We start from the raw sequence: 44946 nt of genomic DNA on the forward strand, positions 1-44946 counted from the left end.
GTCGATGCGATCGAGCTCGTAAAAGGCGTCGCTCAGCGTCGAAGCGCACAGATTGGCGGCCACCGAGCCACGGCCATAGGCATTTTCGGCACGCGCCAGCACCCCTGCGCCGATACGCTCGGCTTCCCTGACACTGCCTTTGGTCAGGTAGGCCAGGGCGCGGTTGCTTTCGAAGACCATGGCCATGTCATTGTCGCGATCGTCCGGGTTGATCGGGTTGTCATCGAACAGCCGCCGTACGTCCTCGAAACGCCCCATCGCCAGATAGGCCACAACCAGCGCCGACAGGCTGATGTAGCGCAGCGAGCGATTCTCCACCGGCGCCTTGAGCGCCGGCTCGAGCAGGTCGATGACCCGTTTGAGGTCGTCGAGCTGCATCGCCACCGCGGCGTCGGCCAGGGCGAAGCGCGAGGAAATCGCCGGGTTCTTCGCCGCCTCGGTGCGGCGGATCTGCTCCAGCCAGCGCTCGGCCTTCTCCGGCCGGGCCGTGAGCGCATAGGTCAGGCAGCCCAGGACGAACAGCCGCGGGTGGGAGAACAGGGTTTCCTGCGGCAGGCGGTCGAGCAGGTGCAGCATCGGCCCGATGTAGGCCATGCTCCAGGTGGTGGTCGCGGCCTCTTCGAGGGCACTCACCGCATAGTCGAGGTCGCCGCTCAGGTTGGCGTGACGAATAGATTCGGCCAGGAAGTCATGCTCGGCGAACCACTGACTGGCCCGCCCATGGAGCGCCTCGATCACCGCCTGCCCCTGCTGCGCCAAGCGCTGCGCAAGGAACTCGCCAAACAAGGGATGGAAGCGGTACCACGGCAGACTGTCATCCGAGTCAACCCGGTAAATCAGCAGGTTCTCGTCCTCGGCCAGCTTGATCAGCTCAACCGCGCGCGAGTCTTGCGCCACGAACTCCGCCAGCTCGGCGTTGAAACGCCGGAAGATCGAGATCTTCTCCATCAGCTCGACCAGTTCCTCGGGCAGGCAGGCCACCACGTCCTCGGCGAGGTAGGCCTGCAGGTCGGACGACTTCCACAGCAGCGAACGCAGTTTGGCGCGCTTGGCCGGACGCACGCGCAGCATGGTGGCGATCGGTTGCAGGCTGGCCGGCCAGCCTCCGGTCAGATCATGAATCAGGCGCTCCTCATCGGCCGTCAGCGCCAGACTAGTGAGGTTCTGCTCGAAGAAAGCCCTAGTCTCATCCAGATCGAAAGGCAGCTCGGCGAAGTCAATTTCCGCCACGTAGCCCTGCATGCGCAGCCGACCGAGACTGAGCGGCGGAATGGTGCGCGAAGCGATCACGATGTGCAGATTGGCCGGGCAATGGTCGAGCAGCTTCTGGATCAGGCGATGGGCCGAAGGTGCTTCGATGTGCTGGTAATCATCGATCAGCAGGTACAGCTCGCGGCCGATCTCCTCAGCCGCACGGGTCACCACGGCGACCACCGCGTTCATCGACTGGTCGCCGCCGTCGGCATTAAGCATCTCGCCGTCGATCTGGATGCCCAGGTGCTGCAGGGCCGCCAGCAGGTAGGAGAAGAAGCTCTGAAACTCCTTGTCGTCATGACTGAACGACAGCCAGGCAACCTCGACCCCTGCCTTCATCAGCACCTGCCGCCATTGTGCGAGCAGGATGGTCTTGCCGAACCCCGCTCCGCCGGTAATCAGCGTGGCGGTGCTGTCCTGCGCCTCGCGCAACCGCCCGAGCAGGTGCACACGCGGGATGTGCCGCGTGTTCAGTCGCGGTGGCGAGAACTTCGTCGCGACCAGCAGATTCTCGGAGTTCATTACGGTGGTTTGCATCGATTGATTGCTCCGCCTTGCGCATCGCGCCCTACCACGGAGGGCCGACCGTCAACACCATCATGGCACGTTCGGGGTGATACCCGGCAAGCATGCCGCAAAGCCGCCCATCGTGACAGCTACAAGCCTGACTACACCTGGCAACACCCACACCCCAGGCACCAGCCTGACGCGATCAGCCACTCCCTGCATCCCTTAAACACCGGTCCTAGGGACGCTCTGCTGAGCCGATGGTATGCCCGCTTCGCGCGCCTGACACCCACTCCCCTCCCCGCCCGTCCATTAAGGGAGGGGTCCGGCAAAAAGCGCCTGACGTAATGTCCCATCTGACCAAAAACGCCATTTGAATGCTGAGCGAGGATAAGAAATGAGCGAGTCGGTTTCCTTTGAAGTGAAGGGCCAGGTGGGTTGGATCACCCTGACCCGTCCGAAGGCGATGAACGCCCTCAACCGCGAAATGCTCGACGCCATGATCGAGACCCTGAAGGGTTGGGAAAATGACGCCAGCGTGCGCGTGGTGGCCCTGACCGCCACCGGCCGGGCGTTCTGCGCCGGCGCTGACCTGAAGGCCGGCGGCACCCCTCAGCCGGGCGAAATGGACCTGCTGGACACCATCGTGGCGTTCTTCGACCGCCTGCGCGCCTTCCCGAAACCGGTGATCGCCGCGGTCAACGGCCTGGCCCTGGCCGGCGGCCTGGAAACCGTGCTGTGCTGCGACTTCGTGATCGCTGCCGAGAGCGCCAGCTTCGGCGACGCGCACTCCAACTTCGGCGTGTTCCCAGGTGGCGGCGGCGCTGCCGTGCTGCCGCGCAAGATTCCGGAGAACATCGCCAAGTACATGCTGTTCACCGGCGATGCCCTGCCGGCTGCGGACATGAAGCAATATGGCCTGGTCAGCGAAGTGGTGGCCGACGCGGAACTGGTCGCCCGCGTCCAGGCCATCGGCGACAAGCTCGCCGACAAGAGCCCGCTGGTGCTGCGCAAGATGAAAAAAGTCTGCGACGAAGCCACAGACAAGAGCCGCGCGGATGCGCTGCGCCACGAACTGCTGGCCCTGCGCGACCACCAGCGCTCCTACGACATGGCCGAAGGCGTGCGCGCCTTCGCCGAGAAGCGCAAGCCGGATTTCAAGGGCTATTGATCCCGTCACTCAACTAATAGCCATGATCTAGCGAGCTAGAGCAGAAGCCGGCGTTCCTAACGCCGATATGCCGACGCGCAGCAGATCATGCAGGAGCAGAAATGGAAAACGTCTATATCGTCGGCGTGGGCATGACCAAGTTCGGTCGCCACATTGACAAGACCGTCAAGCAACTCACCGCATGGGCCGTTGAAGACGCCCTGAAAGACGCCGGTTGCGACCGCAAGTGGGTCCAGGTCGGCTTCTTCGGCAACTGCACCCAGGGCCACTTCGATGGCCAGCACATGATCCGTGGCCAGGTGGCCCTGCTGCCGCTGGGCCTGGGCGGCATCCCGATCTTCAACGTCGAGGGCGCCTGCGCCTCGTCGAGCCACGCCTTCAGCCTGGCGGTCACCCAGCTGCGCGCTGGCGCGGCCGATGTCGCCATCGCCGTCGGCGCTGAGAAGATGTTCTACAGCGACAAGATGAAGATGTTCTCGGCCTTCGAATCGGCCTGGGACATCGAGACGTTCGAAGAGAACAAGAACTACCTGGCCGAGATGGGCAAGGGCATCGTCCCGCCGGAAGGCTCGCAGTCGAAAAACCCCTACAGCCCGTTCATGGACGTCTACGCAGCCCTCGGCCGCGGCGGCCTGATGGAGCGCTATGGCATCACCCAGCGCCAGTTGGCCGCCGTATCCTCGAAGAACCACGGTCATTCGGTGCACAACGAGCGCTCGCAGTACCGCAACGCCATGAGCATCGAGGAAATCCTCGCCGCGCCGCCGATCACCTACCCGATCACCCTGCCGATGTGCTCGCCGATCTCCGACGGCGCCGCCGCGGCGATCCTCTGCACCGAATCCGCGTTGAAGAAATACGGGTTCGACAAGAGCCGGGCGATCAAGGTACTGGCCTCCGTAGTGCGTTCGGCCTCGGTACGCGCCGCCGATGATTTCGACAATGGTTGTACGCACCTGGCCGGCAAGGCCGCGTTCGAGCAAGCCGGGATCAGCCCGCAAGACGTCGATGTCGCGGAAATTCATGATGCCACCGCCATTGGCGAGCTGCTGTCGATGGAAGCACTGGGCCTGTGCGAACCGGGCACCAGCGGTGAAATGGCCGAGAGCGGCGAAACCACCCTGGGCGGCAAGCTGCCGATCAATCCGTCGGGCGGCCTGGAATCCAAGGGCCACCCGATCGGTGCCACCGGCATCGGCCAGATCTTCGAGCTGGTCGAGCAGCTGCGCGGCAACTGCGGTCAGCGCCAGGTAGACGGTGCGCGCATCGCCCTGCAGGGCAATGGCGGCGGCCTGTGGCGCGTCGAGGAAGCGACCGAGCACGTCGGCATCTTCAGCCGCGTCTGATGATCCACGGGCGCGGCCCTTCCCGGCCGCGCCGCAACATTTGTATGCATTGATTTGAGGTTAACGAGATGACAATTCGCTTCGACGGCCAAGTGGCCATTGTTACCGGCGCCGGCAACGGCCTGGGCCGCATTCACGCTCTGGAACTCGCCAAGCGTGGCGCCAAGCTGGTGATCAACGACTTCGGCGGCAGCCGTGACGGCACCGGTTCTTCCACCGACTCAGCCCTGGCCGTGGTCGAGGAAATCCGCCAGGCCGGCGGCACCGCCATCGCCAACGGCGCCAACGTCGCCGACTACGAGCAGGTGCAGGCCATGGTCGCCCAGACCATCGCCGAGTTCGGTCGCGTCGACATCCTGATCAACAACGCCGGCATCCTGCGTGACAAGTCCTTCGCCAAGATGGAACTGGCCGACATCCACGCGGTGATCAATGTCCACCTGATGGGTGCGCTGTACTGCTCCAAGGCCGTCTGGGACGTGATGAAGGCGCAGAACTACGGCCGCATCCTGATGACCACCTCCGCTGCCGGCCTGTTCGGCAACTTCGGCCAGGCCAATTACGGCGCAGCCAAAATGGCCGTGGTCGGGCTGATGAACATGCTGGCCATCGAAGGCCGCAAGAACAACATCCACGTCAACACCCTGGCGCCGATGGCCGCCACCCGCATGACCGCCGACGTGATGCCGGAAGAACTGCTGAAGGCCAGCCGTCCTGAGCAGGTCACTCCGGGTGCCCTGTACCTGGTCAGCGAAAACGCTCCGACCAAGCTGGTCCTGGGTGCCGGTGCCGGCGTGTTCACCGCCGTACGCATGGAAGAGACCGCCCCGGTCTACATCTCCGACGCGGAGCTGTCGCCGGAAGCCATCGAGGCCCGCATCGAGCAGATCACCGACTGGACCAGCGCCGGCCCGCGTGACGACGCCAACCAGCAGGTCGCTCTGTTCATCGACACAGCGATGAAGGCCATCAAGGGCGCCTGAGCCTCTTGTCCGCGCCGGCAACCCCGGCGCGGCGACTACCCGGGCCCGGCCACCCTAGCGCAGCCGGGCTCTCGCACAGAACAAGAACCCGTAGAAGGCATCGATAGGTCCGGCAAGCGGGAGGAACGGCAACCCTGAAAGGGCTGCAACCTGCAAGAAGCGGCTTATCATGGAAAGCGCCAACCCTTGGCGATAACCGGCCTGGCTGCAACTCAGGAAGGAACACAACCATGACAACAATGAATTTCTCCCGCACGATCGGCAACCTTGCCGTGCGCTTCGGCGATCGCGAGGCCCTGGTCAACATCGAGCGCAACCGCCGCTACACCTTCCGTGAACTGCACTCGCTCGGCAACCGCATCGTCAACATGATGCGTGACCGCCTGCAACTGCGTCGTGGCGATGTCTACCTGTGCATCCTCGAGAACGACAACATTTCTCTGATGCACGCCTGGACGGCCCTCAAGGGCGATGCCGCGGGCGCCTTCACCAACTTCCGCGATTCCTTCGAGGAACACCGCTGGCAGGTGGAGTTCATCCGCCCGAAGGTCGTGTTCCTGGAAAATGCGCTGCTCGACCGCTACTTCGACATGCTGCGCGAACAGGGCATCACGGTGGTCTGCATGGACCCGCCGGAAACCCGCCGCGATGGCCTGCTGTATTTCTGGGACCTGCTGGAAGGTGTGCCGGAGGAGAATCCGGATGTCGAGAACGACGCCGTGAATGATCCTCTGGTGTATCGCTTCACTGGCGGCACCACCGGCAAGAGCAAGTGCGCCAGCTACACCATCGACAACTGGATGGCGCTACGCGACTCCATGTACATGGAGAGCGAGCAGCCCTACCAGCCGGACACCCGCTTCCTGCACATGGCGCCGATCAGCCACGGTTCCGGCCTGGGCCTGCTGCCGACGCTGTTTCGCGGCGGCTGCACGGTGACCCAGAACATCCCCGACATGGTCCAGCTGTGCCGCAACATCGAGGCGGAACGCATCACCATGACCCTGCTGGTGCCAACCATGATCTATCGCCTGCTGGAGATGCCGGAAGCCCGCCAGTACGACCTGTCTTCGCTGCGCACCCTGGCCTACGGCGCCGCGCCCATGAGCCCGACCAAGCTGCGGCAGGCGCAGGAGCACTTCGGCAACGTCTTCATGCAGATCTACGGCGCCACGGAAAGCCTTCACGCGGTGGCCATCCTCGGCAAGAACGACCACCTCAGCGCCACCGAGAAACAGCTCGGCTCGGCCGGCCGCATCGCCGCCGCCGCGGAGGTGATCATCGTCGACGACGACGGCAAGGAAGTGCCGCTCGGCCAGACCGGCGAGCTGTGGGTGCGCTCGCGAGGCACCATATCCGGCTACTACAACAACCCGGAAGGCACAGCAGCCGAGTTCGAGAACGGCTTCTGGAAATCCGGCGACCTCGGCTACATCGACGACGAGGGCTTCCTGTTCCTGGTCGACCGCAAGAAGGACATGATCATCACCGGCGGCTTCAACGTCTATGCCGTCGAGGTCGAAGCGGCGCTGAACTCCCACCCGGCCGTGTCAAACTCAGCGGTGGTCGGCGTACCGCATGAGGAATGGGGCGAAGCGGTTCACGCCGAGGTCATCCTCAAGGCCGGCGCGCGAGTCTCGGTCGAGGAACTGCAGGAGCACGTCAAGGCGCGTCTCGGCCGCTTCAAGGTGCCCAAGTCGATTCTCATCGTCGACAGCCTGCCGACCAGCGTGGTAGGCAAGGTCCTGCGCCGCCTGGTTCGCGACAAGTACTGGAAGGCTGGCGACCGCCGGATTTCCTGATGATCAGGGGCGATTCGCCCCTGTGCTTTGCGTCTTGAACAATGCTGGCGTCTCTACGAACGTCAGCGTTGTTCAAGGCTTTTTTATTGCCGAAAGCCCGCGATTGCGGGCCTTCGACTTGTTGCTCAGCGGACCGGCTGGGCGGCGGGGAATGTCCAACTGCCGTCCAGCACTTGTGCGCGTGGGCGGTACAGCCTGACCATGTAATTCCAACCCGGCATGACCGGCAGGCAATTGCTGGTCGCCGCCTCGCAGCCGCCGAACTGGATGGCAATCGAGCCGTCGGCGGACTTTTGCGCCGTCAAGTTATTGAGGGTGTAGGCCTCGGCCGGATTCTTGCGGTAGTTACCCTCGGCGTCATAGACGCTGACCGACCAGAAACCGTCGACCGGCACGTCCTTCACACTCAGGCGATAGACCGCACTGCCATCGTTATGGGCCGGCGTGACTATGTCATAGAGCGCATCTTTCTCCGGCAGGCCACCCCAGGCGATGGCGCTGCCGACCAAATGACGAACCGGGTCTACTACATCCCGCTTGCCGAACATGCCACGCGAGTCCGGCACCGTCCGGCCCAGCACGAGCAGCGCCTGGCGCAGCGCATCCTGGCTGGCCTTGTCCCAGCTCGGCGGCTCGAAGCGGCCGGGCCCGTCGGGCTGGCTCAGGGTGATCGCATCCTGCAGGGCATGAACCTGTTTTAGGTCCTCCGTGCTGGCGGGATCGACCAGCGTACGCACGCCGAGCATGACATAGCGGGTACCGACGCTCTGCCGGCTGAAGGTATGACGCCCGGCCCCGTAGTCGACGCCCAGCACTTGCTGGTCCTCGTCGATCACCGCGAGGGACATGTAGCGGTCGCCGGAGTCCGGCATGGTGACGGTGACCGGACCGGCATCCAGGTCGAATACCGCGGTGGAATACAATGTGTCGCGGTTCGGCCGCACCACAGTCGCGACATCCACCGGCATCAGTTGGCGCAGGTGGGCGAACTGAGCGAATCCACCGCGCTGCACGGTGAGGCCGAAGAAACGGTCCGTCTCCGCGCGGATGAAGCTGTCCAGCGTGACGGCGATGGGCTTAGTCGGTGCTTGCTCGGCATGCGCGCTCGCCACGGCGGCAAACAACAGCGTGGGTACCAGAAGACGCCATTTTCCAGTATGGGGCATGGCTATTGTCCTTTTCTTGTTGTGGATAATTGGCAAAAAAACGGCAGCTCGGGAGGCCCCCAACTGCCGTCGGCAATGTCTCAGGAGCGCTTGATCAGAGGCGGCGGGAAGAACGCGTCGTTGCCAATGCCGTCCTTCGCTCCGTAGTAACGGAACATCAGGCGGAAGTTCTGCCCCGCCAAGGTCGGCAACCAGTTGCCTTGCGGCGCGCCCTTGGGCTTTTCCGGACCGAAGTACAAAGTCAGCGAGCCGTCTTCGCCGTACTCCAGCGCCGAGTGGTTGTTGATCACGAAACGGTTCAGTGGGTTGGGCAGCACACGGAAAGTCTTGGCATTGGTAGCGGTGACCGACCAGTAATAGCGCACCTTCGCCAGCGGCAGCTGGTCGCGGGGGAAGGTCAGGGAGTAGCTCTGGCCGCCATCCAGCACGGCGCCGCTACCATCCTGCGCACCGCGAAAATACGTCACCTCCGCGCGGGTGTTGGCCCAGATACCCCCGTAGTTGATCAGCGTACGGGTCAGATAGTCGCTGCCATAGACGCCGGAGACGGCGGGTTGCACCCAGCGATTGCGGATGATGCCCGGGCCGATGGTGGCAGCGGCCTTGGCAAAGTCCGCAAAGGCGCGGGTGCGGATCACCTGATCGATGCGCGCACGTTCGGCCGGCGTCTTGGCCGCTTCGGCGATGGCCCGGACCTTGGCCTGCAGCGCGTCCATGCTTGAGCTCAGGTCGGGCTCCTGCATGGCTGCGGCGGCCCTGTCGAAAGCCTCCACCCCGGGTAATTTCTGCATCTCGAAGAGCACCGGCGGCAGAGCTTCCGGCAGCCGTGGCGTGCCGGTCGGGCGCAGGCTGAACGCATGCTGCAGGCGCTCAGCCTCGCTCCAGTCCTTACCCAATTCCAGGCGCGACAGTATCCGCGCAGTCCGCACCGGCAGGTCGATGCGCTGGGCGTCGGCCGGCAGCGCGACTTCGGCGCCGATCAGACACACCGCGAAATTGCCGCTCGGGTGCTCGGGGTAAGTTCGCTCGTTGATGTTGGCCAGGGTCTCGCCCCAGCCATTGAGAAATTGCACGGTGTAGTAGCGGCCGCTGATCTTCGGCACCGCGACCAGCGTGCAGCTCTTCTCGTCCACCGCGACCCAGGCCTCGGAATAGGCAACGTCCAGATTGGGGTTGGGCCAGTCCACCGCGCCAGGCTTGCGGTGGATAAGCTGGTTCCAGCCCATGCCCTCCTGCATATCTAGATGCTGCTGGCGCAAGACCAGCAGGCGACCGAGCAGATAGGTGTAGGCATCGCTGATGTCCTGATCGGACACGGCCGGCGCTGGAGCCGTCTCGGCCATCGCCGGAGGCAGGTGCAGGCAGGCAGCCACCAGCCACGAAGCCGTGGCGGCTCCGAGCTTGATGGTCAAACGTGAAAAATGCATACGGCCTTCTCCGTCACAAGTATGACATTGGGTTACTCAAGCCTAGCCAGTAAGCCTTCTGCCTAGCTGCCCCGCACCTTCCCTTTCAGGGGGGCACTGGCCATGACGAAGAATTCCCGCAGGCTCAGCTGTGTTCGCCATCCTCCAGCGAGGCCATATCGATGACGAAGCGGTACTTCACATCGTTGGTTTCCATACGCTTGAACGCGGCATTGATGTCCTGCATGCGGATCAACTCGCAGCTCGGCAGTACCTGGTGCTCGGCGCAGAACTCGAGCAGTTCCTGGGTCTGCTCGAGGCCGCCGATCAGCGACCCAGAGATCGAGCGGTTGTTGAGCGCCAGCAGCGCGCCGTGGATCGGCTCCAGCGGTTCCAGGGCCCCAACCAGTACCAGCTTGCCGTGGCGGGCGAGCAGCATCAGGTAAGGGTTGACGTTGTGCTTGCGCGGAATGGTGTCGACGATGAAGTCGAAGGAGCTGCTCGCGCCTTTCATCGCCGCCGGCTCGCTGGACAGCAGCACGTGATGGGCGCCGAGCGCGCGGGCGTCGTCGGCCTTGCCCGGCGAAGTGGTGATCACCGTGACCTCGGCGCCGAGCGCGACCGCCAGCTTGACCGCCATGTGGCCGAGGCCACCGAGACCGACCACGGCGACGCGGGTGCCCTGCTTCACGCCATACTCACGCAGCGGCCCCCACACGGTGATGCCGGCACACAGCAGCGGGCCGGTGTAGCGCAGGTCGAGCGCCTCGGGCACGCGCAGCACAAACTTCTCGCGCACCACGATGTGCTGCGCGTAGCCGCCCAGCGTGGTGTCGCCGGTCTGCCGGTCGCGGCCGTTGTAGGTCGGCGTCATGCCCTTCTCGCAGTGCGGTTCCTCGCCCTGCTCGCAGGCTGCGCACTGCTGGCAGCTGTCGACCAGACAGCCGACCGCGACCCGATCGCCCACCCGGTAGCGGCTCACCGCGCCGCCGACAGCGGTGACGTGGCCGACGATCTCGTGACCCGGTACACAGGGAAAAATGGTGCTACCCCAATCGTTGTGGGCGTAGTGCAGGTCGGAGTGGCAGACGCCGCAGTAGGCGATCTCGATGGCGACGTCATCGTCACGCAAAGCGCGACGCTCTATACGCAGCGGAGCCAGGTCGGTATGGGCTTCATGGACGCCGTAGGCTAGGCAGTTGGTCATGAAAAATCCTCGAAGGAAAACAAAAACGGCCCGATCGGACGATCGGGCCTGGTATCAGATGGAGGGGCGCAACCAGGGCGCCGCCGTGGTTTCCGGCGAGGCGATCTGATTGGAAATCCACTTGCCCATACGCCGCATCGGCTCGATCGAGTCCTGCGGGGCGGCAAATTTCATGGCTGCGGCGTAACCCAGCGAGACAATGCGCTGCGCGCCGTAGAGCGGCAGGACGTCCTTCAGTTGATCCTTGATGCTTTCCGGGTAGACGCCGACGGTCTGGGTGTAGGAGTCCACCGCATCCATCATTTCGTCGAGCGAGTCCACCGGCACTAGGTTGGCGGTGCGGTCGTCAAGGCTGGTGGAGAAGGACACCGGCTCGGGAAGCTGCGAGCAGATCACCGCGCCTTCGCCGTCCTTGCCGCCGATGACCTTGTACCACTCGTCATCCAGGCGCAGCGCGTCGACTTCCGCCTTGAGGCGCTGGTCGTAACGCTTCGGCGCGGTGGACAGGGTGTTCGGCAGGCCGAGCATGGCGGCATAGACGTACTGACCGAAGGTATTCAGCCGCTCCAGGCCGTCCTCGTCGGTGCCGGACTGCACGTAGATGGTGCGGGCACAGACGCAGCCCTTCTGGTTGATCGCGCCGATATCGGCCGCCAGGCGCACCGCCGCTTCGCGCATGCTCGCCTCGCTGGCGAAGGTCTCCTTGCCGATGATGCTGGCGCTACGCTTCGGATCCAGGGAGATCAGTTCCAGACCGGGCTGGATGTACTGGGTGACATGCTTGATCGAGGCGAAACCACCCCAGGCGACGATCTTCTCCAGGTTCTGCGGCTGGTACAGGCGCTGTTCGAAGGCCTGGTCGCCACCTTTCCAGTAAGCCACGGTCAGGTGTCTGGTCAGCGGGTGGTCCGGCGCCATGTCGATCATGGTGCGGGCGATGGCCAGCGCGGTGAACGGGTCGTTGGACGGCGCCTTGATGATCGCGTCACTGCGCAGGACCATGTTGCGAATGATGGTCCACAGCGACAGGGATACGGCGTTGCCGGCGACGATGTGCAAGGTGCGCGCGCCGAAGCAGCGCACTTCCAGCTCGGTGCCGTCGAGCAGGGTCTGCTTGACCCAGCCTTCCAGGTAATCGACGCCCACCGTGGTTTCCACCATCTCGCGGATGAACTCGCGGGTCAGCATGTGCTGCAGGCCCATGTACGAGGCCTTGACGATGGTCGGGGTGGTCGGCGCGGTCAGGTAGGACAGCTCGCAGGCTTCCTGCAGGTAGCGGTTCTTGCTGAACTCCAGGCGTTCGCCGAGGGCCACGCAGTAGTCGAGGATGTCCTCGAAGCTCAGTTCGTACAGGTCGGCCAGCTTGGCCGGATTGCCCAGTGGCAGCTTGTCGATGTACTTGTGCGCATCGGGGGTGAGGAAGGCCAGGTCACCGCCACGGCCACCCACTTCGATCAGGTTGTCGGTGATGACTTCGCCGCGGATGATCATCGGCGCGATGGGATGGGTCATGGATCAGCCCTCGAAGGTATTCAGGAAGTCCATCGCCTCGCGATGGGACTGTTCGGAGGCGGCGCAGGTGATCTTGTCGTCGCCGCCGTTCTTGTCGCTGTAGCGCTGGATCGCGCCGGCCACGTAACGGCTCGGCCGGCCGCAGGCGCAGGGCTTGTCCCACTCCACGGTGATCTCGTCGCCGGTGATGAAGCCGCCCCAGCGCAGGTCGGCGCCGAGGTCGAAGAACGCCGCGCGGCCGGTCTGGCGACCTTCGCGGGGCAGCGACTTGCCGGTTTCCGGGTCGAGCACGAAGGGAATCGCGGTATGCGCGAAGTGGTAGTTGCCGTGCTCGCACTTGGCGTGCGAACCGCTCGGCGTTTCCGACATCGCGTAGGTCTCGTTGATCTTGTTCACGCCGGTGAAACGCATCACCTCTTCGCGCCAGCCCTCGGGCTGCACCACGCCCTTGGCACCGCCGGTGGTGGCAATCCACGAATCGGGGTGGAACACGCCCTCGATGCCGCGTTCCAGACCGGCCTTGGCCATGTTGTGCAGCAGGTTCCAGGTGCCGCCGATGTACACGCGCTTGCCCTTGAGCTTGCTGGTCATCTCGTCGAAGAAGTTGGCCAGGTGCTGCGGCATGTCGGCCTGCAGCTGATCGAATTCCTTCTTCTTGGCCAGCAGCTCGGGGCTGATCACCAGACGATCGAGGGTGCCTTTGGCATGTGCCGCGCGGACCTTGGCGCCGAGGTGCAGCACGTCGCTGGACAGCGTCGCCGGGTAGGCGGCATGGAAGTTGTCCAGGCTCGGCAGCACAGTGCGCATCAGCATCACGTTGCCGCGCAGGTGGCTGAGGTAGCCCTTGCGGTAGTAGGGATAGGCGGAGTGCATATCCACCGGCGCGCTGTCCGGGCCGGTCATGCCCCAGGCATACAGGCGGCGGATCTGCACGGATTTCTCGAACTCGCGGAAACCCAGCGGCAGGAACGACAGGGTGCCGGAGGTGCCGGAGGTGTGGCTGAGGCACAGCTCCGGTACCGCTTCGTCCATGGTCTCGAACCAGTCGTCGAGGCCCTGGCAACCGCTGACTTCGGTGGCGAGGATCTTTTCACCGATTTCCGGGATGACCAGCCTGCTCAGCCACTTGTTGATCGCGGTGAAGTTGTTCTTCTCCAGCAGCGATGGCGGGTAGGACTTGAACACCGTGTGCTCGAACAGCAGCGGCACCAGGTCCTCGAGTTTCTCGATGCGGTCGACGCCCTCGCCATCGGCGAGCTTCTTTAGCACCGGAATGCTGTCGCGCATTTGCGCGAAGCGGCGCTTGAGTGCGGCCAGTTGCAGCGCATCCACTTCGTCGCGCGGCAGCTGATTCCAGGTCTCGAAGGAGTGCTCGGCCAACTCCGCAGGGTTGGTCAACAGCAGCTCGACCTTCTCGTCGATTGTTCGTGTCATGCGCAGAGCCTCCTCGAATTCGCTCGTTCGCGTGTCGAGGGGAACGCTCCCCCATCGCCACCGTAGAGCCAGTGTAGGGAGCCTCGGCGCCGATTAGTTCCGGATTCACGTACCCGAAAAAATAGCCTAACTATTTGTTTTAGATGGCTTTTTAAAACACAGACCGGCGGTCAGCGGCGCGTTTCCAAATCCGGAGTGGTCAGCAGCGCATGGATCATCCGCGCCAGCAGGCGGACGGTGTCCGGCGCCAGCAGGTATTGCGGCCGTTCGAGGAGCAGCGCACGCGGCAAGGCGATCACCGCCTGATAGGCGAGGAAGCCGGCCTTCTCGCGGTCGCGCACCAGCACCTCGTCAGAAAAGCGTTCGACCAGCGTGGGGATGACCATCGACGACCAGAAGCGCTCCGCCTTGACCAGGTCGAGACGCACCAGCTCAGCATGATAGGCCGCCTTGATGCTCAGCTCCGAGTCGATCTGCATCCAGCGGTGCAAGGCCGCAAGTCCGGTGCCCAGGACCATCTCGATGCCGTCGAGCAGCGTGGCGGTGGCTGGGAGATTGGCCAGACTGGTGATCACCTCCTGGCGTGCTTCTTCACGGTAGTCGTCGAAGATCGCTCCGACCAGCGCCTCTATGGTCGGGAAATACTCGTAGATCGAGCTGATGGCGACACCCGAGTAGTCCGCCAGGCGGTACACCGACAACCCTGCGCGACTATCCTGCTCGAGGATGTCGCGGCCGGCCTTCTTCAGCGCCTCGACAAGCGCGATCGAGCGAGCCTGGCGCGGCAGCTTGCGTTGGCGAGCGGTCAGTTCGACCAGCAGCACCTCGCCACCGGCCTGGGTGGGGGTGTCCTTGAGCGCGGCGGCTTCGGTTTGCAGGGTACGGTTCAGCATGGCCGTCAGGGGGTCACGATGTTGAAGTTCGGCGTGAAGCTGCCGAGCATGCCGAGCAAGGCCTTGAACTGGCCGGCCTTGCCCTCGAGCTTCACCTCGCCCTGCTGGATAGCCGTGGCGAAATCGGTCTGGCGCAGGCTGATGCGATCCAGGGTCGCCTTGCTAATGCTCACCGAGGCGTCGGGCTGCGCATGCAGGCTGCTCTCGCGGTAGGTGAGCACGCCGTTGCGCAGGGTCAGGGCGAAGTCCTGCTTGAGGTCGTCGAAACGCCAATTCAGGGTCATGTCATGGCCCTGCGCCTTTTCCGCATCGAGCCGCACTGCGAGCAGGTCGAAGAACATCGCCGGGGTCGCGGCGCGGACCAGATCCTCGGTGGCGCGCGGCACGTTGTCCATGGCCCCCTCACGCAACTCCTGCGCACCGAGCAGATACATATTCCGCCAGGTGGCCGCCTCGCTGCGGTAGCCGAGCTGCTCCAGCGCATCGGCCTGGACTTCGCGCGCGGCCTGGTTCTGTGGTTCGGCGAAGACCAGCTGATTGCCCAGCTGCGCCGCCCAGCGATAGTCGCCGCGGGCCATCGCCGCACGGATCAGCTCGAGCACCTTGTCGGCGCCACCGAGCGCCTCGACCAAACGCTTGCCGGCTTCCTCCGGCGGCAGCGGATCGAGGTTGGCCGGATTACCATCGTAAAAGCCCAGGTAACGCTGATACACCGCCCGTACGTTGAAGCTCAGGGTGCCGTAGTAGCCGCGCGTGTGCCATTTGCGATCGAGCTCGCCGGGCAGCTTGGGGACCGCCGCGGCGATCTCCAGCGGTGTCAGCCCCTGATTGAGCAGGTGCAGCGTCTGGTTGTGGATGTAGGCGTACATATCGCGTTGATCGGCGAGCAGCGTGCGGATGTTCTCCTCACCCCAGGTCGGCCAGTTGTGCTGGGCGAACAGCACCTCCGCCTTGTCGCCATAGCGCACCAGACTGTCATCCAGATAGCGCGCCCAGCCCTTGGCATCGCGCACTTCGGCACCGCGCGGGGTGAGGACGTTATGCATGACCTGGGTGGCGTTTTCCGCCATGCCCAGCGCACGCAACTGCGGCAGGTAGAGGTTCATCTCCGCCGGGGCCTCGGTTCCCGGGGTCAGCTGAAACTCGACTTGAAGTCCGGCGATCTCGTGCGTCTCGATGGGCTTGTCGATCAGATCGGTCGGGGCAATCAAGCTGATCGTGCCGCCGACCGGCGCGCCTTTGCCGATCCCGGAATCGACCTGTCCGCGCTCGCCGCGCTTCAGCGCGCTGCCGCCCTGATACTGGCCGCGACGGAACATCGCGGTGCCGGCCATCACGTTCTCGCTGATCGCATGCTCCATGAAGCCTGCCGGGGCGAAGATTCTGACCTTGCCGGCACGCACGTCTGCCTCCTCGACAACCCCGCGTACGCCGCCGAAATGATCGACATGGCTATGGCTATAGATCACCGCCACCACCGGCTTACGCGGGCGATGCTGGTAGTACAGCTCGAGCGCGGTACGCGCCGTTTCGGTGGCCATCAGCGGGTCGATGATCAGCAGGCCGTCGTCGCCCTCGACGATGGTCATGTTCGCCAGGTCCAGCCCGCGCACCTGGTAGATGTGCTCCATCACCTGGAACAGACCGGCATTGGCATTCAGCTGTGCCAGGCGCCACAGGCTGGGGTTGATCGAGTCCGGCACCTTGTCCTGAGCCAGGAAATCATAGCTATGGGTATTCCACACCACCTTGCCTGCAGCGTTCTTGATCTCGCCTGCAAAGGCCGCCACCAGCCCACGCCGCGCCGCGTCGTAATCGGCACGATCAGCGAACGGCAGCTGGTCGAGCACGGCACGGTTCGCCGCTATGGTTTGCGGGCTCGCCGGTTTGCTCAGGGGCATCTCGCCAGCCATGACTCCAGCCGCCAGCATCGAGGTCGCGGCAAACAGGGCAACAACTTGATTTCGCATATTTTCCTACCAAAGAATTTGTTCAAAGGCGCGCCGCACCAGTGCGGACTCAAGGCTGCGCGCCGGTCCCGAGGACCGCGTCGGCGATCCACTGTTTGTGGCAATCGGTCGAGCCCGCGGAGATCGACAGCACCATCGCCTCGCGCACCAACCGTTCGATTTCGCTGCCCCGAGCTGCCCCCTCGCTACCCTGCAACTGCAACGCGTCGCGGCAGACCTTCACCGCCAGATCACAGGAGAGCCACTTCGCCATCGACACCGCCACGGCATTCCAACCGCTGGCATCCATCAGGGAAAGTGCCTGGAAGCACATCAGTCGGGCAGCGTCGATCGCGGTGGCCATCTCGGCGAGCCGGGCAGTCAGCTGGTGATGTCCCGGCAGTGACCGGTCGGCGGGACGAAGCTGCCGCACATGAGTGATGGACGCGTCGAGGGCGGCACGCATCAGGCCGACCGCGAGCAGACCGATATCGGTATGCATTTTTGCCCGCAGCCGATGGGCGCTACGCAGGCCCGCCTCGCCCGCCCAGATGCAATTGACCGCCAGGACCCGTACGCCGCTGAAAGCGATCTGGGCAGCGGGCTGCCCGGTGAGCTCGCCCCTGCCGGGCTTGCGCGACACATAGCCATGATCCTTGCGGTCGACGATGACGTGCATGCGCGCGTTCTGTGCAGAGTCGGCCGCAACGACCAGTAAATCCGCGAAATGGCCATTGGCGACCCAGCTTTCCTCGCCGCAGAGCACGACACTGTCGCCTTCCTGCTCAACAGCGACCAGCGAGCCCCCCAAGTCGGGATTGCTCAGGCAAAAACCGGCGAAGACACGGCCCGCGAGAATGTCGGCTAGGTAGCGGTCGCGCAGATGCACCTGGGTCGCCGGCAGCTCCGCCAAGACCATGGCCGCGGCTCGGTTGGTTATCACGCACCAGGCGATGTCGAGGGAGATGACGCTGAGTTCCTCGAACAGCATCGCCTCGGTCGTCAGCGACAACCCCAAGCCACCGAGCGCCTTGGCCACGCTGGCGCCGGGCAGACCAAATTCGGCGATGGCCTGGGTGATGTCGAGCATCCGTTCCTTGGGAATCGGGCGGCCCCGGTAGCCTCGTGCGATCGGCTCGATCTCCGAGGCGAGGAACTGCCGGAAACTCTCGACCACGAACCGCTGATCTTCAGTTGGACTTGCAACATTCATGGCCCAGTTCCTCTTGACAGCGGCACCCTGCAGCCCGGCACATACCAGGTTAAGGCAGGGTAGGAAACACCGCGGCGCCCGTCCCCTTGCCTTTCGAGGGGGCAGCGATCAGCCACTACAGGCTGCGGGAAATGATGAGCTTCTGGATATGGCTGGTACCCTCGTAGATTTTGGTCACCCGCACGTCGCGACAATAGCGCTCGACCGGGAAGTCGGTGAGGTAGCCATAGCCGCCGTGCACCTGCAGCGCGTCAGAGCAGACCTTCTCGGCCATCTCGCTGGCGAACAGCTTGGCGATCGAGGCCTCCTTGGCACACGGGATACCGGCTTCACATAACCGCGCGGCGTGGACCACGTACTGGTGCGACACGTCGACCCTCATCGCCATGTCGGCCAGGTCGAAGGCAACGCCCTGCAGGTTGATGATCGGTGCCCCGTAAGCCTCGCGGTCCTTGGCATAGGCGGTTCCTGCCTCCAGGGCAGCACGCGCCACGCCGGTGGCTACGGCGGCAATGGCGACCCGCCCCTCGGATAGCGAACTCATGATGCTGCGGTAGCCAGAGCCTTCTTCGCCGAGCAGGTTTTCCACCGGCACGCGGCAATCGTCGAGCTGGATCTGCGCCACATGCGCCGAACGCTGACCGAGCTTTTCCTCGATGCGGGCGACGTGATAACCGGGATGCTCGCTGGGATCGACGATGAACAGGCTGCTGCCCTTCTTGCCGGCAGCCTTGTCGGTGACCGCCAGGACCAGCCCGACGCCCGCTTCGTTGCCGTTGGAGATGAACTGTTTGCTGCCGTTGAGTACATAGTGCGCACCATCGCGGCGGGCGCTGGTACGGAACGCCGCCGTGTCGGAGCCGGCCTGCGGTTCGCTCAGCAGGAATGCGCCAATCCGTGTGCCATCGGCGATGCCGGGCAGGTACTTGCGCTTTTGCTCCTCACTGCCGAGCCTGGCAATCGCCATGCCCGCGGAGTTGTGCACATGGATCAGCGTCGCGAAGCCGGCATCGGCCGCGGCGAACTCCTCGATGGCCAGGCAGTACTCGACGAAGCTCGCCCCCGCACCACCGTACTCCTCGGGCACCAACATGCCGAGGAAGCCGAGTTCGGCGGCGGCGGCCAGCTCGGCATGCGGCCAGGCACCGCTGCGATCTCGCGCAGACGCTGTCGGAGCGACAACCTCGAGGGCGACCTTGCGCGCCGCGTCGCGAATCATGAGTTCTTGTTCGCTCAGAAAAGCGGAGGAGATATCGTTCATCGTTACACCTTGTACATTTCGCTGAATGGGTTGAGTCCGAGGACCGGCCGGCGCAGAACAAACGCATCGGCACCGGTTCCCGTCAGAGACACTAGGCAGCCGAAGCCTTGCGCTGCATGCCAGGCGCCGCCTGCTCCCCGGCAGCGTCCGCCGCGGCCCCCCCGCGCAACAGGAAGTGCGATAACGCGGGGATGAGGATCAGGGCGCCGAGCATGTTCCAGAGGAACATGAAGGTCAGCAGGATGCCCATGTCGGCCTGGAACTTGATCGACGAGAACGCCCAAGTGATGACACCCGCCGCCAGCGTCACACCGACCAGCGCCACCACCTTCCCAGTAAATCGCAGGGCGTAGCAGTACGCCTCGGCGAGCGACGCGCCGGCACGCTGACGGGCCAGCTGGATGCTCAGCAGGTACAGCGCATAGTCGACACCGATGCCGACGCCGAGGGCAATCACCGGCAGGGTCGCGACCTTCACCCCCATGCCGAGCGCCACCATCAGCGCCTCGCACAGCACCGAGGTGATCACCAGCGGCACCACGGCGACGATGACCGCCCGCCAGCTGCGGAAGGTGATGAAACACAGCACGATAACGGCCGCGTAGACGTACATCAGCATGGTGAAGTTGGCTTTCTTGACGACGATGTTGGTCGCCGCCTCGATCCCGGCGCTGCCGGCGGCGAGCAGGAACTGATGCTCGGGGGTGCTGTGCGCGGCTGCGAACGCCTCGGCCGCCTTGACCACCCGCTCGAGCGTCTCGGCCTTGTGATCGGCCAGATAGGCGACCACCGGCATGACCGAACAGTCGGTGTTGAACAGCTCCGGATTGATGGTGCTGGCCGTACGGGCGGCGTAGTTCAGCACGTCCTGGTTCGGTGGGATCGACAGCCACTTGTTGCTGCCTTCATAGGAACCGGCGGTGATCTTGCGCACCGCGTCGGCCAGCGACACCGTGCTCTGCACGCCAGGCACCTGCTGCAGCTCCCAACCCAGGCGATCGGCTTCGATCAGCGTTTCATACTCGAGGCAGCCCTCTGAAGCAGTCTTGACGATCACCGCGAACTGGTCGGACGACAACGAGTACTTTTGGGTGATGTAGGCGTTGTCGAGGTTGTAGCGCGAGTTCGGGCGCAGTTCGGAAACCCCCGCATCGAGGTCGCCGATCTTCAGCTGCGTGCTGACCATGAACCCGCCGGCCAGCAGGACCAGCGACACCGCAATCGCCGCGAGCGCCCAGCGCCGCTCGGTGAAGCGCACCAGCAGTTTCCAGACCCCGCCGATTTCCGCCTCGTCGGCACGCAGGCTGCGCTGCGCCGCTTTCTGACTGACACCGGTGAAAGACAGCATCACCGGCAACAGGATCAGGTTGGTGAAGACCAGCAGCGCCACCCCGATACTGGCGGTAATCGCCAAGTCCTGGATGACCGGAATGTCGATCATCATCAGCACGGCGAAGCCCACTGCGTCGGCGGCCAGTGCCGTCAGACCGGCGAGGAACAGGCGGCGGAAGGTATAGCGCGCGGCGACCAGCTTGTGGGTGCCGCGGCCGACGTCCTGCATGATGCCATTCATTTTCTGGGCGCCATGGGACACGCCAATGGCAAAGACCAGGAACGGCACCAAAATCGAGTAGGGATCAAGCTCGTAGCCGAGCCTGGCGATCAAGCCAAGCTGCCAGAGCACGGCCACGCACGAGCAGGCTAATACCAGCAGGGTACTACGCAGACAACGGGTCCAGGCAAAGATGATCAGCGCGGCGATCACGGCCGCGACGACGAAGTAGAGGATCATCTGGAGGAGACCGTCGAGCAGCTCGCCAACTACCTTGGCGAAGCCGACCAGTCGGATCTCGATCTGGGCATTGCCCTGCTCGCCGGAAAACTTGGCGCGTACTGCCTCCAGCTGTTTCGCCAGCGCCCAGTAGTCGAGTACCGCACCGGTACTCGCGTCCTTGTCCAGCAACGGCAGGAAGATCATGCTTGAGCGGTAATCGTTACCGATCAGGCTGCCAAGCAGCTGTGCACGAGCGATGTTCTGCTTCAGCTGCTCGATGTTCTGGGCCGAGCCGGTGTAATTGTCAGGCATCACCGGACCACCAGTGAAGCCTTCCTCGGTGACCTCGCTCCAGCGCACCACGGGCATCCACAGCGACTTGACGTTGGCGCGGTCGATGCCCGGTGTCAGGAACAGTTCGTCGTTGATTTCCTTGAGCGCTTGCAGGTAGTCCGGCGCGAAGATGTCGCCGCTCTTGTTCTCGACCACCACCCGCACCGCATTGCCCAGACCGGCGAGCTCGCTACGGTTCTCCAGGAAATTGCGGATGTACGGTTGATGGTGCGGGATGGTCTTTTCGAAGGCCGCGTTGAACGTCAGCTTCGTCGCATCCCAGCCAAGCAGCAGCGTGACCAGCGCGCAGAGGATCACCACCAGCAAGCGGTTGTTGAAGATCAGCCGCTCGAGCCGGCTGCCAGACTTGCGGTCGAATGCATTCAGGTCGCGGATCGTCTGCAGGTTGTCATCGATTTTGTTGGTACCCATCACATCTCCCCAACGGTTGTTACTGCAGGTTTTCCACGCGGACACCACCGACGCCGGCCAGCGCGACAGCGCCTCCGGCGGCCGGTGCTACCGCAAAGTTGGCGGCGACACGGCTCGGTTTGATCGGCAGGAAGTTGGCGCCTTGATCCTGCGAGCGCAGGATATGTCCGGCCTGGCTGACGAGAACGATGGAGCCGTCGTCGAGCGCGATACCGGCGGTCAAGCCAGCGCGGACCTGCGTTTCGACTTTACTCCAGTTGGCGCCCCCATCGACGCTGCGATAGGCGTTGCCACGCAGTCCGTACACCAGCACCATCTCGGCATTACCCACCAGACCGAACAGCGTGCCCTCGTAGGGCAGATGCTGCTGCTGGAAACGCTGCCCGGCGGCATCGAGCTTGAGTACCAGCCCCTGCTCGCCAACGATGAACAGCGACCCACCCGCCGGGCGAATGCCATAGAGGTGCATACCGCGCGGGTTGTCGATGCGGTCGAGCCAGGGCGTCCAGGACTTGCCACCGTCCTCGGTGCGCAGGATCAGGTTGAAGGCACCGATGGCAAAGCCTTTGAGCTCGTCCTCGAACCAGACATCCAGTAGCGGCTTGTCCGCGCCTTGCGCGGCGAGGCCCTCCGCCTCCTGCTGCAGGCGCTGCGCCTCGGCATCGCCGGCATTGGCCGGAGCGCCATAGCGTTTGCTCACTAGCTCGGCGATCTGCCGACCATCGAGCTGCTTGCTCCAGGTCGCGCCCCCGTCGGTGGTGTGCAAAATGACGCCTTCATGGCCGACCGCCCAGCCGTGCTGTGCGCTCGGGAACGCCAAGGCGGTGAGATCAGAGCTGACTGGCACCTGCGCCTGCTGCCAGGCCTTACCGTCATCCGAATAGAGAATGTGCCCGCGCTGACCGGCGGCGACCATCCGGCCACCCGCCAACGCCAGGGCATTGAGTGGTGCGAAAAGCGCTTTCGGACTCGACGCGGCGGCTAGCTCCGTCGGCGGAATGAACGTGGGTTGCGCGACGACCGGGCCGGCCAGTGCGGCAAGGATCGCGAGCGGGGTGCAGAAACGTTTTACGAGCACCTTTTGTACCCTCAAATCTGTGCGCCGTAGCGCCTACTGCAGAACGGCAGGAGCGGAGATATCCGCACCAGGACCAATGAATCGGCGTCCTTGTCATGCCGGCGTGAACTGACACGCGGAGAAACGCCTTCGCCTCACCGTGGCAACGGCGAGGCGCAGGTCCCGCCCGGCAGCCAGCGGCCAGGCGGATCATGCTGAGTTTAGAGCGTGGTCTTGAAGGTGAAGAACACCGCACCACGGTCTTCCAGCGCCGACTGAGCACCACTGGTGGTGCGCAGGGAGCCATTGGCGTTCTTCGATATGTCGCCAAAGTAGTCGACATACTTCAGATCGAAGCGGTAGCGGCTGTAGAGGTCCAGAGCCACGCCCACCGCGTAGCTGCCGGCATCCTCGTTGCCGCCGGAGGCGACCGCCGAGTTGCCGTTCAGGCCACGCGAGTAGCTGAGCGGCAGCGACACATCACCGCCCGGAAACACCTGATACCAGACCGGCGTGAAGTTCACCGCCGCGCCATAGGCACTGCGGGTCACCGCGTCGATGTTGAGCGGGTTGGCCTTATACGCGGAGCTACCTTTGAACACGTTCATCGGGTCGTCGTTGACCGACAGCCAACGGCTCGCAGTCAGCTCGGCCGACCAAGAGGCGCCGTCATACAACGCCGTTGGGCTGAGCGAGCCGATGGCATTGAGCACCCCGTGTAGGGTGTCGCCACGGGCACCGAGGACGTCGCCATCGTCCGGTAGAGCGGCCGCTGAGGTCACCATCGCCGCGCCGCTGTTCAGCGGCATGTTGCGTCGGTAGTTGACGTCAGCGCCGAAGCTGATGCCGCCGACTTCCTTCGACAGGCTCAGGCCGTACATGTCGATATCGTCGGCGTAGTTCGCGAAGTATTTGCAAGCCGCCAGCGTGCACCGCGTCGCGCGTGCAACCGTGATCATCTGCACGAGCTGCGGCTGGGTGTCGGAGAAGTTGCGCACATAGAAGCCGAGGGTGCCGTCCAGCCACGCCGGGCTCCAGCGCGTCATCACGCCCCAGTCGCCACGGTCGTCCGGCTCGATATCATCGCCATGTCCGACACGCACACCCGGCACACCCGGTACCAGGACGAGGGACTCGCCGCCCTGCAAGAAAGCGTCGCTGAAACCCAGGTAGGTGCCCGCTTCAGGGACACGCGACGGGCGCCACTCCAGGAAGTACTGCGCGGCGAACGACAGCTCCGGGGTCACCTGCAGCTGCGTGGAGAGTTGCGTACGCGGCAGGTACAGCTCCTTGGCTTCGACGCCCGGCAACGCCAGGGCCTTGGCCTGGTCGAGCGGCGCCTGGCCGTAGGAGATACCGTGGATCGCACCGCTACCGAGCAGAGATTCACCCCAGTTGACCGTGTGGCGGCCGAAACGGGCGTTCAGCGGCATGTTGCCGAGGTCGAAGGAGCCGAACACGAAGGCATCCATGATCTCGCCGGACGGCCCGCGGTAGTAGCGCGTGGCGTAGTTGCTCAGGCCCTGCACCGGCCGACCATTCTCGATATGGTTCTGAGTGCGGTCGCTATCGCCGTCCAGATCACCTTCGTAGGCCTGGTCGTACCAGCTCGCAGCACTCACCCGCGCGCCGTATTTGCCCTTATAGACAAGGTCGGTCTCGGTGAGGATGTCGAGCCGATTGGCGACCATGCTGTGCTTGTTGAAGTTGCGATCACCGTCGTCGTTGTTCGCGTTGCCGAGGATGGCCTTGGACTGGCTTTCCAGGCGCTGACCGATGTTGTAGCGGATCGTATTGTCGAATCGCAGCTGCAGGTCTTCGTTACCGGTATCGATCTCGAAAGCCCCCACCTGACCAGCGGCCGCCACGCAAAGCGCCAAGGCCGTCAACCGCAGTACAGAGGTGCTGACAGGCTGATTCTGTTTCGACTTGTTCTTGTTATTCGTCATCTCGGGTGTCTCCTATCTCGCCATATCACGACTGCGCGCCGACTCCCCGCCCAGTCAGGTGAACCTCAATCAACGGATCGAGCTTCGCTAGCCTGCCAGCGGCACAGGAATCTTCCCCCTCCCTCTTGAAGGGGGATTCGCCAGCATCCGAATTGGGGGGCAGAAACCGAAAAGACCGATATCCAGGGCCTTCTGGACAGATTAGCCAGGCACTTCCGCAGGCGCGAACGAGGCACCCCCTTTTATGGGAGGGACGCAGGAGCGCGGGCATTCCCTACCATCGTCGCGAACCATCCACGTGCAGGAGAGACCCCTTCCATGAAACTCGATAATAAGGTGGCGATCGTCACCGGTGCGGCATCTGGACTCGGCCTAGCTACCTGCCAGGCCCTGGCAGCGGCAGGCGCCACCGTCGTGGGCTTTGACCTCGACCAGGCGAAACTCGACGCCGCGCTCGGCCCACAGCATAAAGGGATCGCCGTGAACGTGGCGGACGAAGCCAGCGTACAGGCCGGCATCGGCGCCGTGCTGAAGGCGTACGGCCACATCCATATCGCCGTCAACTGCGCCGGTATCCTCGGCCCCTGCAAGACGCTGTCGAAAGGCCAACTATTTCCCAGCGACCTGTGGAATCGCGTCCTGGCGGTCAACCTCACCGGCACCTTTAACATCATCCGCCACGCCGCCCTGGCGATGAGCGCGAACACCCCGGAAGACACCGGCGAACGTGGCGTGATCATCAACACCGCCTCGGGAGCCGCGCGCGACGGCCAGATGGGCCAGGCCGCCTACAGCGCCAGCAAGGCCGGCGTTATCGGCATGACCCTGCCAATTGCTCGCGATCTGGCCGAGCACGGCATTCGCGTCGTCACCCTGGCACCCGGCCTGTTCGAGTCCGGCATGTCGGCCGGCATGCCGCCGAAGGTTTCCGAAAGCATCGTCGGCAGCCTGCTGTTCCCGCGCCGCATGGGCCTGCCGAGCGAGTTCGCCGCACTGGTCCAGCATGTGATCGAGAACGCCTACCTGAACGCCCTCACGCTCGACATCCAGTGCGGCGTGCGCTGAGCCGGTGACATGCATCCGGCGCGCCTGGCGCGCCGAATGCCCCACAAGAAGCCAATCGCCGCCCCCACCCCCCTCCCCTAAAGGGAGGAGCCCTTTTGGCCCGACTCCGGCTTACTGAGTGGCTGGAGAGCTATAGACCCACGCCCCAGAGAGGCCATCTCCACAGTCGAAGATCCCTGCTCGATAACCGCCGAAGAGAACACCATGACCGATCAGCTGCTCAACGAACGCGAACTGAGCTTTCAGCTCTACGAACTGCTCGACACCGAGTCGTTGCTCGAACGTCCACGTTACGCCGAGCACGACCGCGCCGTGTTCGACGCCACCCTGGAAACCGCCCGCGGCATCGCCACCGAGTTCTTCGCCCCGCACAACCAGAAGGGCGATGCCAACGAGCCAACCTTCGACGGCGAAAAGGTCCAGCTGATTCCGGAAACCAAGGCCGCTTGGGATGCCTTCGCCAAGGCAGGCTTCCTGGCCGCCCACCACGACGCCGAGAATGGCGGCCTGCAGCTGCCGGAAGTCATCCTGCGCGCCAGCATGGCCTACTTCAACGCCGCCAACATCGCCACGGTGGCCTATTCCTTTCTGACCATCGGCGCCGCCAATCTGGTCAAGAGCTTCGCCAGCGACGAGCTGCGCCAGCGCTTCCTGCCGCCGATGCTCGATGGCCGCTCCAGCGGCACCATGGGGCTGACCGAACCGGGCCAGGGCTCCGCGCTCGGTGACCTCCGCACCAGCGCTCGTCCGGCGACCGATGGCAGCTACCGGGTGTTCGGCCAGAAGATGTTCATTTCCGGCGGCGATCACGAGCTGACCGACAACATCGTGCACATGGTGCTGGCCCGCATCGAAGGCGCGCCAGCCGGGGTGAAAGGTATTTCGCTGTTCCTCGTGCCGAAGTTCCTGGTCAATGCCGACGGCAGCCTCGGCGCGCGCAACGACGTGGCCCTGGCCGGCCTGCTGCACAAGCACGGCTACCGCAACACCACCTCCACCGTGCTCAGCTTCGGCGAGAAGGACGGCGCGATCGGTTACCTGGTCGGCGAGGCCAACAAGGGCCTCTCCTACATGTTCCAGATGATGAACGAGGCGCGCATCGGCGTGGCCCTGGGCGCCTCGTCGCTGGCCTACCAGAGCTTTATTCACGCCCTGGACTACGCCCGCGAGCGCCCCCAGGGCCGCCTGCCGGGCGCCAAGGACCCGCTGTCGCCGCAGGTGCGCATCGTCGAACACGCCGACGTACGGCGCATGCTGCTGCAGCAGAAGGTCTACGCCGAGGGCAGCCTGTCGCTGTGCCTGTACGGCAGCCAGCTGTTCGAAGACGCCCACAGCGCACCTGAGCAGGCCGACCGCGAGAATGCCGCCGAACTGCTCGACCTGCTGATCCCGATGATCAAGTCCTACCCGTCGAAATACGGCGTGATCGCTTCCGACATCGGTATCCAGATCCTCGGCGGCTCCGGCTACATTCGCGAGTACCCACTGGAGCAGTTCTACCGCGACAACCGCCTGAACCCGATCCACGAAGGCACCGAGGGCATCCACGGCCTCGACCTGCTCGGCCGCAAAGTCGGCCAGCGCGGTGGCAAGGGCTACCAGCTGTTCCTCGCCGAAGTCCGTGCCAGCCTGACCCAGGCCGCCGCTGACAGCGCCTGCGCGCCGCTGGCCGCCGCGCTGGCCGATGCGTTGGGCATCCTCGACAAGGTCACCGCCGAGCTGCAGGCGCAGGTCGCCGCCGACGCCAACCTCGGCCTGTCCAACGCCACCGCCTACCTCGACCTGTTCGGTCGGGTGGTGGTTGGCTGGATCTGGCTGCGCCAGGCACTGGTCGCCAATCGTGCGCTGAGCGCTGGCGCCAACGGCAGAGAAGCCGACTTCTACCAGGGCAAGTTGCACGCCGCCCGCTACTACATGGACTGGGAGCTGGCCGCCCTGGACAGCCAGGCGCGCCTGCTCAGCGCCGGCAACCGCCTGTGCTTCGACATGCAGAACGCCTGGTTCTGACTACGCCATGCCGTAAGAGGCTATCCATCGCCACGTTACAAACCACTTCAGGGGAGCACCATGAGTGAGCTGATCCACTACCAAATCAATAACGAACTGGCCCTGATCGGTCTCGCCCGCGCGCCGGTCAATGCCCTCGGCCAACCGCTGCGCGCCGCCCTGCTGGGTGCCTGCGAACGAGCTGCTGCCGATCCAGCCGTACGCGCCATTATCCTTTACGGCGCTAACGGATTGTTTAGCGCCGGCGCCGACATCAGCGAATTCGGCAGCGACGCATCCTTCGCCGCGCCGGACCTGCCCGGCCTGCTGCTGCGCCTGACCGAGATCGACAAACCACTGGTCGCCGCGATCGGCAAACTGGCGCTCGGCGGCGGCCTGGAGCTGGCCTTGGCCTGCGGTTACCGCATCGGTGAACCGGCTACCCGCATCGGCCTGCCGGAAATCAATCTTGGCCTGCTGCCGGGAGCCGGCGGCACCCAGCGCCTGCCCCGCCTGATCGGCGCCGAATCGGCGCTCAACATGATCCTTTCCGGCGAGCAGATCGACGCCCTTCAGGCCAATCTGCTGGATATCCTCGACAGCGTGGCGGACAGTGCCGAAAATCTCTTGGATACCGCCTGTGCCTACGCCCGCGGGCTGATCGCCGCGCAGGCGCCGGCCCAACCAGCCGCGCCCTACCCGAATCCGGCCACCGAGCTGCCGGACGGTTTCTTCATCCAGTATCGCGCCGAGCACGAGTCGCGCTGGAGGAGCCGCCTGGCGCCGCGCCTGGTACTCGCCGCCGTGGAGGCCGCCTGCGACCTGCCCCTCGCCGAAGGGCTTGCCCGTGAACATGCGCTGTTCAAGCAGGCCGAGGCTTCGCCGCAGTCGGCCGCACTGCGCCACGTGTTCTTCGCCGAACGCGAAGCCGGCAAGGTGCCCGGGATCGACGCCAGCACCCCGCTGCGCCCGATCAACAAGGTCGCGGTGATCGGCGCCGGCACCATGGGCGGCGGTATTGCCATGAACTTCGTCAATGCCGGCATCCCGGTGACGCTGTTGGAACGCCAGGGCGAGGCGCTGGACCGAGGCCTGACCCAGATCCGCAACAACTACGAGATCAGCGTCAAACGCGGCAAGCTCAGCGAGACCCAAGTGCAACAGCGCATGGCCCTGCTGCAGGGCACGCTGGACTACGCCGACCTGGCCGACGCCGACCTGGTGATCGAGGCCGTGTTCGAGAAAATGGAGATCAAGCAGGAGGTGTTCCGCACGCTCGACCAGGTGTGCAAGCCGGGCGCTATCCTCGCCACCAACACCTCCTCGCTCGACGTCGATGAGATCGCCGGAGTGACCGGCCGGCCGCAGGACGTGATCGGCCTGCACTTCTTCAGCCCGGCCAACGTCATGCGCCTGCTGGAAGTGGTGAACGCCGCCAAGACCGCCCCGGACGTGCTGGCCACCACCCTGAAGATCGCCAAGCGCATCGGCAAGCTGCCGGTAGTGTCCGGCGTGTGCTTCGGCTTCATCGGCAACCGCATGCTCGAACCCTACGCCCGCGAAGCCCACCGCCTGGTGCTGGAAGGCGCCACGCCGGCCCAGGTGGACGGCGTACTCACCGGCCTCGACCTGAACATGGGTGTGCTGAGCATGCTCGATCTGGCCGGCATCGACGTCAACTTTTTGGTGCGCCAATCCAACCTGGCAGCCACTCGTCACGACCCGAGCTACCACATCCTCGGCAACGAGCTGTATGCCCTAGGCCGCTATGGGCAGAAGACCGGTCACGGCTTCTACCGCTACGAGGGCCGGCAGCGCCAGGACGACTACGAGGTAGTCGCCATCGCCGAACGCCTGGCCGGCGAGCTGCAGGTTTCCCGCCGGCCCGTCGGCGACCAGGAAATCCACGACCGCTGCCTGTTCATGCTGATCAACGAAGGCATCCAGCTGCTCGACGAGGGCATCGCCCTGCGCGCCAGCGACATCGACCTGGTATGGATCAACGGCTATGGCTTCCCGGCCCACCTCGGCGGCCCGATGCACTACGCGGAAACCGTTGGCCTGGACAAGGTGCTGGCCGGCATCCAGCGCTACCGCCAGGAACTCGGCGCCTACGGCGAAATGTGGTTCCAGCCGGCCTCGCTGCTGGAGCGCCTGGTCGCCGCCGGCAAGACCCGCATCGAACGCATCTGAATACCTATAGCCGGCGCAGCCTTCCCGCGCCGGCCTCACCTTTACAGGACAGGAACATGAGAGAAGCCGTCATCCTTTCGACCGCGCGCACACCCATTGCCAAGGCCTTTCGCGGTGCGTTCAACAACACCACCTCGCCGACCATGGCCGCCTTCGCCATTCGCGCCGCCGTGCAGCGCGCGGGTGTCGGCGCGGGAGAGATCGAGGACCTGGTCATGGGCACCGGCATGCCCGCCGGCACTGCTGGCTGGAACCTCGGACGCATGAGCGCACTGGCTGCCGGCCTGCCGCTCTCCGCCAGCGGCCAGACCCTCGACCGCCAGTGCGCCTCTGGCCTGATGGCCATCGCCACCGCCGCCAAGCAAATCATGGTCGATGGCATGCAGGTCACCGTAGGTGCTGGCCAGGAGCACATCAGCCTGGTGCAGAACCGCCATATGGAATGGGTCGGCGAATACCACGACGCCCAGGTGCTGGCCAATGTGCCAACCGCCTATATGCCGATGCTGCGCACCGCCGAGCTGGTGGCCGAACGCTATGGCATCAGCCGCGAGGCACAGGACCTCTACGCCCTGCAATCCCAGCAGCGCACTGCCGCCGCCCAGGCCGCAGGCCTGTTCGAGGGTGAAATTGTTCCGGTGACCACCTTTAAACAGATCATCGACAAAACCACCGGCACCACCAGCTTCGAGAAAGTCAGCCTGAGTCAGGATGAAGGCAATCGTCCGCAGACCGTGCTGGAGGACTTGAGCAAGCTCAAGCCGGTGATCGAAGGTGGCTGCATCACCGCTGGCAACGCCAGCCAACTGTCCGACGGCGCCAGCGCCTGCGTACTGATGGACGCGCGCCTGGCCGAGCAGCGCAACCTGCAGCCCCTGGGCCTATACCGAGGCATCGCCGTGGCCGGCCTGGCACCGGAAGAAATGGGCATCGGCCCGGTGCTGGCGGTGCCCAAGCTGCTCAAGGCCCACGGCCTGACCGTGGCCGACATCGGCCTGTGGGAGCTCAACGAGGCCTTCGCCTGCCAGGTGCTGTACTGCGCCGAGAAGCTCGGCATCGACCCGGCCAAACTCAACGTCAATGGCGGCGCCATCGCCATCGGCCACCCCTACGGCATGAGCGGCGCGCGAATGGTCGGCCACGCCCTGCTAGAAGGTAAACGTCGCGGCGTGAAATACGTGGTGGTCACCATGTGTGTCGGCGGTGGCATGGGTGCCGCCGGCCTGTTCGAGGTGCTCTAAATGGAAAAGAATATTTTCTCCCTGTCCGGCAAGACCATACTGGTCACCGGTGCGTCCAGCGGCATAGGTGCGCACTACGCCAAAACCGTCGCCCGGTACGGGGCACGGGTGGTCATCGGTGCACGCCGTGTCGACCGTCTGGAGCAACTGGCCAGCGAGATCCGCTCCATGGGCAGCGAAGTGCTGGCAGTGACCATGGACGTTACCGACCGGGCCAGCGTGGAGGCTGCCTTCGATGTCGCCGAGTCCTCGTTCGGCGTGGTCGACGTGGTGATCAACAACGCCGGTATCGGCCAGAGCAAGCCCGCACTGGAGACCACCGAAGACGACTGGCACGCCATGCTGGCGACCAACCTTGATGGCGTCTGGCGCGTCGCCCAGGCTGCCGCTCAGCGCCTGGTCAAGGCCCAGCGTCCTGGCAATATCGTCAACATCGCTTCGATCCTCGGCCTGCGCGTCGGCACCAACCTAAGCCACTATTGCGCGGCCAAGGCCGGCGTGGTGCAGCTGACCAAATCACTGGCGCTGGAGCTGGCGCGCTATGACATTCGCGTCAATGCCATCGCCCCGGGCTACTTCAAGACCGAGATGAACGATGCCTATTTCGACTGCGACAAGGGCCAGGCGTATATCCGTGAGGCCGTACCCATGGGTCGGCTCGGCCGTCTGGAGGAACTGGAGGGGCCGTTCCTGCTGCTCGCCAGCGATGCCGGGGCGTACATGTCCGGCGCAGTGCTCGCGGTGGATGGCGGGCATTTGGTGGGAAGCCTGTAAAAGTTAGACCCCTGGTGTGAGCCAGGAGTCTGCCGTGCTCGCCGTTGGCAAGTCGAACCGGAAAGGGAGAGCTCCATGCACAAGAACAGCCCCTGGATACTGCTGGCATTGTCTGCAGCCCTGCCGTCGGGCATGGCGCAGGCGGACGAGGGCGGCATCAGCTTCTGGCTTCCCGGGCAGTTCGGGGCCTTGGCGGCCGTGCCGACGGACCCGGGCTGGAGCTTGCCGCTGATCTATTACCACGCCAGCGCGGACATCGGCGCGGATACGCCCGTGCCGCGCGGCGGGCGCGGTCGGTTGGTAGCCGGGGTGGATGCGCAAGCCGACCTGCTGTTTGGCGGGCCGGCCTACACCTTTGCCGAGCCCTTGCTGGGCGGTCAGGCCTCACTATCACTGCTTGCAGCCGTGGGACGCTCGGAGGCCGGCGTCGACGCCACGCTGACCGGGCCGCGTGGCCGAACGCTCGCCACGCAGGTCAATGACAGCCTGAAGGGCACCAGCGACCTATTCACTCTTGGCGCATTGAAGTGGAACCAGGGCGTGCACAATTTCATGGCCTATGGCATGGCCAACCTGCCGGTTGGCGCCTACGACCCTGATCGCCTGGTCAACCTGGGACTGGGCCATGCGGCAATGGACGCCGGTGGCGGCTACACCTATTTCGACAAGCAGAACGAGTTCTCCGCGGTGGCGGGCCTGACCTACAACTGGGAAAACGCCGACACGGACTATCAGAACGGGGTGAGCGCGCACCTGGACTGGAGCGCGTCGCACTTCGTCACCGAGCAGACCCACCTCGGCCTGGTCGGCTACACCTACTACCAGGTCACCGGCGACTCCGGCAGCGGCGCCGTGCTCGGCGATTTCAAGTCCCGGGTTAGCGCCGCGGGGCCGCAGGCCGGGCACTTCTTCGACGTTGGCCAGGATCTCTGGTACGTCAACCTCAAGGGCTACTACGAATTCGATGCGCAGAATCGCGCGGAAGGCTGGAACCTCTGGCTGTCCCTCGCCATCCCGCTGTCCAGTGAGCCATGACTTCGGTATAGCGCCTGAGCCCACCAGCCGTCATCCCCCTGCATGAACGGCAGCGGGCTGGCAGTCGACAGCGGACAGCTGGTCTGCCCGGCCACGCGGGGCACTGAGACGCCCCGCCGCAACGATCGGCCGCCGGCAGGGGCGCCATCTCTCTCTTCAAGCCCCGACGCGGCTCGATCAGTCTCGGGTGCGATACCAGGCTACGCCCCCGGCATCGAGTTCGCGCACGATCTCGCCACGGCGCAACAGATAATTCAGGTGGGCAACACTCTCGCCGGTGGCGAGGCCCAGCAACGACGCATCACTGAATGGAATCGGCCGCGAGAACAGCAGCGCGAAGGTATCGACGACGCGCCTGGGCGTCTTGAGCCCCGCCCGCAGTCGCTCCAGCGCGTGCTCAAGGCTCGCGTCCAACTGGTCCAGCCGCGCGTGCAAGCCATGGAAAGGCTCGTTGTGCGCTGGCAGCACCAGCACATCAGCCGGTACGCGCTGACGCAGGGTGTCGAGCGAGGCCAGCCATTCGGCCAATGGATCGGCATCCGGCTCGGTCGGGTGCACGGAGATATTCGAGGAAATACGGGGTAGCACCTGATCCCCCGAGATCAGCAGCTTGCGTTGCGCGTCATACAGGCAGGCATGCTCGGGCGAATGGCCGGCACCGACGACGATTTCCCATTCATGCTCGCCAATGCGCAAACGCTCGCCGTCATGCACACGCCGGTAGCTGTCGGGCAACTGGTGCATCATCCTGCCGAAATTACCGAAGCGCGAGCGATACACGCTGAGCGCGCTTTCGTCCCAGCCGGCGCGTCGATAGAAGGCGACCCCGTCATCCGGTGCGGCGCGGCCCGTATCGCCAGCCAGCACCCGGCATTGCAGGTACTCCAGTCGCGTCATCCACAAACGACAGCTGAACCGCCGGGTCAGCCAGCCGGCGAAGCCGACGTGGTCCGGGTGCATGTGGGTGACCAACACGCGCTTCAGCTCGCGCCCAGCCAGTGGCCCGGCGAGCAGCTGGTTCCAGACCAGCAGCGCCTCATCACTGTTCACCCCCGTATCGACGAGGGTATACCCGTCACCGTCGGCGAGAACCCAGAGGTTGATCGCACCCAGCGACACGGGCAACGGCATGCTGATCCATTGCACACCGGGAACGATCTCGCGCAGCACGCCGCTTTCCGGCCTGTCTCCGCAGGGATAGCTGAGCGGATCACTCGCCGTGCTGCGATTTTCCCTCTCCATCATCTTGACTCCGACTGTTCCGGCTAGGCGTCAGCTATCGAGCCGACTCAATTCGACATGTTGGTCGAACGGCTGGTAGCGGGACTGCCGATCCCGGCAGACCTTGACCATCGCCACCTCAGGATCGCGAGCCAGCACCAGCCGGCCACCGATAGCCACCAGATGGTCGAGCAGCCGCTCCTTCTCATCGACCAGGCATTCAGGATTGCGGTCCAGGCCACTGGTCACGTCCAGTCTCAGCCAGTGGGAGCCCGGCAGCAGATCGCCGGCGAAGACCACCTTACCACCGGGCATGTCGATCTCCGGCAGCAACTGCCCAGGCGTGTAGCCATCGCTGGTCTGGAAGTGCCAGCCGGGCCCCAGCAGCTCCGAGGTGTTGCTGTCGACCAGCACTAGGCGGCCGCTGCTCTCCAGCTGACCGATGATCTGCGGCACGAACAGGGACCGATCCAGCGGATGCGGATGGCGTGCGCGTATCCAGTGACGCTCACCGACGAGGTAACGCGCTCGTGGGAAAAGCAGACGGGGAATGTCGCCGTCACTCGCGGCGGCCTGCAGCTCCGGCGACATATGGACCTGCAGATGCGTCATCACCACCACGTGGATGTCCTCTTCCCGCAGACCATGTCGATCCAGGCTGTCGAGCAGACCGGCCACATGTCGCTGACAACGGCAGGTCCTCGGCAGGGGAGCTAGCAGGCCATCGCTGCCGGCAATCACCAGAATGTTCTGCCGCCCCTGCTGCACCAGCAGCGCGCGCGAGGCCAGATCGATCTGGTTATTGTGGTCGGGCGCGATCCAGCTGGCCCACAACTGCCGGGGCACAGCCCCGAACATCACCCCACCATCGAGTTGCCGGAGCGGGCCGGTGAGGGTGGAAAGTCTACGGCTCACGAGCTCTACCTCTTCGAACACCACGCCCGCCGCCACTGGCAGCGGGCCTTATTGCTGTTGAAGATAGTATCGATCTGGCTAACGCCGCCCCTCCCATGACGGACGCCGCCACCGGCACAAAAGAATGGCCGGAACTAGCAGCCTGTTGAAATTCACCGACATGAGCGCGACTACTACTTTGTGACGGCAGTAGTCGCGGTCTTACAGGTCCTATTCAGGGCGTCGAGCAGCAAAAAATAGCCCGACTTGGCATGCTCCGGGCGCACCTTTCCCGTCAATGCGCTCATGCGGCTGAGCCTGCAGCTGCAGCAATTGCGCCCACATCAGCTTCTCGGGGGCAATCGAGGCGCGGCCAGTGTCTGCATACAAAGTGTCGAACAAGGCGCTCATCCGATGCAGAGCGGTGTATTCCAGCTTGCGGATGGCACGCAGGGGATGATTCGCCGGCACGAAGTCATCGAGCTTGGCGACAGTGAACAGGGATTCCTGAGTAGTATCGGCTCCACGCATGTCAGTCGAGGACTCCGGCAGGTTGGAGCCGATATCGTAAACCGCACGCTGCAACGTCAGACAGGGCGCGGGCGAAGTTCAACAGGCTGCTAGCGCTGAATCAGATCGTGGCTCGGTATGCCGTCGACCAGACGCTATAAGCCAAGCGAGTTGGCATCCTTGAGGGCGTCAGGCAGCAATTCATCGGGGGAGTTCTGATAGCACACCGGCCGCAAGAGGCGGTCGATCGCCAGCGTACCGAGCAACGTGCCGCGGGCATCTGAGGTGGCCCCATGGGCCATGGCGCTGCAGACTTCCACGCCGGTCGGGCAGTCGTTCACTAACAGGTGTCCTGCCTTGTACTCCAGCAGCAGTACCAAATGGCGGGAGCTCTGCAGATCGACCGGATCGCTGTTCAGGCTCTCGACCCAGGGACGGGTATAGGGGAAACGGTGCAGTACGAAACTCAGCCACACACGTGATCAAGGATAAGGACTCATTTGACCGAGATGAACCTGAGTCCAGCCCTCTGATTCGCTCCTAGTTTTGTAAACTCCGCAAAGGACCGCATTGGATCGTTTGCAGCCCCTGGGCAGGAAGACATGATCGTGGACGTTGCATTGGACCTGCTGGCGCACCGCTGATCTTCGTTCATCGACTCGCGGGCACGGACGCCACGCCTTGATGCCACTTGGACACTCCGGCGACTTTCGCCGCAGTTTCGGCCACGCCGCCGACGTTCTGGCCAGCGACCAGCACGACGATGTCGCCGCCGATCTTCTGCGCCGCGGCGACGGTGTTGAGGGTGGCAGCTGCCAGTGCGCCGTTGTTGTGCTCACTCGACCAGGTTTTTGTACTCAGAGTGAACGAAGAAGACTTCTATATTGGCCTTGCCCAAAACCAACTGGCTGTTCTGCCTGACTGGGTGCAATCCAGCATCCATCTAGAGCATCAACTCCCGCTCTACCCGGACGGACGCACATCGCAGCCACCGACAGTCAATAAGCTACCGCGGCATAAGCCTAGCAGATAGCAGGAGTAGCCTCTTCAGGGGACACGCGGCCCATTGATGGGAGTTGGTCAAGTTTGGTGTACCAGCTCGAGCAAAACTCGTGCAGACAAGGTCAAGACCAATGCGAATGATTGGTCTGCATAGCTACCTTTTCATCGCAACTGACCCAGTTGACAGCTACGCAGGTAGATCGGCTTTTGTGGGAAGGCAGCCCTAAACCCAAACATACTGCTAGCCCCTGCCAACCGGCTGGCACCCATCGAGCAAAGATGCCAACCGGCTTGAACAGACCAGCCCTTCTTAGCAATAACTTAGCCCAACCTATTCGACGCAAATCCAGTCGCTATATCCCAGCGTCCGGTATCCATATCTACCCCCTCATAGATACACCATAGAAATACCTTGTCTTCCGAGTAAATTTTACCCTTCCACTATCGACTAGGACGTCTGTCAGGTGTGAGCAAACATGCTTCTTTAGCGTATCGACCTCCGCCCAATTATCATGAGGAATGAAATCATACTACTTAATGCTATCCAACGAATGCGCCAAAGAGTCGCCATCAACTACCTCGTAAAAACGCCCCTCAGTCTGACAGTAGTGCAAACGCAATGAATTCATACAGAAAATCTTATATTCACCCTCAGGCACATCATTGGTAATCAGCACCAAGAAACCCAACGGACGTTTCAGCAAAAAATCTTTAATCTCCTTAATATCAATAGATCCAGCAAAAAGCGCACCGAGATCATTTTTTACTTCGGATTCTTTCAACAATGCTGCCACGCATTGGCTTATCTTAGAAATGGGGAGCGGTGTCATACTCTGTCCTCTAACTACCGTGCGAAATGCACGAGCCAGTAGGATGCCGTGACGAAAAAACTCTTAATGGCCCTATTTGCCCCCTCGAGGGTACTAGTTAGCAGAGGTTGATCATTTCATAGTCAATTTCTCCAAGAAGTATCCTTCTTTAGGCGAAAACTATGGCGAGGCCACATCTCGTCGAAGTGCACGAAAGGTGCACCTTCGTACACCAGCGCGGCGCATCCGCAAAAATCTGAGATGTGGTGGTGCACGTAAGGTGTAGGTAGGTGCACCTTACGTGCACCAAGGCCGAGCGCCAAACTGCGCCACAGGAAAAAATCCAGCACCTGGCTTGTAACGTACCCTAAATTTGTGGAACTATTTCTGCAGCAGGTACGGCACATGTGCTGCCTACCGATGCCCAGCTGGTTCACAGCACGCTCTAAATGCCTCGCTACGCTCAGGTTCCCCAACCGACGTGCGATTGGCGCCTTAAAGAACAGAGACGGTCTCGTTGGATTGGCTAGAAGCCCAGCCAGCGCTCGCTCTCAGCTCCTCAGCCCACTGACACTCCTGCTGACACTACGTCGCAGAGTCGTCCCGAGGCGATCACCACGACACACTGCGTCCTATTTGGACATTTGCCTGACAGGCAACAATGCATGCTGCTCGTCGGTAGTCGACCATAGAAACTGCACTGCGGCGTACCTCGTCAATCCGCCAGTCCTCTCCGCCGTCCGAATCGGACCTGCTGGGCCTTGTAGTGCACTGCCGTGAGCCCTCCGTAGCTCCGCTCAGTCCTCATTTCAGCCAGTTGCGGGCACATGCCCGTTAACACTAACCATCTCTTGGCGGAGCCTGGCTGCCCTAACTTTCCTTATTCGTTGAAATCACCTCGCTACTTCGAGGCGATTTCCCTTGGTGATGACAATGGCTAGGCACCGCAACTCTAGATCGAAAAATTTCGGACTTGGGAATAACGCTGAATATGCAACCAAGGTCGCGCTGAGGGCTCACTTTGGAGAGGGGCATTATCAGACGGTCAAAACGCATATTGAAAGAAGCAGGCTGTTTTATGACTGGCTGCATGAAGAACACCAGGTTCGAGATATCAGAGAATTAACGAATTCTCTATTTTCAGAATATGCGCTGTATCTCAAAACGCTGCTGGATGAAGAAGAAATTTCAGTTGCGACGGCCACGAACCGTATCTCTAGTATAAATGTCGTTTTGCAAATTATGCGTGAAGACCAAAAAGTTCGTATCGACAACATATCGGACGTTCTGGGGGAAAAACGCTGCTACATCCGTAGGTCAATCCCCGACGGAATGGATTCCCTCCAAGTACAGGAGTTACATAAAAAACTTATATCAACCGGCTTCACTCGCTCGGCAGCGATAGTAGTACTCGCCCGCTCAACTGGAATGCGCTTGAGAGAATGTATCTTGGCAGATTTACCTCGACTAACTCGGGAGTCAGTCACTGGCCGCATCAATATTCAAGATGGTTGCAAGGGCGGCCGCTCAGGAGCGTTTGCCCCGCGATGGATATCCGTTACCGACGAGATAATTTACGCACTGGACTATGCCCGACAGGTTTCACCCGCCGGCAGCCGAAATCTTTTGGCCCCAGATGAAACCTATATCAAGTTTATACGGCGAGAGGTAAACCCTAGCCGCCCACTCATGAAACTCCACTCCGTCAAAGGCTTTCACGAACTGCGTGCTGCGTTTGCATGCGATCGGTACAAGGAACTGGTTGGAATCCCTGCCCCAGTTTTCCCCCGCCCAGAAAAGACTGACAGCCAAGATCAAGAGACTGTACGTGCAGCGCGGCAGATCATTAGTCGTGAGCTGGGGCATGAGCGTTTGGAGGTCACTAACGCGTATGTGGGGAGTGAGCGTAGATGAGCATTAACGTCAGGATCTTCTTGGGTGGGGTGCTCACAGGCTCCCCCAAATCACGGGAACGCCACCTCATGCAGGCTGACCTAATTCAATCTGCTATCGAACAACGCTGGAAACTGCCGCACCCCCAACGTTGGCAAGTCAAACACGTCCGCTGGTTTCTGCAGGAACAGCTGAAAACGGTATCTCCGGAGACACGCTATCGGTACTGGTTAACCACTCGGTTCCTCGTCCAGCGGCTTAATAAAACCAACGACTGGCTCCCTCACCTCAGCGGCCCTTGGACTCAGAAACCTAAGCGAAATAAGGCTTAGTGCCAAAGCCTGCGGCAGTTGCATTTTCCGATGAGATGTCAGGCTGTGATTTCACACATCGCAAATCACATTTCATAGAGGAATGCGCATGATCCTTGTCGTTGGCAGTAATAAGGGGGGCTCCGGAAAAACCACCCTCGCAACTAATTTGGCCGTCGCGCTCTCGCAAAAGCCCTTGAAAACCTGCTTGGTTGATGCGGATCCGCAGGGGTCAGCCATGTATTGGAGTGGTGTACGCGACCGAGCAGATGCACCCTCCATCGGCACAATGATGCGACGTGGAAATCTGGTGGATCCTCTGCGAGTCCTCGACCAGCAGCATCAGGTTGTAATCGTGGACGTCCCAGGTAGGAACAGCCAGGAATTACTGAGTGCAGCGATCGTTGCAGATGTCCTCATTGCGCCTCATGCCTGCAGCCAGTTGGATTTGGAAACCCTCCAGGAACTGGAGGAGCAGGTTCGACACGTGCGTCAGATCAACCCCAAATTACGGGTGCTGATCTACCAAGCTTTAGCGACCACCAACCCTGCTCTTCGTAAGCGAGAGCGAGCTGATTTCCGAGACTATGTAGGTGCGTTCGAGGGATTCGAACTTGCCAGATCGATCGGCTATCAACGACTGGTGTATCGCGAGTGCATCTCGGCAGGTACTGGCGTTGTAGAGACGGCCAACTCGCATGCAGCAAATGAGATCTCTCTATTGGTGAGCGAGGTGCTGCATGGTTAATCCACCACGTAAGCCCTCCGTTTCCACGCACGAGGTGAACCCCATCACTCGTTCGCTGGCCGATAGGACCTATCGAGGCACAGACGGACCAGCTGAATCAGCGATGCGCCCAATCACGATCAGCTTGCCCACTTGGATGATCCATCAATTGGAAGAGTCGGCGCTGCAGAACAAACGCAGCAACGACCCCAGCAGATCCGTCAGCGCGCTGATCCGGCTCGCACTCATCGAGTCAGGCGTACTGGCCGGGAATACAAAACGGGAGGTGTGACTTCACAGATCACAGATCACATTTTCGGGACATTTATCTGGGAGCCAGAATGCGCGCACGGTCGAGCGACAAAATGAGGGAGGCGTTGGCTTACCTCGCAGGGTTCACTGCCGTTGCAGTACCCGGAACCATCTTTTTACTCAGTTCAGAAGCCCAGGTCGCTGGTTGGAGGCTGGCGGCCCTGATCATCGCTGAGTTCGCCGCCGGTGAGGTTCTGCGATCGGGCTTTCTCCTCCGTTATACGAGACGGTCGCCACGATGAATTCAACTGAGGGTATGAGCGACGAGGAGCTCGACGTTTGGGCGGATATTTTCTACCAAGCAAAGGTCAGCGGCTTGGCAGACGTTGCTTTCAGCCAATTCATCGGCAATCCGTTTACGCACCTGAGCCCAGCGATTCACACGACGGATCGGCCTGAGAAACAAAAGCCGCACCTCCGATTAGCGTACTCCAAGGATGCATCACCAGTGCTCAGAGCATCAAATGGTACCGAACTCGCCGCTCAACCGTCTGAATTCTCGGAATGATGAAGAGGCTACTTAGCAGCTTCACTCATCTCAGGAACAACGACCATGAAACAGGATAACTTCCCCCCAGCGTGTCTACAGGGTCTCGTCGACGAGCTCTACTTTCCCTTCATTGATCAGGAGCTGAGCCTGACCAAAAAAATGAAGACAATGGTGCGCCACGTCAACAACAAGGCAAAGAACCGGGCGGTTCTTCAAGCCAAGCTCACGCACGAGACATCGGAGGTTAAAACACCGGCAATCAAACTGCTCGCAATGACCAACAAACCGGGGCCAAACGGAGCGAAGTCCCTGCGCACGTTCGAAACTGCGAACGACCTGCTCAAGCCAGAAAATCTTTTCTGTTCTCCTGAGGAGGTCATCAAGCTGGTCGGGGAGGACCTGCAGGCAATCAAGTGGTTGAACGAAACATCCAAATTGATCCAGGCTGCCCAGCGCAAGCTCACAAAAGTTTTCAAAGACTTGTAGTGGTTCGAAGAAAAGGCGGCCTTAGTGCCGCCTTTTTATATTGCTAATTTTCGCCCCACGCGCGCTCCTGATGCACATCTGCCGCTGCGGTATCGCACTCCAGTGAAGTGCCGTGCTCAACTGCCAACCGCCCTCAGCCCCCCCCTTGCACTTGCCGAAACACCTGTAGCGTGAGCTATGACGGTTACGGCATTTGCGCAGAAGCACGCTGCACAGGCCTTTCGAAGTACTTTCGAGTGTCTCAACGTGTATGCAGTAGAGGACCTACACGGTCTATCCCGCCCCCACATTTTGGCTTGACACGTTCAGCTCGGGAAACTACCAGCCTCAGTTACGCCCCTTTGAGGGGGGTGAATAGCCCCCTCAACGCCATACTACTGAAACAAAATATAGGCCAATACAAAGCCGATATTGGTTACTGGTATGTCTACAAAGAAAGTCACGCTATCCAATGCCATGGTACGAGCCGCGTACAACCTAAAGTTGAATCAGAAAAGGCTATTGCTTATTGCAATCGCACAGGTTGACCCACATAAATCTTTGCCACGCCCGATTTATATCACTGCGCATGAGTTCTCTGAGCAGTGCGGTATTCCCCTGAAATATGCCTATGACGCGTTGAGGGAAGCAGCGTCTTCGCTTTGCGAGCAAAATATAAAAATTTTCGACAACGTCCACCCCCCCACAATTTCGCTTGGTAGATCGAGCTGACTACCTAGATGGGGAGGGGCGGGTAAAACTGTGCTTCACAATTCACATGGATCGACACTTGGTTAGGATGAATGGAGTATTTACAAAATATGAGCTCAAGCAAGCTACAGCCTTGACATCCTCACGCCCAATTAGACTGTACGAGCTAATTCAACAATTTAAAAAAACTGGATTACTCATAGTAAGCGTTGATGAATTTCGTAAAATGTTTGAGCTTGGACAGGCCCATGATCGTTATAGCAACATTAAGAGCAAAATAATTGAACCAGCCATCCAGGAACTACGCGACAAAATCGGCCTCGAAATTAAGCTTAGAACTGAGAAAAAAGGCCGCACCATTAGCCGCCTAATTTTCACCTTCAAAAAAATCCTGCGTGACTCAGATCTCGATAACTCCCCTGTGAATAACAGCCGATTTTTTAGCTTTATTGTCTGAGTTTTTTAGCTGCTTGGCAGAAATCCATAGCTCGCAAGCCCGAAATTCTTAGCTTCACAACCGCCACAGGCCCCATTTTTCTAGAGCTTCATACCACCCAAAAAACAAGTTTAAAAAAGAAACAATAATAAATCTTAAAACCTCGATACCTTTGGAAAACCCAGCATTGATGCCTCAAGACTGACCGCGCCACGACTAGGCCTGCATGGCTCGGATGCGGTGGCGGTTTGTGTTACCCAGAAAACATCAGGCCACCGTCAATTCAATTAATACAAACAGGGTTGCATACCCCATATTCCATGCTATCTGCTAATAACTTAACAAATGGAGGAGCAAGCGAAAACCGAACATTCAACAACTTTATTGAAAATGGTCAGAAGCCACCTTCAGGCAGCATCTGAACCATGGACTTACAATGCAAACCATCTCTAATTTCAATCCCAAAGGGAAAATGGCATGAACATCAAAAATCTAGCAAAAACCCTATGTGCTGAGGCTGATCGCATTGGATCTGCTGACATCTGTAGTGACGTATGGCTCATTTCGCGCAAGGAGGCCGAGTATGAAGCGAAAGAGTACAACCTCTACCCTGATAGGGACTTTTCGTCTGCACTCTATTGGATCCAAATAGTAGACGCAGAGCTCATCCCAGTCGGTGGGCCTGAAGACTCTGACTTGTTGATTTTCTTAGAGAGCGTTGAGGAATTGGGCGCGTTGTTTCAGGGAATGTAGAGCTTGCAGGCCAGTGAGATGTTGGCTGTTCTGACTGGCCTTCAAGTACACGTCCACGCCTTGCATTAACGAGCAATCGTGCTCACCTGATGATCCCAATGAACGGAGATCCTCAATGAGCACCATGATGAACCTCGATGACGTTTGCGCAGAGATCTGGAAACGCCTTGTCCATTGCACAGCTTTCGTCTTAGTAGCCATCTCTGCAGCGGCACTCAGACTCACCTACCTAGCAACGGAATCAGAACTTAACAAAGATACTTTTCTGGAAATGACGATTTGGCGCCTCGGGTTGCTTATGGTCTTTCAGTCTGCCCCACTGCTATGGGTTCGATTTATCTACAAGAGCTACAAGAACAAGCTCATATCCGCTCCGCTTTATCAAACCATGACACTACTGAGAACGCCCTTGGCACTCTGGGCCGGCGGATGCCTGATGGCAGCACTAGTGCTCTGGCCAGTTCTTGGCGCATAAAGCGCACAGCACCTTAGATGCTTGCGCTTTTTAAAAACAAAGGAAACTGGACTCCGTAACCAATACGGAGCCCGCCAATGAAAAATCAATATCCACTCACTGCCGCCCAAAAATCTCATATAGATGCATGGTCAGAGGTCTACAGCAGCGCTCATATATCAACACTGCTCAACATCCCACTGTCGCGCTTCTTAGAAAACCCACAACAATATCTAGAGTTTGCAGGACAGAGTACAGCTGTCATTGCAATCGCCAATGGCTATCGACCGTTATTGCCTGCACAGGTAGCTGCAAGTAAACGCATCCAGCAACAGTGGCGAGAATAAAATCTGCTAGCCACACAAATTGCAAAGCATTACCTACACCAAGCCAAGAGATCTAAAAATCACCAAAGGAGCACTCTGTATGCTTTTGATAGCCACCATCATCGCGATTCTTATTGGCTTTATGATTCTTGACCATAAAAACAAAAAAGCCAGAGAGCTACAAACTCATCGCAACTGGCTGAGACTCCCTGAAGTCTCCGACTATATAAAGAACAACCTCAGCGGCCGTCGCCAGGGGCTTTCTTGTTGTCATTGCGGATCCCGTAGCATCCGCCAACCCGGTGTAGATAACCGCTACGACCGCCGCCGGATCCATATCTGCAACCAGTGCAACTCCGCCCTGTACCGAACCTACCGCTAGCCATGCGCTAGTCGAAACTGGCGACAACCTTACTGATAGGCCGCTGATTGCAAAACAGCCAATAGTCAGGAAACCCCTCAGTTATAGAGTCCAGCGAGCCCGTTCGTTCCGGGTTCACGCACCTCAGCCGAGGCTGTTGCCAGGCATGCCCACTGCATCACCCAGTCCGAAAAGAACATTCCCCTGACGCTGGGTTAAAGCACCTTCGCACTCTTGGCAAGCACGCAGCTGCAGAGTCCTTTCTGTATGGGGGCAGCATGAAAGGTGCTTTCCAGGCCCGCACACCTCCGCCGGGTCTGTTGCCAGG

The 44946-nt window shown here is 61.8% G+C and carries 36 protein-coding genes and 2 pseudogenes (1 of these 38 running past the window's edge); 20 read left to right on the top strand and 18 right to left on the bottom strand.

Going from position 1 to position 44946, the window contains the following annotated elements; all coding sequences use genetic code 11:
* On the bottom strand, window positions 1–1791 hold the 5' portion of the coding sequence (locus F3I16_RS13360; protein WP_160494082.1) for a LuxR C-terminal-related transcriptional regulator. 915 nt of this gene lie to the left of the window's left edge; only the first 1791 of its 2706 coding nucleotides appear in the window; the start codon lies at window positions 1789–1791; its stop codon lies off the left edge, out of view.
* Between the two features lie 367 nt (window positions 1792–2158).
* Here F3I16_RS13360 and F3I16_RS13365 point away from each other — a divergent pair, with 367 nt between their 5' ends.
* The 4 genes from F3I16_RS13365 (at window position 2159) to F3I16_RS13380 (ending at window position 7063) form a co-directional block, all read left to right on the top strand.
* Window positions 2159–2932: an enoyl-CoA hydratase/isomerase family protein gene (locus F3I16_RS13365; protein WP_160494083.1), complete on the top strand. Its 774-nt coding sequence runs from the start codon at window positions 2159–2161 to the stop codon at window positions 2930–2932.
* 101 nt (window positions 2933–3033) lie between these two features.
* Window positions 3034–4278: a thiolase family protein gene (locus F3I16_RS13370; RefSeq protein WP_160494084.1), complete on the top strand. Its 1245-nt coding sequence runs from the start codon at window positions 3034–3036 to the stop codon at window positions 4276–4278.
* Window positions 4279–4346: 68 nt separating this feature from the next.
* Window positions 4347–5261 (top strand): SDR family NAD(P)-dependent oxidoreductase, encoded by a 915-nt coding sequence (locus F3I16_RS13375; protein ID WP_160494085.1) that lies wholly within the window; start codon window positions 4347–4349, stop codon window positions 5259–5261.
* Window positions 5262–5491: 230 nt separating this feature from the next.
* The gene (locus tag F3I16_RS13380) at window positions 5492–7063 is read left to right on the top strand and encodes an AMP-binding protein (protein WP_160494086.1); all 1572 of its coding nucleotides are present in this window, start codon (window positions 5492–5494) and stop codon (window positions 7061–7063) included.
* Between the two features lie 125 nt (window positions 7064–7188).
* Here F3I16_RS13380 and F3I16_RS13385 read toward each other — a convergent pair whose 3' ends face one another.
* The 12 genes from F3I16_RS13385 to F3I16_RS13440 all read right to left on the bottom strand — a co-directional run bounded on the left by F3I16_RS13385 (window position 7189) and on the right by F3I16_RS13440 (window position 24649).
* Window positions 7189–8229 carry a DUF1254 domain-containing protein gene (locus F3I16_RS13385; protein WP_160494087.1) on the bottom strand — a complete coding sequence of 347 codons (1041 nt, stop codon included), beginning with the start codon at window positions 8227–8229 and terminating at the stop codon, window positions 7189–7191.
* A gap of 80 nt (window positions 8230–8309) precedes the next feature.
* Window positions 8310–9641 (bottom strand): DUF1214 domain-containing protein, encoded by a 1332-nt coding sequence (locus F3I16_RS13390; RefSeq protein ID WP_256670174.1) that lies wholly within the window; start codon window positions 9639–9641, stop codon window positions 8310–8312.
* A 139-nt stretch (window positions 9642–9780) separates the two neighbouring features.
* A complete protein-coding gene (locus F3I16_RS13395; RefSeq protein ID WP_160494089.1) occupies window positions 9781–10842 on the bottom strand; it encodes an NAD(P)-dependent alcohol dehydrogenase in 1062 nt (353 codons plus the stop codon).
* Window positions 10843–10896: 54 nt separating this feature from the next.
* Window positions 10897–12354 (bottom strand): acyl-CoA reductase, encoded by a 1458-nt coding sequence (locus F3I16_RS13400; protein ID WP_160494090.1) that lies wholly within the window; start codon window positions 12352–12354, stop codon window positions 10897–10899.
* A gap of 3 nt (window positions 12355–12357) precedes the next feature.
* Window positions 12358–13788 carry a hypothetical protein gene (locus F3I16_RS13405; RefSeq protein ID WP_160494091.1) on the bottom strand — a complete coding sequence of 477 codons (1431 nt, stop codon included), beginning with the start codon at window positions 13786–13788 and terminating at the stop codon, window positions 12358–12360.
* Window positions 13789–13958: 170 nt separating this feature from the next.
* Window positions 13959–14681 carry a TetR/AcrR family transcriptional regulator gene (locus F3I16_RS13410; RefSeq protein WP_160494092.1) on the bottom strand — a complete coding sequence of 241 codons (723 nt, stop codon included), beginning with the start codon at window positions 14679–14681 and terminating at the stop codon, window positions 13959–13961.
* 5 nt (window positions 14682–14686) lie between these two features.
* Window positions 14687–16651 (bottom strand): alkyl sulfatase dimerization domain-containing protein, encoded by a 1965-nt coding sequence (locus F3I16_RS13415; RefSeq protein WP_160494093.1) that lies wholly within the window; start codon window positions 16649–16651, stop codon window positions 14687–14689.
* A 49-nt stretch (window positions 16652–16700) separates the two neighbouring features.
* Entirely contained in the window at window positions 16701–17843 is a 1143-nt protein-coding gene (locus F3I16_RS13420; protein ID WP_160494094.1) for an acyl-CoA dehydrogenase family protein, read from the bottom strand.
* 115 nt (window positions 17844–17958) lie between these two features.
* Window positions 17959–19104, bottom strand: a complete 1146-nt coding sequence (locus F3I16_RS13425) for an acyl-CoA dehydrogenase family protein (RefSeq protein WP_160494095.1) — start codon at window positions 19102–19104, stop codon at window positions 17959–17961.
* Window positions 19105–19195: 91 nt separating this feature from the next.
* Window positions 19196–21643 carry an RND family transporter gene (locus F3I16_RS13430; protein WP_160494096.1) on the bottom strand — a complete coding sequence of 816 codons (2448 nt, stop codon included), beginning with the start codon at window positions 21641–21643 and terminating at the stop codon, window positions 19196–19198.
* Window positions 21644–21662: 19 nt separating this feature from the next.
* Window positions 21663–22721 (bottom strand): YCF48-related protein, encoded by a 1059-nt coding sequence (locus tag F3I16_RS13435; protein WP_160494097.1) that lies wholly within the window; start codon window positions 22719–22721, stop codon window positions 21663–21665.
* Window positions 22722–22921: 200 nt separating this feature from the next.
* Window positions 22922–24649, bottom strand: coding sequence for a DUF1302 domain-containing protein (locus F3I16_RS13440; protein WP_160494098.1), 1728 nt, complete (start codon window positions 24647–24649; stop codon window positions 22922–22924).
* 336 nt (window positions 24650–24985) lie between these two features.
* On the opposite strand from F3I16_RS13440, the gene F3I16_RS13445 reads away from it, so the two are divergent.
* The 6 genes from F3I16_RS13445 (at window position 24986) to F3I16_RS13470 (ending at window position 32943) form a co-directional block, all read left to right on the top strand.
* Window positions 24986–25714: an SDR family NAD(P)-dependent oxidoreductase gene (locus tag F3I16_RS13445; protein ID WP_372239631.1), complete on the top strand. Its 729-nt coding sequence runs from the start codon at window positions 24986–24988 to the stop codon at window positions 25712–25714.
* A gap of 204 nt (window positions 25715–25918) precedes the next feature.
* A complete protein-coding gene (locus tag F3I16_RS13450) occupies window positions 25919–27721 on the top strand; it encodes an acyl-CoA dehydrogenase (protein WP_160494100.1) in 1803 nt (600 codons plus the stop codon).
* Window positions 27722–27781: 60 nt separating this feature from the next.
* Window positions 27782–29893: a 3-hydroxyacyl-CoA dehydrogenase NAD-binding domain-containing protein gene (locus F3I16_RS13455; protein WP_160494101.1), complete on the top strand. Its 2112-nt coding sequence runs from the start codon at window positions 27782–27784 to the stop codon at window positions 29891–29893.
* A gap of 56 nt (window positions 29894–29949) precedes the next feature.
* Window positions 29950–31134, top strand: a complete 1185-nt coding sequence (locus tag F3I16_RS13460) for an acetyl-CoA C-acyltransferase (RefSeq protein WP_160494102.1) — start codon at window positions 29950–29952, stop codon at window positions 31132–31134.
* Window positions 31135–31908 (top strand): SDR family NAD(P)-dependent oxidoreductase, encoded by a 774-nt coding sequence (locus tag F3I16_RS13465; RefSeq protein ID WP_160494103.1) that lies wholly within the window; start codon window positions 31135–31137, stop codon window positions 31906–31908.
* A 75-nt stretch (window positions 31909–31983) separates the two neighbouring features.
* A complete protein-coding gene (locus F3I16_RS13470) occupies window positions 31984–32943 on the top strand; it encodes a transporter (RefSeq protein ID WP_160494104.1) in 960 nt (319 codons plus the stop codon).
* 177 nt (window positions 32944–33120) lie between these two features.
* Here F3I16_RS13470 and F3I16_RS13475 read toward each other — a convergent pair whose 3' ends face one another.
* From F3I16_RS13475 to F3I16_RS13495, 5 genes and pseudogenes are all read right to left on the bottom strand, one after another.
* Window positions 33121–34188: an MBL fold metallo-hydrolase gene (locus tag F3I16_RS13475; RefSeq protein ID WP_256670176.1), complete on the bottom strand. Its 1068-nt coding sequence runs from the start codon at window positions 34186–34188 to the stop codon at window positions 33121–33123.
* Window positions 34189–34215: 27 nt separating this feature from the next.
* Complete coding sequence (locus tag F3I16_RS13480) at window positions 34216–35079, bottom strand: MBL fold metallo-hydrolase (protein ID WP_160494105.1); 864 nt, start codon at window positions 35077–35079, stop codon at window positions 34216–34218.
* Window positions 35080–35379: 300 nt separating this feature from the next.
* A pseudogene (locus F3I16_RS13485) lies at window positions 35380–35589 on the bottom strand (IS5/IS1182 family transposase); the annotation flags it as partial.
* A gap of 134 nt (window positions 35590–35723) precedes the next feature.
* Window positions 35724–35948 (bottom strand): annotated as a pseudogene (locus F3I16_RS13490) (aldehyde dehydrogenase (NADP(+))); the annotation flags it as partial.
* Window positions 35949–37100: 1152 nt separating this feature from the next.
* Window positions 37101–37400 carry a hypothetical protein gene (locus tag F3I16_RS13495; RefSeq protein ID WP_160494106.1) on the bottom strand — a complete coding sequence of 100 codons (300 nt, stop codon included), beginning with the start codon at window positions 37398–37400 and terminating at the stop codon, window positions 37101–37103.
* A 912-nt stretch (window positions 37401–38312) separates the two neighbouring features.
* On the opposite strand from F3I16_RS13495, the gene F3I16_RS13500 reads away from it, so the two are divergent.
* The 10 genes from F3I16_RS13500 (at window position 38313) to F3I16_RS13545 (ending at window position 44639) form a co-directional block, all read left to right on the top strand.
* A complete protein-coding gene (locus F3I16_RS13500) occupies window positions 38313–39293 on the top strand; it encodes an integrase domain-containing protein (RefSeq protein WP_160494107.1) in 981 nt (326 codons plus the stop codon).
* Window positions 39294–39692: 399 nt separating this feature from the next.
* Window positions 39693–40331 (top strand): AAA family ATPase, encoded by a 639-nt coding sequence (locus F3I16_RS13505; protein WP_160494108.1) that lies wholly within the window; start codon window positions 39693–39695, stop codon window positions 40329–40331.
* Window positions 40332–40878: 547 nt separating this feature from the next.
* A complete protein-coding gene (locus tag F3I16_RS13510) occupies window positions 40879–41130 on the top strand; it encodes a hypothetical protein (protein ID WP_218573252.1) in 252 nt (83 codons plus the stop codon).
* 45 nt (window positions 41131–41175) lie between these two features.
* Entirely contained in the window at window positions 41176–41598 is a 423-nt protein-coding gene (locus tag F3I16_RS13515; RefSeq protein ID WP_160494110.1) for a hypothetical protein, read from the top strand.
* A 423-nt stretch (window positions 41599–42021) separates the two neighbouring features.
* A complete protein-coding gene (locus F3I16_RS21385) occupies window positions 42022–42309 on the top strand; it encodes a replication initiation protein (RefSeq protein WP_160494111.1) in 288 nt (95 codons plus the stop codon).
* Window positions 42293–42745 carry a replication initiation protein gene (locus tag F3I16_RS13525; protein WP_160494112.1) on the top strand — a complete coding sequence of 151 codons (453 nt, stop codon included), beginning with the start codon at window positions 42293–42295 and terminating at the stop codon, window positions 42743–42745. Before F3I16_RS21385 ends, F3I16_RS13525 begins: the two co-directional genes overlap by 17 nt.
* Before the next feature lie 456 nt (window positions 42746–43201).
* Window positions 43202–43477, top strand: a complete 276-nt coding sequence (locus tag F3I16_RS13530) for a hypothetical protein (protein WP_160494113.1) — start codon at window positions 43202–43204, stop codon at window positions 43475–43477.
* 115 nt (window positions 43478–43592) lie between these two features.
* On the top strand, window positions 43593–43952 hold the full coding sequence (locus F3I16_RS13535; protein ID WP_160494114.1) for a hypothetical protein: 360 nt from the start codon (window positions 43593–43595) through the stop codon (window positions 43950–43952).
* A 77-nt stretch (window positions 43953–44029) separates the two neighbouring features.
* Window positions 44030–44278: a hypothetical protein gene (locus F3I16_RS13540; RefSeq protein WP_160494115.1), complete on the top strand. Its 249-nt coding sequence runs from the start codon at window positions 44030–44032 to the stop codon at window positions 44276–44278.
* 79 nt (window positions 44279–44357) lie between these two features.
* Window positions 44358–44639 (top strand): hypothetical protein, encoded by a 282-nt coding sequence (locus F3I16_RS13545; RefSeq protein ID WP_160494116.1) that lies wholly within the window; start codon window positions 44358–44360, stop codon window positions 44637–44639.
* Window positions 44640–44946 lie beyond the last annotated feature (307 nt).

The organism is Pseudomonas sp. L-22-4S-12 (genome assembly GCF_009799935.1).
Lineage (GTDB): Bacteria > Pseudomonadota > Gammaproteobacteria > Pseudomonadales > Pseudomonadaceae > Aquipseudomonas.

Bases quoted from the DNA above. Each gene is read 5' to 3' on its own strand.
- F3I16_RS13365 (WP_160494083.1), top strand. From the start codon at position 2,159: ATGAGCGAGTCGGTTTCCTTTGAAGTGAAGGGCCAGGTGGGTTGGATC.
- F3I16_RS13370 (WP_160494084.1), top strand. From the start codon at position 3,034: ATGGAAAACGTCTATATCGTCGGCGTGGGCATGACCAAGTTCGGTCGC.
- F3I16_RS13375 (WP_160494085.1), top strand. From the start codon at position 4,347: ATGACAATTCGCTTCGACGGCCAAGTGGCCATTGTTACCGGCGCCGGC.
- F3I16_RS13380 (WP_160494086.1), top strand. From the start codon at position 5,492: ATGACAACAATGAATTTCTCCCGCACGATCGGCAACCTTGCCGTGCGC.
- F3I16_RS13385 (WP_160494087.1), bottom strand. From the start codon at position 8,229: ATGCCCCATACTGGAAAATGGCGTCTTCTGGTACCCACGCTGTTGTTT.
- F3I16_RS13395 (WP_160494089.1), bottom strand. From the start codon at position 10,842: ATGACCAACTGCCTAGCCTACGGCGTCCATGAAGCCCATACCGACCTG.
- F3I16_RS13400 (WP_160494090.1), bottom strand. From the start codon at position 12,354: ATGACCCATCCCATCGCGCCGATGATCATCCGCGGCGAAGTCATCACC.
- F3I16_RS13405 (WP_160494091.1), bottom strand. From the start codon at position 13,788: ATGACACGAACAATCGACGAGAAGGTCGAGCTGCTGTTGACCAACCCT.
- F3I16_RS13410 (WP_160494092.1), bottom strand. From the start codon at position 14,681: ATGCTGAACCGTACCCTGCAAACCGAAGCCGCCGCGCTCAAGGACACC.
- F3I16_RS13415 (WP_160494093.1), bottom strand. From the start codon at position 16,651: ATGCGAAATCAAGTTGTTGCCCTGTTTGCCGCGACCTCGATGCTGGCG.
- F3I16_RS13420 (WP_160494094.1), bottom strand. From the start codon at position 17,843: ATGAATGTTGCAAGTCCAACTGAAGATCAGCGGTTCGTGGTCGAGAGT.
- F3I16_RS13425 (WP_160494095.1), bottom strand. From the start codon at position 19,104: ATGAACGATATCTCCTCCGCTTTTCTGAGCGAACAAGAACTCATGATT.
- F3I16_RS13430 (WP_160494096.1), bottom strand. From the start codon at position 21,643: ATGGGTACCAACAAAATCGATGACAACCTGCAGACGATCCGCGACCTG.
- F3I16_RS13440 (WP_160494098.1), bottom strand. From the start codon at position 24,649: ATGACGAATAACAAGAACAAGTCGAAACAGAATCAGCCTGTCAGCACC.
- F3I16_RS13450 (WP_160494100.1), top strand. From the start codon at position 25,919: ATGACCGATCAGCTGCTCAACGAACGCGAACTGAGCTTTCAGCTCTAC.
- F3I16_RS13455 (WP_160494101.1), top strand. From the start codon at position 27,782: ATGAGTGAGCTGATCCACTACCAAATCAATAACGAACTGGCCCTGATC.
- F3I16_RS13460 (WP_160494102.1), top strand. From the start codon at position 29,950: ATGAGAGAAGCCGTCATCCTTTCGACCGCGCGCACACCCATTGCCAAG.
- F3I16_RS13465 (WP_160494103.1), top strand. From the start codon at position 31,135: ATGGAAAAGAATATTTTCTCCCTGTCCGGCAAGACCATACTGGTCACC.
- F3I16_RS13470 (WP_160494104.1), top strand. From the start codon at position 31,984: ATGCACAAGAACAGCCCCTGGATACTGCTGGCATTGTCTGCAGCCCTG.
- F3I16_RS13475 (WP_256670176.1), bottom strand. From the start codon at position 34,188: ATGATGGAGAGGGAAAATCGCAGCACGGCGAGTGATCCGCTCAGCTAT.
- F3I16_RS13495 (WP_160494106.1), bottom strand. From the start codon at position 37,400: ATGACACCGCTCCCCATTTCTAAGATAAGCCAATGCGTGGCAGCATTG.
- F3I16_RS13500 (WP_160494107.1), top strand. From the start codon at position 38,313: ATGGCTAGGCACCGCAACTCTAGATCGAAAAATTTCGGACTTGGGAAT.
- F3I16_RS13505 (WP_160494108.1), top strand. From the start codon at position 39,693: ATGATCCTTGTCGTTGGCAGTAATAAGGGGGGCTCCGGAAAAACCACC.
- F3I16_RS13510 (WP_218573252.1), top strand. From the start codon at position 40,879: ATGAGCGACGAGGAGCTCGACGTTTGGGCGGATATTTTCTACCAAGCA.
- F3I16_RS13515 (WP_160494110.1), top strand. From the start codon at position 41,176: ATGAAACAGGATAACTTCCCCCCAGCGTGTCTACAGGGTCTCGTCGAC.
- F3I16_RS21385 (WP_160494111.1), top strand. From the start codon at position 42,022: ATGTCTACAAAGAAAGTCACGCTATCCAATGCCATGGTACGAGCCGCG.
- F3I16_RS13530 (WP_160494113.1), top strand. From the start codon at position 43,202: ATGAACATCAAAAATCTAGCAAAAACCCTATGTGCTGAGGCTGATCGC.
- F3I16_RS13535 (WP_160494114.1), top strand. From the start codon at position 43,593: ATGAGCACCATGATGAACCTCGATGACGTTTGCGCAGAGATCTGGAAA.
- F3I16_RS13540 (WP_160494115.1), top strand. From the start codon at position 44,030: ATGAAAAATCAATATCCACTCACTGCCGCCCAAAAATCTCATATAGAT.
- F3I16_RS13545 (WP_160494116.1), top strand. From the start codon at position 44,358: ATGCTTTTGATAGCCACCATCATCGCGATTCTTATTGGCTTTATGATT.